We start from the raw sequence: 56535 nt of genomic DNA on the forward strand, positions 1-56535 counted from the left end.
GGAGGACGCAGGCGGCGCGGCGCTGATCATCGCCGATCACGGCAATTGCGAAACGATGGTCGATCCCGAAACCGGCGGGCCGCATACCGCCCACACCGTCAATCCGGTGCCGGCCATCGTCGTCGGCGGCCCCGCAGGCGCGCGGCTGCGTCCGGGTCGGCTGGCCGATGTCGCGCCGACCGTTCTGGACCTGATGGGGCTGGAAAAACCCCCCGAGATGACCGGCGAAAGCCTGATCGGGACGCCATGACACCCCGTCTGATTCTGACCCTTGCCCTGTCCGCCTTGTTCTGGGTGTCGCCCGTGCAGGCGGTGACCCCGGCCAATCAGGCCGTGGCCGAGGCCGAGGGTGCGGCGGCGCAGCTGCGGCAGGCCATCGGCAAGCTGGCCGAGGCCGTCACCGCCGACGATCAGGTGACCGCGCTGACCGAGGTGATTTGGGGATACGAACAGGGGCTGGCCGCGCTGCGCGAGGGGTTGCGGCAGGCCAGCGCCCGCGAAAACGAACTGCACAACCGGTTCGAGGCTGAAAGAAGCCGGCTGGCCGGCGTGCTGGGCGCGATGACCGCCTTGCAGCAATCGCCCGAATCCTCGCTGTTGCTGCACCCGGCCGGGGCGGTGGCCAATGCGCGCGCGGGGATGATCCTGTCGGACGTGACCCCCGGCCTGCGCGCCGAGGCGGAGCGGTTGCAGGACGATCTGGACGAGATCGCGACGGTGCGCGCGCTGCAGTCGGCGGCTGCGGACATGCTGGGGTCGGGCCTCGCCTCGGTGCAGGAGGCGCGGCGGCTGCTGGCCAGCGCCGTCACCGACCGTTCGACCATGCCGGTGCGGTTTGCCGAGGCGCCCGAGGAATTGCAGGTCCTGCGCGACGCGGCGCAAAGCCTGGACGATTTCGCCGACGGGATCGGCGGAATGGAGACTGATATCGGCGCGCCGATGGACGATTTCGAGGGCGCGCAGGGCAGCCTGCCGCTGCCGGTGGTGGGCAGCGTCCTGCGCCCCTATGACGAACCCGACGCGGCCGGGGTGACGCGGCCGGGCTGGGTGATCGCGGCGGCGCCGGCGGCACTGGTCACGACGCCGTGGCCGGCGACGATCCGCTATCGCGGGCCGCTGCTGGATTACGGCAATGTGATGATTCTGGAACCCGCGCGCGACTATCTTCTGATATTTGCAGGCATGTCGCAGGTGTTCGGAGAGGTGGGCGATGTCCTTGCAGCCGGCGACCCGGTCGGTCTGATGGGCGGGTCCGAGGCACCGGCACAGGAATTCGGGGCGCAATTCGTCGCCAACGCCGCGCAGGGCGCAGATGCAGGGCGGACCGAGACCCTGTATCTTGAACTGCGCAAGGACAGGGAAACGCTGGACCCTGCGGACTGGTTCGTGCTGAATCCGGTCGTCGGGGCGCAACAGGACTGAGGCAGGAAAGGCCGTCATGAAACATTATCTGATCGCAGGGCTGGGGGGCGTGCTGGCCGGTGCGCTGTTCACGACCCAGATCGCGGGTCCGCTGGTCGCGCAAGAGACGGGCAGCAACGCCTCGGTCTATGAACAGCTTGAACTGTTCGGCAACGTGTTCGAACGGGTGCGCGCCGACTATGTCGAGGCGCCCGACGACAAGCAGCTGATCGAGGCCGCCATCAACGGCATGCTGACATCGCTTGACCCGCATTCCAGCTTTCTGGCCGCCAACGATTACGAGGACATGCAGACCCAGACCCGCGGCAGCTTCGGCGGGTTGGGGATCGAGGTCAGCCAGGAAGACGGGCTGGTCAAGGTCGTCTCGCCCATCGACGACACGCCGGCGGCGCAGGCGGGGGTGAAATCGGGCGACTTCATCACCCATGTGAACGGCGAATCGCTGATGGGGCTGACGCTGGACGACGCGGTGGACATGATGCGCGGCCCGGTCGGCAGCGAGATCACCGTGACCATCCTGCGCGAGGGCGAGACCGAGCCGTTCGACCTGACCATGACTCGCGACACGATCAAGCTGACCGTGGTCAAGACCCGTCTGGAAGGTCATGCCGTCGTGGTCCGCGTCTCGACCTTCAACGACGAGACCTATGACACGCTGAAGGCGGAACTGGACAAGGCCGTGAAGGAGGCTGGCGGGATCGACAAGGTGACGGGCTTCGTGCTGGATCTGCGCAACAATCCGGGCGGCCTGCTGAACCAGGCCATCGAGGTGTCGGACGCGTTTCTTGACGCGGGCGAGATCGTCAGCACGCGCGGCCGCAACACCGAGGACAGCGAACGCTGGAACGCCGAACCGGGCGATCTGGCGCAGGGCAAGCCGATGGTGGTGCTGACCAATGGCGGTTCTGCCAGCGCCTCGGAAATCGTTGCGGGCGCGTTGCAGGATCACCGCCGCGCCATCGTCGTGGGCGAAAAGACCTTCGGCAAGGGCAGCGTGCAGACGGTGATGCCGGTGACCTCGGACAGCGCCATCCGGCTGACCACGGCGCGCTATTACACGCCCTCGGGCCGGTCGATCCAGGCCTTGGGGATCCAGCCCGACATTCTGGTGTCGCAGCCGCGCCCGCCCGCCAGTGCGGATGAGGACGGCGAGGGCCCGCGCACCGAATCCAGCTTTGGCCGGTCCGAGGCCGATCTGCGCGGCGCGCTGAACAACGATTCGGTCAGCGACGACGAGAAGAAGCAGATGGAGCAGGAGGCGGCCGAGGTCGAGGCCACCGCAAAGCTGCGCGAAGAGGATTATCAGCTGGCCTACGCCGTCGATATTCTCAAGGGCCTGTCCGCGGTCGAGTTCGAGGCCGGGCAGGTGCCGGCCAAGGCCAAGCCGGCGGTGACCGGCGAAGGCTCGGGCGGCGGCGATGCGGGTTCGGCCAACGAGAATGGCTGACGGCGATGCGACCGGACCTGCGGGTCTGCCCTATCGTCCCTGCGCGGGCGTCGTGCTGGTCAATGACAGCGGGCTGGTCTTTGCCGGCCAGCGCCGCGACCGGCCCGGCGCGTGGCAGATGCCGCAAGGCGGGATCGACGCGGGCGAAACCCCGCGTCAGGCGGCCTTGCGCGAACTGGTCGAGGAGACCGGCATCGGCACCGACAAGGTCGAACTGATCGACGAGACCCCGGATTGGGTCTTTTACGACCTGCCGCCGGAACTGGTCGGCAAGGTCTGGAAGGGCAAATACGGCGGCCAGCGGCAGAAATGGATGCTGATGCGGTTTCTGGGCCGGAACGGCGATGTCTGCATCGACACCGATCACCCCGAGTTCGACCGCTGGTGCTGGATCCGCGCCGACGATCTGCTGGACAATATCGTGCCGTTCAAGCGCGACGTCTATCGCCAGGTGATCGCGCAGTTTCGCAGCCATCTGGCCTGACGCGCCCGGCCGTCGCAGGGATGGCTTGTCTGGCGCGATCGGGAACAGGACCGCAGACGGCCGCCCGACGCGGCCGCCTGCCTTGTCCCGTAACCGGTCTCAGCGGCGCAACTGACCCAGAAGGATCGAGGTCGGATAGCCGTCCGGCGCCACCCCGATCGAGCGTTGATAGGCGGCGACCGCCTGCATCGTGCCCGATCCGAACAGCCCGTCGATCTCGTCGTCATAGAACCCCTTGGCGCGCAGACGCTGCTGGATTTCCTTGCGTTCCGCCGTCGACAGCGGGCGGTCGTTGCGCGGCCACGGACCCTGGATGCCCGCACGGCCCGCGATGCGTTCGCCCAGGAACGCGACGCCAAGCGCATAATTGTCCGAATTGTTATAGCGCAGAAGCGAACGGAAATTGTCCAGTATCAGGAAGGCCGGCCCGCGCGCCCCCGCCGGCATGATGATCGAGCCGTTGCCGGCGGGCAGACCGCCCCCGCCGATCCGGCGGACGCCCTGCGCCGCCCATGCGCCGCTGGATTTGCGATTGCCCTTGCCGATCTGGCCCATGGCGAAATTCGCCGGCAGCTGCACCTCGGCGCCCCAGGCCTGACCGCGCTGCCAGCCGTTGCGGGCAAGATAGTTGGCGGTTGAGGCCAGCGCGTCGGTCGGGTCCTCGGACCAGATGTCGCGGCGGCCGTCGCCGGTGAAATCGACGGCGTAATCCAGATACGAGGTCGGCATGAACTGCGTGTGCCCCATCGCGCCCGCCCAGCTTCCCAGCATGTGTTCGGGATCGGTGTCGCCGGCCTGAAGGATGCGCAGCGAGGCGATCAGCTGGTTCTGAAACATCTCGCCCCGGCGGCCGTCATAGGCCAGCGTGGTCAGCGACGGGATGATCTGCATCTTGCCGCGATTGGCGCCGAAATTCGATTCCATCCCCCAGACGGCCAGCACGATCTCGCGCGGGACGCCATAACGCCCCTCGATCGCGGCCAGGGTCTGGCCAAGCTGGGCAGCCTTTTCGCGGCCCGTCTTGATCCGTGCATCCGACACCGCGCTGTCCAGATACAGCCAGACCGGGCGCGAAAACTCGGCCTGCTTGCGGTCCAGCCGGATCACATCGGGGTTATAGCGGGCGATCCGCATGGCACGGTCATAGGTGGCGGCGGACACGCCCGCCGACAAGGCGCGGGGCCGGAAGGATTGCACGAAGCGCTGCAATCCCGCCTCGTCCGCAGGCGCGGCGGCGGGGATCGCGGCCGGCGTCACCGGCGCGCCAAAGGCGCCGGGCGTGCGGTTGGCGGAACCGGCGCACGAGGCCAGGGCGCCGATCAGGGCGGTGGACAGGAAAAAGCGCGAAAATGTCATCTGGATCGCCTGTTATTGACTGCTGGTGATTATGTTTTGAAGAACTGTAGCAGTCGCGATTCCGCTTGGGTAGGGTGATCGCGGCGGGGTTTTGCGCGAAATTCGCGCGCGCCGGCCGCCCTGCGGTCTAATCGCCGCGGCGGGGCGCGGCGTCGTCGTTCGAAAAGGTCTGCATCTGCGCGATGATGACGGCGTTCTCGGCCAAGGCGCGATCCATCAGCGTGCGTTCGTCGTCGTCGATCTCCTGCCCCTCGGCCAGACGTTCCTGCAACGTGCCGTAGCCCGTCACATCCAGCGGCGCCATGCCGGCCTGCTTCAGGATCGCCACCGCCTCGCGCACCGCCTCGGCCTCGTCCCGGCCCGAGGCATAACAGACCAGCGCCGCACCGGTGCAACCCTCGGGCAGCCCGTCGCCCTCTTTCCGGCCAAGTTCGACCAGCAGGGTATAGACATGCATGCGGTGTCTCCTTCTCAGGAATGCAGGGGACGGTGCGGCGGAAGCTGGTGCAGGAGTGGTGGGAAGGGTCGGCGCGGCTGCGGTCGCGGACCCGAACTGGTCGGAGCGAGAGGATTCGAACCTCCGACCCCCTGCTCCCGAAGCAGGTGCGCTACCAGGCTGCGCTACGCTCCGACCGTAGCGGGGCAGGTAGCGCGGGCCGCGCGCGATTGCAAGGGGCTTCGGCCCTTTGCGGGTGACATTTCCGCCGCTGTCGGCGGGGCCGCGGCGCGACGATCCCGCGACGGGACCTTACCGGACGATGCCCAGACCGCCGGCGGAAATCGCGGCCATGTTCAGGATGTCGCTGACGGTCGAGGTGGACGAACAGATCTGGATGGGCTTGGGAACGCCGGACAGGATCGGCCCGATCACCGTCGCCCCGGCCATTTCCTGCAACAGCTTGACCGAGATCGAGGCCGAATGCCGCGCCGGGACCACCAGAACGTTGGCCGGCCCCGTCAGCCGGCTGAACGGATAGCGCGCGGCGGATTCGGCGTTCAGCGCCACGTCCACGGTCATCTCGCCCTCGTATTCGAAATCGGCGCCGCGCCGATCCAGAACGCCCGCGGCCTCGGCCATCTTGACCGCACGTTCGCTGACCGGATAGCCGAAATTCGAAAACGACAGGAACGCGACGCGCGGGTCCATGCCCAGCCCGCGCGCGATGGCGGCGCCGTGGGTGGCGATGTCGGCCAGATCCTCGGCCTCGGGCCATTCATGGACCAGCGTGTCGCCGATCAGCACGATCCGGCCCTTCAGCAGCACGCCGGTGATGCCCACCGCCCCGTCCTGCGGCCGCAAATCGAAAACCTGCCCGATCTGGGCCAGCACATGCGCATTCTTGCGCGTGGCGCCCGTGACCAGCCCGTCGCCATGCCCGTGCGCCAGCATCAGCGCGGCAAAGATGTGACGGTCGCGATTGGCGAGCTTGTGCGCATCCTCGCGGTCGACGCCGCGCCGTTGCAGCCGGCGATAGAGAAAGTCGTGATAGGCCTCCAGATGCCGGCTGTTGCCCGCGTTCACCACGGTCAATTCGCGCGCGGCGTCGCCCAGGCCCGCCGCCTCTAGCGTATCGCGGACATCGCTGTCGCGGCCAACGACCAGGGACTGGCCCATGCCGGTGCGCTGCCAGGCGACGGCGGCGCGCAGCACGCGCGGATCGTCGCCCTCGGCAAAGATCATCCGCGCCTGTTTCTGCCGTGCGCGCACATGGATGCCGCGCAGGATCGCGGCGGTCGGGTCCATCCGCGCCTTCAGCGATTGGGTATATCCCTCCATGTCGATGATCGGGCGGCGGGCGGCGCCGGTGTCCATTCCGGCGCGCGCGACGGCGGGCGGCACGACATGGATCAGCCGCGGATCGAAGGGGGTGGGGATGATATAGTCGCGCCCGAATTGCAGCTTGCGGCCATAGGCCACGCCGACCTCGTCGGGCACATCCTCGCGCGCAAGCCGCGCCAGCGCCTGCGCACAGGCGATCTTCATCTCGTCATTGATCGCACGGGCGTGGATGTCCAGCGCGCCGCGGAACAGATAGGGAAAGCCCAGCACGTTGTTGACCTGGTTGGGATAGTCGCTGCGCCCGGTGGCGACGATCGCATCGGCGCGGACGGCATGCGCCTCTTCGGGGGTGATCTCGGGGTCGGGATTGGCCATGGCGAAAATCACCGGATCGTCGGCCATCGACTGCACCATCGCCTGCGTGACCGCGCCCTTGGCCGACACGCCCAGGAACACGTCGCAGCCGGTCATCGCATCCTCCAGCGTGCGCGCCTCGGTTGCGACGGCGTGGGCGGATTTCCACTGGTTCATGCCCTCGGTCCGGCCCTTGTAGATCACCCCCTTGGTGTCGCACATGATGCAGTTTTCATGCCGCGCGCCCATGGATTTCAGCAGTTCGAGACAGGCGATCCCGGCCGCGCCCGCGCCGTTCAGCACGATGCGCACATCCTCGATCTTCTTGCCCGACAGTTCCAGCGCGTTGATCAGGCCTGCGGCGCAGATCACCGCCGTGCCGTGCTGGTCGTCGTGGAAGACCGGGATGTCCATGACCTCCTTCAGGCGGCTTTCGATGATGAAGCATTCCGGCGCCTTGATGTCTTCCAGGTTGATGCCGCCGAAGGTCGGACCCATCAGCCGGACCGCGTTGATGAATTCCTCGGCGTCCTCGGTGTCCAGCTCGATGTCGATGGCGTTCACGTCGGCGAACCGCTTGAACAGCACCGCCTTGCCCTCCATCACCGGCTTGCTGGCCAGCGCGCCCAGATTGCCCATCCCCAGGATCGCGGTGCCGTTCGAGACGACCGCGACCATGTTGCCCTTGGTGGTATAGTCATAGGCCGTTTCGGGCTGGTCCGCGATCGCCTGCACCGGCACCGCGACGCCGGGGCTGTAGGCCAGCGACAGATCGCGCTGCGTGGTCATCTGGGTCGAGGCGACGATGTCGTATTTCCCCGGCCGCGGCTCCATGTGATAGGCCAGCGCCTCTTCCGGTGTGATCCGGGCGCTGCGGCGTGTCTTGTCGGTCATCTCATCCTCCCCCCGATGCCTTCCTTAGGAATAACGCGGCCGCGGCCACGGCTCAACGCCCGTCGCGGCGCCGGACCGACGCGGCCGCATGCGAGGGTGCATCAGGGCACAAGCGTCAGCGACACCGACATCGTCCGGCCGCCGACCTCGTAATCCGCCGCGATCCTGTGCCCCGGCTGCGCCGGATACAGCTTGCCCAGCGAGCCAAGCGAGATCACGCTGCCGGGCGCCAGATCGAAGCCCCCCTGCTGCACCAGCCACAGCACGACGTCCAGCGGATGGCCCAGCAAGCTGTCGCCGGTGGCGCTGCCGACGGTCTCTCCATCCACTTTCAGATCGACCGTCAGCGCCGCCAGATCGGCGACCGGATCGGGCAGGTCGGACATCGCCAGCGGCGCGCCCATCGCCCCGCGCCACGGCATCACGCCATAGGCGCGCATCGACAGCCCGTCGGGTTTCAGACCCTGTTCCAGCGCCACATCGGGCAGTTCGATGAAGGGACGCAGATCGGACAGCGCGGCCGCCGCCTCGGCGCGGGTGGTGGCCTGCATGATCGCGGAATCGCCGACGGTGACGATCAGATCAGCCTCATAGAGGGGCATTCGGCTGCCGGTCAGCGAGATTTCGGCGCTGTCCGGCAACAGCATCGGCGCAAACAGCGCGCCCGCCACCGGGCCGGGCACCCCGAACGCCTGCTGCGCGGCGGGCGAGGTGAAGCCCACCTTGACCCCCACCGGCGCCCCCAACGCATCGCTCAGCGCCTGCCGATAGGCGGTATAGGCGCAGGCAGCATCGTCGGCGGATGTCACCCCGGGATCGGGCAGCGTCCCGCCCGACAGCCATGCCTGCGCGGCTTCCTTCATCGCCTCGGGCGCGGGACAGTCAGACAGCGCCGGCGTCGCCGACAGCATCAGCGTCAGCGCAATCGCAACATGTTTCATCGGATCCTCCCTGTATCGTCAGAAAGCGATCTTACGCGGATTTCCCGGCTGCGCCAGAAGCGGCTAGATCGAGACCTTGACGAAACTGTCGCGCAGGGCGGCGGACCAGGCGGCGCTCATGTCCATGAAATCGCTATCGCCCTCAAGGATTCGGCGGCGGGCCGAGACCGCGCAGGCGTCCTTTTCGATCACCGCCAGATCCAGCGGCATGCCGACCGACAGGTTCGACCGCAGCGTCGAATCCATCGACAGCAGAACCGCCTTCTGCGCGTCGGCCAGGCTGGTCGCGGGCGTCACCACGCGGTCAAGGATCGGCTTGCCGTATTTGTGTTCGCCGATCTGCAGGAACGGCGTGTCCTCGGTCGCCTCGATGAAATTGCCTTCGGGATAGATCAGGAACATCCGCATGTCGCCGCCCGCGCGCTGGCCGGCGACGATCATGCTGGCCGATGCCTGCTGGCGCAGATCGCGGCACTGGTCTGCGATCTCGCGCCGCGTGCGCGACAGCGTGTCGCCGATGATCGTGGCGACCTGCAACATGGTGGGCGCCTTGAGGATCGAGGTCGTCTCGTCGGCCAGTTCGTTCTCGATGGCCTCGTCAAGCCGCGCCAGCGTGGTCTGCGTCACCGACAGCGACCCGGCCGTCATGATCGCGATCACCCGCTCGGCCGGGTTCTCGAAGAAAAACATCTTGCGATAGCAGGCGATGTTGTCCAGCCCCGCATTGGTGCGGGTGTCGGACAAAAGCACCAGCCCGGCATTCAGTTTCAGACCGACGCAATAGGTCATTGCACGCATATCCCCGGCAAGATCGCGGCCACTCTATGTCTGCCGTCCGGCCGCTGCAATCTCTGCTTCGGCGCGACCGCCGCGGGCGGGGCAGGGGGGTGCTGCCCCCCGTCGCTGACGCGACTCCCCCCGAGGTATTTGTCAAAGAGGGCGAGAATAAGGGCCCTGCCTCGCGCTCTTTCCCAAATACCTGCGGGGGTGAATTGGCCGCAGGCCAAGAGGGGGCCGGCGAGGCCCCTTTTTGCGGCGCCGGATACAGCACGGCCGGCACGATGCCGCTTTCAGCCCTGGCTCTGGCTCTGGCTCTGGAAACTCTCCACCTCATCGACCTGCACCGCGACGTCGAGGTTTTCGACGCCAGCGCCCATGCCGATGCCGCGGATCGGGGCGGCGTCGGGCGCATCCAGCCCCGATCCAAGCCGCACATATCGGTCATCCGGACAGCTTGCATTCGCCGCATCGAACCCGACCCAGCCAAGCGAGCCGACATGGATCTCGGCCCAGGCATGGGCCGCATCCTGCGCTTCGCCGCTGGACGAGGAATGAAGATAACCCGAGACATAGCGGGCCGGCAGATCCTTCATCCGCGCCAGCGCGATCAGCGCGTGGGTGTGGTCCTGGCAGACCCCCTCGCCCTGTTCCAGCGCCTCGGCCGCGGTCGTGCGGGCCTGGGTCACGCCGGGCCGGAAGGCGATGGCGTCGCTGACCGCGTGCGACAGCCTGTGCGCCAGATCCAGCGTATCGTCGCCATGCGCGACCGAATCCGCCAGTTGGCGCAGATTGGCCGCCGGCTCTGTCGCCCGCGTGGTTTGCAGATAGGTCAGCGGATGGATCATCTCGCGATGTCCGCGCAGAACGCCCGCCATGTCGCGCGTCTCGATCCCGCCGCTGCTGATGACGGTGATTTCCTGCGTGGGGCCGCGGACCGTCCACCCTTCGATCCAGTCGCCCGCCCCGTCGCGAAACACCGGGCCGCACATGCCGCCCGCCACCTCGATCTTCCAGTCCTGCGTCTGTTGCCCCTCGAACACCGACGGTTTCAGCCGCAGGCTTTGGACGATGTTCCGGATCGGGCGGTCATAGCGATAGACGGTCCGGTGCGAGATGCGCAATTTCATGGGTCTCACGAGCCTCCCAGAAGGTAATCTTCATGCACCAGCCCCGACACCGCCTCGATCTCGCCGATGAACCAGCTGAGGAATTCGTGCAGCCCCTCGTCGAAGATCGCGTCGATGTCGCGCGCCTGAAGGGCGGCCAGAACCTCGCGCGACTTGTCCCGCGCGGTCGTGGGCACGTTGTCGCCATAGCGTCGGGCGATGCCTTCCAGATGCCACACCGCCTCGTAAAGCGAGGTGATCAGCGATCGCGGGCTTTCGCCGTTCAGGATCAGGAAATCGGCCACCCGGCCGGCCGACACGTCGCCGCCATAGGCCCAGTGAAAGGCGCGATGCGCCGACAGCGCCCGCAGGATCACCTGCCACTGGTAATTGTCCAGACCCGAGCCGACGAACTCGACCCGCGGCAGCAGCACGAAATATTTCACGTCCAGCAGACGTGCCGTCGCATCGGCCCGTTCCAGCCCGTAGCCCAGATGCATGAAGTGCCAGCCATCGTTGCGCAGCTGCGTGGAATTGATCGCCCCGCGCACGGTCGCGGTGCGGCTCAGGATGAAATCCGACAGCGAGGCCGTGTCGACCGCGGATCGCGGCTGGCGTTCGATCTTGCGCAATTCCTGATAGGCGACGTTCAGCGCGTCCCAGGCCGCGCTGGTCAGGGCCGTCCGCACGATCCGACCGCCCTCGCGCGCCTTTTCGATGCAGGACACAACCGATGAGGGGTTGTCGCGGTCGAAGAAAATGAATTCCTCGATCTTCTCCTGCGTGACCTCTCCGTGCTTGCGGGCAAACAGGTTCGATGTGCCCGACGCCTGCAACAGCGAATTCCATTCGTTCTGATAGCCGGCTTCGGTATTGGGCAGCAGGGTGATGCGCTGTCCCACATCCAGCAGCCTGGCTGCGGTTTCGGCGCGTTCCAGATGGCGACCCATCCAGAACAGGTTCGAGGCGGTGCGGCTGAGCATCTGGTCTTTCCCCTATTCCGACAGGACCCAAGTGTCCTTGACGCCCCCGCCCTGCGACGAATTGACGACCAGCGACCCCTCGCGCAGCGCCACGCGGGTCAGCCCGCCGGGCACCAGTTCGATCCGGTCCCCGCACAGGCAGAACGGGCGCAGATCGACATGGCGCGGCGCGATCCCCTCTTCCACGAAGGTCGGGCAGGTGGACAGCGACAGCGTGGGCTGGGCAATGTAGTTGCCGGGGTTGGCCTCGATCTTCTTGCGGAAATCCTCGATCTCCTGCTTGCTGGCCTTGGGGCCGACCAGCATCCCGTAACCGCCCGAGCCGTGGACCTCTTTCACCACCAGATCGGGCAGATTCGCCATGACGTGCCGGTAATCGTCGTCCTTCCACAGCGTCCAGGTCTGGACGTTCTGCAACAGCGGCTCCTCGCCCAGATAGAAACGGATCATCTCGGGGACGAAGGTATAGATCGCCTTGTCGTCGGCCACGCCCGCGCCGGGGGCCGAACAGATCGACACGCCGCCCGAGCGATACACATCCATCAGCCCGGGCACGCCCAGCATCGAATCGGGGCGGAAACACAGCGGGTCCAGAAACAGGTCGTCGATCCGCCGATAGATCACGTCGACGCGTTTGGGACCCTGCGTCGTGCGCATGAAGACGAATTCGCCGTCCACGAACAGATCCGCGCCCTCGACCAGCTCCACCCCCATCAGGTTGGCCAGAAAGCTGTGTTCGTAATAGGCACTGTTGAAATGGCCGGGCGTCAGGATCACGCAGGTCGGGCGGTCGTTGCATTTCGGCGGCGCGACCGATTCCAGCGTGCGGCGCAGAAGATCGGGATACTGGTCCACCGGCTCGATCCGGTTGTGGCGGAACAGTTGCGGAAACATCCGCATCATGATCTCGCGGTTTTCCAGCATATAGCTGACGCCCGAGGGCGTGCGGCAATTATCCTCGAGCACGAAGAATTCGTCCTGGGCGGTGCGGACCAGGTCGATGCCGATGATGTGGGAATAGACGCCGCGCGGCGGCACCACGCCGACCACCGCCTTCTCATAGGCATCGTTGCGATAGACCAGACGTGCCGGAATACGGCCCGCGCGCAGGATCTCTCCGCGGCCATAGACATCGCGCAGAAAGGCGTTCAGCGCCCGCGCGCGCTGCTTGATGCCGCGTTCCAGCTTGCGCCATTCGGCCGGCTCGAAGACACGCGGCATCATGTCGAACGGGATCAGCCGGTCGGGATCGGCGTTCTCGCCATAGACTGCGAAGGTGATGCCGATCCGGCGGAACAGATCCTCGGCCTCGGCCTGTTTCATCTGGCGAAAGTCGGCGGGCATCGTGTCGACCCAGTCGCGCAGCCGCGCATAGGGGTCCCGGACGCGGTCGCCCTCGAACATCTCGTTATAGCAATCCATGGTTCCCCTGTGCAGGATTTCGACCCCGAAGCGGGCGTGTCATCGTTCTGCAACCGGCGTTCGGATCGCGACCCGGCCGTGCGACGTGCACAGGGGAACGGGGCGCCGGGCGGGAAAGTTCCGCATGCCGGCGCGCGTGTGCGCCTGCCGGGGTCAGACCAGTTCGATCGCGATGGCCGTTCCCTCGCCGCCGCCGATGCAGATCGCGGCGACGCCGCGTGTGCCGCCGCGCGCCTTCAGCGCATGGATCAGCGTCACGATGATGCGCGCCCCCGACGCCCCGATCGGATGGCCTAGCGCGCAGGCGCCGCCATTCACGTTCACCTGCGCATGATCCAGCCCCATCCGCGCCATGAAGGCCATCGGCACGACCGCGAACGCCTCGTTCACCTCCCACAGATCGACGCTGTCCCTGGCCCAGCCGACCCGGTCCAGCAGCTTTTCCGCCGCCGGAACCGGCGCGGTCGGAAACTGGCCGGGCGCCTGCGCGTGGCTGGCGTGACCCACGATCCGGGCCAAAGCGCCCTCGCGCGCGGACCCGATCACCAGCGCCGCCGCCCCGTCCGAGATCGAGCTTGAATTGGCCGCCGTCACGGTGCCGTCCTTGCGGAAGGCGGGTTTCAGCTGCGGGATCTTGTCGGGCCGGGCGTTGCCGGGCTGTTCGTCGGTCTCGACGACCGTCTCGCCCTTGCGGGTCGTGACCGTGACCGGCGCGATTTCATCGGCGAACCCGCCCGAGGCAATGGCATCGGTGGCGCGCGACAGGCTGGTCCGCGCATAATCGTCCTGCGCCTCGCGGGTAAAGGCGAATTCGGCCGCGCAATCCTCGGCGAAGGTGCCCATCAGGCGCCCCTTGTCATAGGCGTCCTCGAGCCCGTCAAGAAACATGTGATCCAGCGCCTGCGCATGGCCCAGCCGCGCGCCGGACCGCATCTTCGGCAGCAGATAGGGCGCGTTGGACATGCTTTCCATGCCGCCCGCGACGACCAGACCGGCGCTGCCGGCGCGGATCGCATCGGCGGCCATCATCGCCGCCTGCATCCCCGATCCGCACATCTTGTTCAGCGTCGTGGCGGGCACGGCAGCCGGCAGACCGGCCGCGAACCCCGCCTGCCGCGCCGGGGCCTGACCCTGACCGGCGGGCAGCACGCAGCCCATCAGCAGCGCATCGACCGCGTCCGGCGCGCGGCCCGCCCGTTCCAGCGCCGCGCGAATCGCGACGCCGCCCAGATCGGCCGCGCTCTGCGACGACAGCGCGCCCTGCAATCCCCCCATCGGCGTGCGCGCCGCACCAAGAATATAGACGTCTTGCATGTTCGGACCCTTCCCGGTTGTCTGCTGACCCGCTTACCGGATCGTAACCTTTTGCGTCTAGTCCAGAGATCAGCGAACGCAGATCAAGGACATGACATGCAGCTGACCGTCAGCGACACCGGCGCCCATCTGGTCATCACGGTGAACGAACCCCGGATCGACGCGGCCATCGCCACCCGCTTTCGCGACAAGCTGCGCGACATCGTCATCAAGCACCGCAAACCGGTCGAGATCGAGATGCGGGCGGTCGATTTCATGGACAGTTCCGGCCTTGGCGCCATGATCGCCCTGCGCAAGGTGCTGCCCGACGGGATGCCGATGATCCTGCGCGGCCTGACCCCCAATGTCGAGCGTGTGTTCCGCCTGACGCGCATGGACACGGTGTTCGACATCCGCCCCCTGACAGAAAGCGAGGAGCAACGGGAATGACCTCGACCGAACGGCAGAATGCCGGGCTGAACGCGCGCGCCGCGACGCGCACGCAGCCGATGTTTCACCGCGTGCTGACGGCCAGCCCCGACGCGGTGCGGGGCGCGCTGATCGACATCAGGGCGCGGTTCCGCACCGAGATCGGCGAAGACACGCTGGGCCGGCTGGAACTGGTCCTGGCCGAGGTGATGAACAACGTCACCGAACACGCGGCCATTCCCGCGGGACATATCCGCCCGCCCTCGATCCATATCAGCATCGTGCGCCACGATACCGGGCTGGCCTGCGCGATCACCGATGACGGCGTGTCCCTGCCGGCCGCGTGCATCCTGCCGCGCAGCCTGCCCGTCATCGACCCGCAGGATCTGCCCGAAGGCGGGTTCGGCTGGTATCTGATCCAGGATCTGACGCAGGCCCTGTGCTATTACCGCGAAGGGCCGCGCAACTTTCTGGCCTTCAGCGTGCCCTTCACCGACGGCGCGGAACGCTGACGCCTAGTTCAGGCTGACCGCCAGCGGATAGCGGCCATCGGCGAAATCGCCGAACATGTCCTGCACGTCGGGATGTTCCAAAGGCTCGCCCGAGGCGTCGGGAACCAGGTTCTGTTCGGACACATAGGCCACGTAATAGGTTGCCTCGGTTTCGGCATAAAGGTGGTAGAACGGCTGATCCTTGTGCGGGCGAACGTCTTCGGGAATCGATTCGTACCATTCCTCGGTATTGGCGAATTCCGGATCGACATCGAAGATCACGCCGCGGAACGGGCGGTCACGGTGACGGACCACCTGACCGAGGCTGAATTTCGCGATGCGGTTCTGTTCCTGCATTGGGGACGTTTCCATGATCGGACAAACCATTCTTCCAGATTGTCGGGCGTTCTAATCCCGTGGGCCGATTCTGTCCACCGGATCGCCGCAATTTGCATGAAACCGCGGCGGATCGCCCGCCTGTGGTCGCCTATTGCTGCCCGGTGCCGCCCGATGTCGCGTCGAACAGGGGCACCGTCGAAATCGACATCTTGGCCGAGCCCTCGGACAGTTCGTTTGCGTGCGCAAGATAGATCAGCACCCGGTTTTCCTCGTCATAGATGCGCTTGACGCGCAGCGACTTGAACACCAGCGACCGGCTTTGGCTGAACACGTCCTCGCCGCTTGCGCCGCGCTTGATCTGATCAAGCGCGATCGGGCCGGTCTGGGCGCACTCGATGGCGCTGTTCGACGGGTCCTCGAACCAGTTTCCCTGGCTCAGCCGATCCAGCATCGACCGGCTGAAATAGGACAGATGACAGGTCACGCCGCCGACTTTCGGATCGCGGATCGCCTCGACCACGATGTCGTTGCCGACCCAGTCCACGCCGACCTTGGCCACCTGTTCGGCGGCGGCGCTTACGGGGAATGTCAGCAGCGCAAGGGCAAGCAGGCGTTTCATCCATCTACTCCGGGATCAGGGGGACACGACCGTCATCGGTCAGAAGATGCACCGCGCCGCCCTCGATCACAACCGCGCAAAGCGGCCGGCCATAGGCGGCGCCGCCGTCAAGGTTCAGCCGGTTGCCATGATGCGTCGCGGTTTGCAGCGCCGTGTGGCCATGCACGATCAGCGGCCCGTGATCGGCATCGCTGTCCAGAAACCCTTTCCGGATCCAGACCAGATCCTGTTCGGACTGATCGCGCAGATCGACCCCCGGCCGGATGCCGGCATGGACGACCAGCCCCTCGGGATGCAGGAACCACAGCGGCAGCGCGGCCAGAAAATCCGCGTGTTCGGCGGGAACCGCCCGGCGCGCCTCGGCCAGCAGCCGGTCGCGCGGCAGGCCGGGGTCCAGCCCATAGGACGCCAGGGTTTCCGCCGCGCCCAGCCCGGGATGATCGACCCAGTGTTCCGCCGATCCCACGCCCGGATCGATCCAGTCAGTTTGGCGCAGGAACGCGGGCAGGAACCGGTCGTGATTGCCGCGCGTGACGATCCAGCGCCGCCCGGCACGCTGCCCCTGCATCAGGTGATCGACGACGCCGCGCGAATCCGGGCCGCGGTCGATCAGATCGCCCACATGCGCAACCGTCGCGTCGCGCCCGCCGTCGCGGAACACCCGCTCATGCGCCGCCTTCAGAAGATCAAGCTGGCCGTGAATATCGCCGATCGCATAAAGCCGCATATCGTGCCTTTTCCTGCCTCAAAGGTCCGAACGCCGCGCCCGGCGTCCGGGGTTGCGCGCCACCCGGTGCGGGGAGGCGCAGGCGTTCTCAGGCCTCGAAGTGCAACCGGCGGGCCTGCAGGAACTTGCCGGTGGCCTGCAACGCCGCCAGCGCCTCGTCGCTGATGGCCTCGTCCAGATACAGGATCGCGATGGCGTCATCGCCGCCGGCCGCGCGGCCAAGGGTAAAGTTCGCGATGTTCACCCCCAGATCGCCCAACGTGCCGCCCAGGGCGCCGATCACGCCCGGCACGTCCTTGTTGCGCGTATACAGCATGTGCTCCCCCACCTCGGCGTCGATATTGATGCCCCGGATCTGGATGAAGCGCGGCTTGCCGTCGCTGAACACCGTCCCCGCGATCGAGCGTTCGCGCTCCGGCGTCACCACCGTGAGCTTGATATAGCCTTCGAACACGCCGGCCTGATCCTGCCGGGTGGTAGAGATCTGGATGCCGCGATCCTTCGCGATGACCGGGGCCGAGACGGTGTTCACGTCCGGATTCGTCGCCTTCATCACCCCCGCGATGACCGAGGCGTTCAGCGCGTTCAGGTTCATGTCCGACACGACACCGTCATACAGGATGTTGATGGCCTTGATCGGCTCGTCCGTCATCTGCCCGACAAAGGCGCCCAGATGGCCCGCCAGCTTGATCCACGGCCCCATGACCGCGGCTTCCTCGGCGGTGACCGACGGCATGTTCAGCGCGTTCTGCACCGCGCCGGTCAGCAGATAATCCGACATCTGTTCGGCCACCTGCAGCGCGACGTTTTCCTGCGCCTCGGTGGTCGATGCGCCCAGATGCGGCGTCACCACCACATTGGGCAGGTTGAACAGCGGGCTGTCGGTCGCCGGCTCGACCGCGAAGACGTCAAAGGCCGCACCTGCCACGCGCCCGTCCTTCAGCGCCTCGGCCAGCGCGTCCTCATCGACCAGCCCGCCGCGGGCGCAGTTGACGATCCGCACGCCCTTTTTCAGCTTTGCGATGGCCTCGCGCGACAGGATGTTGCGGGTCTTGTCGGTCAGCGGCACGTGGAAGGTGATGAAATCCGACTTGGCCAGAAGATCGTCCAGTTCGACCTTGGTCACGCCCATTTCGGTCGCGCGCTCCTCGGACAGGAAGGGGTCATAGGCCAGCACCCGCATATGCAGGCCCAGGGCCCGGTCGATCACGATGCTGCCGATATTTCCCGCGCCGATCACGCCAAGCGTCTTGTTGAACAGCTCGACCCCCATGAAGCGGCTTTTCTCCCACTTGCCGGCATGGGTCGAGACGCTGGCCTCGGGCAATTGCCGCGCAACCGCGAACATCATCGCGATGGCATGTTCGGCCGTGGTGATCGAGTTTCCGAACGGCGTGTTCATCACGATCACGCCCTTCTTGCTGGCGGCGGGAATATCGACATTGTCGACCCCGATCCCGGCGCGCCCGACGACCTTCAGCCGGTCGGCGCGCGCCAGCAGCTTTTGGGTCACCTTCGTCGCCGACCGGATCGCCAGCCCGTCATACTGCCCGATCAGTTCGGCCAGTTTTTCCTTGTCCTTGCCCAGATCGGGCATGTAATCGACCTCGACCCCGCGGTCGCGAAAGATCTGGACGGCGGTTTCCGACAATTTGTCGGACACAAGAACCTTCGGCATGTCATCTGTCCTCATCTGCGGCACCCCCGGCCTCGGCCTGGCGGGCGCACGAATGTCTTTGGCGTGAAAATATCCCGGGGGTCCGGGGGCAGCGCCCCCGGCCGTCGCGGGACGCGATTACTGCGCGGCCAACTCCGCGCGATAGGCCCATTCGATCCACGGCATCAGCGCCGCGACATCGTCCGTCTCGACCGTCGATCCGCACCAGATCCGCAGCCCCGGCGGCGCGTCGCGATAGGCGCCCGCATCCAGCGCGACCCCCTCTTTCTCCAGCCGCCTGGCCACGGCCTTGGCAAAGCTGGCGCCGTCCCTGATCGCCGGATCGGTAAATTTCAGGCAGACGCTGGTGGTCGAGGCGGTGGCCGGATCCTCGGCCAGATCGGCGATCCAGTCCTTGCCGGCGATGAAATCGCGCACGGCGGCGGCATTGGCATCGGCGCGCGCGATCAGCCCGTTCAGCCCGCCGATCTTCTTCGCCCATGTCAGCGCGACCAGGTAATCCTCGACCGCCAGCATCGAGGGGGTGTTGATCGTCTCGCCGCGAAAGATCCCCTCGATCAGCCGGCCGCCCTTGGTCAGCCGAAAAATCTTCGGCAGCGGCCGGTCGGGAACAAAGCTTTCAAGACGCGCGACGGCGCGGGGCGACAGGATCAGCATGCCATGCGCGGCCTCTCCGCCCAGCACCTTCTGCCAGCTGAAGGTCACGACATCCAGCTTGTCCCAGGGCAGTTCCATCGCAAAGGCGGCGCTGGTCGCGTCGCAGATCGTCAGCCCGTCGCGGTCGGCGGGAATCGCATCGCCATCCGGCACCCGCACGCCCGAGGTGGTGCCGTTCCAGGTGAAGACCACGTCCTTGTCGAAATCCACTTCGGCGAAATCGACGATTTGGCCGTAATCGGCCTTGCGGACCGTGGCGTCCAGTTTCAGCTGCTTGACCGCGTCGGTGACCCAGCCTTCGCCAAAGCTTTCCCAGGCCAGCATCTCGACCGGGCGTTCGCCCAGCATCGTCCACATCGCCATCTCGACGGCGCCGGTGTCCGAGGCCGGCACGATGCCGATGCGGTAATCGTCCGGCACGCCCAGAACCTCGCGCGTCAGATCGATCGCCTGGGCCAGCTTCGCCTTGCCGACAGCGGCGCGATGCGAGCGGCCCAGAGGCGCATCGGACAACAGGTTCAGATCATATTCGGGAAACTTGGCACAGGGGCCAGAGGAAAAACGCGGATTGGCCGGCCGCGCGGCCGGGATCGTCGGATCGCTCATGTAACTCAGCCTTCCAGCTAAAAGCCCCTCGTTGGGGAGGGGTGTCCCGCCGCCGGAAATACGCGGACGCCGGCCGCGCTGCAACAGGAAAATGATCGGGTGTGGACGCGCCCTGAGCGCGAACCTGCACCACACGTGCTTGAAAGTCGCGACACCGGCAATCATGATCGCAAGTTCCTGGGCGCGCTGGTGATCCGCGACAGCGCGTGACCGGCGGCATCGCGCGGCAATCGAAGGCAGGCCGGTCATGGATGAGATGAAAGACCTTTTCGCGTCGCTGTTCGACGCCGCCATCCGCGCCGCCGATCCCGGCCCCGCGATGGCGCGGCTGCTGCCCGATCCGCCAAGGGGCCGCACGGTGGTGATCGGTGCCGGCAAGGGATCGGCCTCCATGGCCGCCGCGTTCGAGCGGATGTGGGACGGACCCCTGTCCGGTCTGGTGGTGACGCGATACGGTTACGCCACGCCCTGCCAGCGCATCGAGATCGTCGGGGCCGCCCACCCGGTGCCCGACGGCGCGGGGCTTGAGGCCGCCGCCCGCATGCTGGATCTGGTCGGCGGGCTGGGCTCGGGCGATCTGGTTGTCGCGCTGATTTCGGGCGGCGGCTCGTCGCTGCTGCCGGCACCGCCCGACGGCATGACCTTGCAGGACGAGGCGGCGGTGAATGCCGCGCTGCTGGCCTCGGGCGCGCCGATTTCGGCCATGAACACGGTGCGCAAGCATCTGTCGCGGATCAAGGGCGGCAGGCTGGCGCTGGCGGCCTGGCCCGCGCGCGTGATCACCTATGTGGTGTCCGACATTCCGGGCGACAATCCGGCCTTCGTGGCCTCGGGGCCGACCATCGCCGATCCTTGCGGGCGGCAGGAGGCGCTGGACATCGTGCGCGCCTATGGCATCGCGCTGCCGCAGGCGGCCTTGCGGCATCTGGCACGCGACGATTGTGCCGCCCCCCGGCCCGATGATCCACGGCTTGCGGGCAATGTCGTCCATGTCGTCGCCTCGGCCGCGCAATCGCTTGAGGCGGCGGCGCGCCGGGCCGCCGAACTGGGCATCGACTGCGCGATCCTGTCCGATTCGATCGAGGGCGAGGCGCGGGACGTGGCGCTGGTCCACGCCGCCATCGCGCGCGAGGTCCGGCTGCGCCACCGGCCTTTCCCGCCGCCGATCCTGTTGCTGTCGGGGGGCGAGACGACGGTGACGCTGGCCGACGATGCGGGGCAGGGCGGGCGGAACACCGAATTTCTGCTGGCCTTCGCCATGGCCGTCGAGGGTGTCGCGGGCATCCACGCCTTTGCCGCCGACACCGACGGCATCGACGGGTCCGAGGATAACGCGGGTGCCTTTGCCGATCACGGCTCGGCGGCGCGGATGCGCGCGGCGGGCGTCGATCCGCGCGCGGCGCTGGCGGGGAACCGGTCATGGCGCGCCTTCGATGCCATAGGCGATCTGTTCGTGACCGGCCCGACCGGCACCAATGTCAACGATTTCCGCGCCATCCATATCGGCGGCGACGGGTGATCCGCGCGCGGGATGCAGGCGCCGCCGGCACGGGCGCGGTCGATCAGCCCTGAAGGATCGCGGTCGCCACGCTGAAATAGATCAGCACGCCGACCCCGTCCGAGATCGTCGTCACCAACGGTCCGCTGGCCGTCGCCGGATCGAGGCGCAGACGGCTGAGAAGGAACGGCAGCGACATGCCGACCACGCTGCCGATGATGACCACGATCAGCATCGTCAGACCCACGGTCAGCGCGATCTCGACCCCGCCGCGCATGGCGCCGATGGGGAACACCACCAGCGCCAGCGTCAGCCCCAGGGCCGTGGCGACGGCCAGTTCGCGCAGGATCAGCCGCCGCCAGTCGGCCAGCGCGACATCGCCCGTGGCCAGCGCGCGCACCATCAGCGTGGCCGATTGCGATCCGGCATTGCCGCTGCTGTCGATCAGCAACGGCAGGAAGAAAACCAGCGAGACATAGGCGAGGATCATCTCTTCGAAATAGGCGATGCCCGCGCCGGAAAAGAGATTGCCGAAGATCAGCAGCGCCAGCCAGACGACGCGCCGGGAATACAGCACGCCGATCCCCGCCTCGCGCATGTTCTGGGTGAACGGCATCACGGTCGAGATCCGCTGGAAATCCTCGGTCGTGGCGGCCTGCATCGCGTCGGTGGCGTCGTCATGGGTGACGATGCCCGCCAGCCGGCCGCGTTCGTCCGTGACCGGGATCGCGAGGATGTCGTAATGCGCGATCAGCCGCGCCACCTCTTCCTGGTCGGTGTCGGTGCTGACGCTGACCGGCGAGGGGTCCATGATCTGGCCGATCCGCGTGTCCTCGTCGGCAAGGATCAGGGCGTGCAGCCGGATCGAGCCGATCAGGCGTCCGGCGTCGTCCAGCACGTAGGACCGATAGATGGTCTCGCGGTCCGGTGCCGCGCGACGAAGCTCGGCCAACGCCTCGCGCACGGTCATCTCGGGCTCCAGCACGGCAAAATCCGATGTCATGATCGCGCCGGCCGTGCCTTCGCGGTGGGATGCAAGCCGCAGCAGATCGGCGCGCTGATCCGCTGACAGATGGTCGGCCATGTTCTGCTGGCGGTCGCCCGACAGCAGGTTGAACAGGTCGGCGCGGTCATCGGCATCCATGCGGGCAAAGATCGCCGCCAGATCGGTCGGCGACATCAGCCGTGCCAGTTCCGCCTGCGTCAGCGCCGTCAGCCGGGAAAAGATCTCCGCCTGGCGATCCGGGTCCTGCGCCAGCAGATCCCACAGCGCCTGCGGCGGCGGCAGGCGGTTCAGCGTCGCCGCAAGATCGGCGGGGTGCGCGGGCCGGTCGGCCGGATCGCGCCCGCCCGCATGGTCGTCATTGTCCCGGATGCTGAAATCTGTCATCGCGATTGCAACTTTCGAATACGGAAAACACTCCCGGGCCGAGTTATCCACTCTATTCGGCGAAACGCCAGCCCGCGCGGGCGCGACGCGGGTCGGCACGGTTGCGCGTCTGCGCGGAACGGTCCATATCCGGACGCATCGCCGGTTCTCCGCCCCGGCGGTCAGGACTGTCGGCCGCGCGCGCCGGACGGATGATTTTCGCAGATGACCGGATAAGGAAGCCGTTGCCGTGCCCTCCTCGCAAGATGTGAATGTCCCGATGGATGCCGACGACACGCTTGTCAGCGATGCCGATCGCTGGCGGATCCTTGCGGTCCTGCTGGGCGCCATCTTCATGTCGCTGATCGGGGTCAGCATCGTGAATGTCGCGCTGCCCGCGATCCAGTCCGGCCTGAACGCCGACAATTCCGACGTTCAATGGGTGCTGTCGGGCTATGCGCTGACCTTTGGCGTCGTGCTGGTGGCGGCGGGGCGCGCGGGCGACATCATGGGCCGGGGCGGGCTGTTCCTGATCGGCCTTGCGGTCTTCACCCTGTCCTCGGTCGCGGCGGGGCTGGCGCCGGATGCGCGCTGGCTGAATGCCGCCCGGTTCGTGCAGGGGATCGGGTCGGGCCTGCTGAGCCCGCAGGGGATCGGCATGATCCAGCAATATTTCCGCGGCGACGAACGCGGCCGGGCCTTTGGCTATTTCGGGACGGTGGTCGGGTTCTCGGTCGCGACCGGCCCGGTGCTGGGCGGTTTCCTGATCCAGACCGGCGGCCCGGAACTGGGCTGGCGGCTGACCTTTCTGGTCAATGTGCCCATCGGCATCGTCGCCTTCGTGCTGGGGCTGATGTGGTTTCCGCGCCCGCTGTTCCGCCGCCCGCCCGAATTCGTCGAGGGCCAGACGCCCCGACGCGGGCAAAGGCTGCGCTCGCTGGATCCGATCGGATCGCTGCTGCTGGGGCTGGCGGTGCTGGCGGTGCTGTATCCGTTCATGGAATCGCGCGGCTCGGTCCTGACCTGGGCGTTGCTGCCGGGCGGGTTCCTGCTGGGCGGCGTCTGGATCTGGTGGGAGCGTCGGTACAAACGCCTGGGCCGCAGCCCGATGGTCGATCTGGACATCTTCCGCACCCGCAGCTTCAGCAACGGCACCGCCATCATGACGCTGTATTTCCTGGGCATGACCAGCATCTGGGTCCTGGTGGCGCTGTATGTACAGAACGGCGAGGGCAAGACCGCGCTGGAGGCGGGCATGTTCGGCATTCCCGCCGCGCTGCTGTCGGCCTATGCGGCCAACTGGGCCGGGCACCGCGTGAACCGGTATGGGCGCAAGATCGTGATCGCCGGGCTTGTCCTTGCGCTTGTGGGGCTGGCGGCCAGCATTCTGGTCATCCTGCTGAACGAATGGACCGGGCTCAGCATCTGGTGGCTGATGCTGTCGCTGTCGTTCATCGGCCTTGCGCAGGGGTCCGTCATCAGCCCCAATCAGGCCCTGACGCTGGCCGAGGTGCCGCTGGAATATGCGGGCAGTTCGGGGGCGATCATGCAGACCGGGCAGCGGATCGGAACCTCGGTCGGGATCGCCATGATCACCGCCGCCGTGTTCCTGTCGCTTGAGACCTTGTCGTGGTCGATATCGGTAATCATCGGGTTCGTGCTGATCGCGGCGGTGATCCTTGTCGCGCTGGCGGTGGCGATCAAGGATCAGCACGACCGCCGCAAGGCGCGGCCCGAACCGGACCGCGCCCAGCTGGAACAGGAAGCCGCGCCGGAAAAGCGCGGCTCAACCCCCGATTACAGCGGCGGCCATTACTAGGGGCGGGTTTCGCCGCTGACCGGGTCGATCTTCACCTCCTTGGTGGCTCCGTCATCGGTGTAATATTCGATCTCGTACAGACCGTCGTCCCATTCGATCTCGTCGACATATGCGAAACCGGCCTCCTGCTCGACCGTTTGCAGCAATTCGCTCAGCGCCTTGGCGTCGGCGGGCGGGGGCGAATCGGCCAGTGCGGGCAGGGCGGTCATGGCGGTCAGAAGGGTCGCTTGGGTGATGATACGCATTGTCATTCCTTCGGTTGGGGTGGGAAAGGATTTCGGCGGCGCGTTCGTTCGCCGCCCCTGCGCCCCTCTCTCGGGCGTCGCCATGGCAACGTGATCGCCGGCCGCACGGTTCCTTGTGCAGGCGCGCGCAAACGGCATCAGCCGTTTATCGACGCCGCCCCGCTTTATCGCTAGACTCGATTCGGGCATGGTGGTGTCCGAACCGGGCGGCGGGGCGATGCGCCGGCCGCAAGGGACATCGCACGCAATTCACCACACGATGACGGAGGTTTTCATGTCGGACGAAGATCACACGCAGTACGAGGCCAAGGGTCATTCGACCACCGGATCTGGCGCGCCCGCGCAAAGCGACCGCAACTCGCTGACCATCGGGCCGGACGGTCCGATCGTGCTGCACGACGTGCATTTCCTGGAACAGATGGCGCATTTCAACCGCGAAAAGGTGCCCGAACGCCAGCCTCACGCCAAGGGCGCCGGGGCCTTCGGCACGTTCGAGACGACCGAGGACGTATCGCGATACACCAAGGCGGCCCTGTTCCAGAAGGGCACCAGGACCGAGATGCTGGCGCGGTTTTCCACCGTCGCAGGCGAGATGGGCAGCCCCGATACCTGGCGCGACGTTCGGGGCTTCTCGCTCAAGTTCTATACGTCGGACGGGAACTATGACCTCGTGGGCAACAACACGCCCATCTTCTTCGTGCGCGATCCGATGAAATTCCCGCATTTCATCCGCAGCCAGAAACGCCTGCCGGATTCGGGGCTGCGCGACAACCACATGCAGTGGGATTTCTGGACCAACAATCCCGAAAGCGCCCATCAGGTCACCTATCTGATGGGGGTCCGCGGCCTGCCGCGCACCTGGCGTCACATGAACGGCTATGGCTCGCACACCTATATGTGGGTGAACGCCGACGGAGAGCGGTTCTGGGTGAAATACCATTTCCACACGCAGCAGGGGATGGAGTTCTTCACCAACCAGGAAGCCGCCGAGATGGCCGGCGCCGATGCCGATTTCCACCGCCGCGACCTGTTCGACGCGATCGCGCGTGGCGAACATCCCAGCTGGACGCTGTCGGTGCAGGTGATGCCCTATGAAGAGGCAAAGACCTATCGGATCAACCCGTTCGACCTGACCAAGACCTGGCCGCATCAGGATTATCCGCTGATCGAGGTTGGGCGGATGACGCTGGACCGCAATCCCGACAACTTCTTCGCCCAGATCGAACAGGCCGCGTTCTCTCCGGGCAACACGGTGCCGGGGATCGGGCTGTCGCCCGACAAGATGCTGCTGGGCCGGGCCTTTGCCTATAACGATGCGCAGCGCAACCGCATCGGCACCAATTTCCACCAGCTGCCGGTGAACCAGCCCAAGGTGCCGGTGAACACCTACATGTTCGACGGCCACATGGCCTATCTGCATTCGGGCAACGCGCCGGTCTATGTCCCCAACAGCGGCGACCGTCCCTGGGCCGATGACGAGGGGCCGGTCAATGACGGCTGGGAAGCCGACGGCGCCATGGTGCGCAGCGCCTATACGCTGCGGCCGGACGACGACGATTTCAGCCAGCCCGGCATTCTGGTGCGCGACGTCTTCGACGACGATCAGCGCCAGAAACTGGTCGATCAGGTCGCCGGCAGCCTGATTTCGGGCGTTCGCGAACCCGTGCTGGGCCGGGCGCTGGATTACTGGAAAAGCATCGACGCCGATATCGGCCGCCGCATCGAGGAAAAGGTTCGCCAGGGCGACGCCCCCGAACCCGCCGAAGGCATGGGCGAAGGCTGAGCCGCGACGATGATGGCCCGCCCGCATGTCTGGCCGCTTGCCGACATGCGGGCGGGTCACGTCCGAACGCTTCGGTGCCGGCGGGGCTGAATGACGCGGCTGCTTTCCCTGCACGGCGCAACCTCTCGGTTGCGGCTGTATCGCTGGCAGATCAGGCACGCGGTGCGCATGGTCACGGCCAGCGTGGCAGCCTATGCGCTGGTCTTCGCGCTTGGGCTGGATGTCGATTTCTCGGCCGTCATCACCGCCATCATCGTCACGCAAAGCAATATCGGCGGGTCGTTCCGCATGGCGGTGGAACAGCTTTTCGCCTCGGTCGTCGGGGCGGCGTGCGGGGTGCTGGCCGTGCTTGCCCTGCATCCGCAGGACCCCGTCATCGGCGCCGCCGCACTGGTGCTGGCACTGGTGCCGCTTGCGATCCTGGGGGCGCTGTCGCCGGGCTATCGCATGGCGCCGATCAGCGCGGTGATCGTGCTGCTTGGCGGGCCGGGGCCGGATGCCGAGGTGCTGTCGCAGGGATTCGACCGGGTGCTGGGCGTGGCCATTGGCTGCGGGGCGGGGGTTCTGGTGTCGATGCTGGTCCTGCCCGCCCGCGCATCCCGCGCCGCCGTCACCACGGCGGGCGAGATCGCGCAGCTGATGGCGGATCAGCTGCGGGCGCTGACCTCGGGCGGTTCGGACACGCAGTCGCGGCTGGTGTCACTGTCGGCCGACACGCGCGAAAAGCTGATCCTGCTGTCCGAACTGGTGGATGAGGCCGCGCGCGAACGGCGCATCAGGGTCAGCGCGATCGAGCCGGACGGCCCGCGACTGCTGCGCACGTTGCGCCGCTTGCGCCACGATCTGGATTCGCTGCGCCGCGCCCTGCGCGAGGCGGGCAGCGACGCGCTGCACGAATGCGTCGCCGCGCCGTGGCGGCGCGCCGCAGACGCCGGCGCAGAGACGCTTGACGGGATCGCACGAATTATTGACGGACAGCGTGCAGAGGACGATCTGCCCGATCTGGGCCCGGCGGTGCGCGATTATCTGAACGCGCTGGAAGAGATACGGGTGGGCGGTCTTGCCTTCTCGCTGTCGCCGGCGGCGCTTCGGCGCATGTTCGGCATCGGCTTTGCGCTGGACCAGTTCCGGCGCGATCTGGACGACATGGTCGAGGTCGCGTGCGAGGCGCGCAACCGGCAGCCGCGCCGTCTGATGAAAGGGTGATCCGGCCTATGGCAAGCCCGCGCGTTGCGGATTAGGGTGCCGCCCAACGTCAACGAAAGGACATCACATGCGTTTTTCCACCCTTGCCCCCCTTGCCTTTGCCATTGCCGGTCTGGCGACGCCCGGCGTCGCGGGCGTGTCGCTGTCGGTCGATGTCGATCTGGAGGATGCGACCACGCAGACGCTGACCTATGATTGCGGCAAGGGCGATCCGCTGACCGTCCACTATGTCAACTCGGACACGCAATCGCTGGCCCTGGTGCCGGTGGATGACGATTATCGGGTCTTCGTGAACGTCGTCTCGGGCTCGGGCGCGCGCTATGTATCGGGTCAGCATGAATGGTGGACCAAGGGCGACGATGCCACCCTGTCCGACACGCTGGAGGACAAGACCCTCAGCGAATGTGCGGCCACCAGCCAGTAGGACGGCGGATCGCCGCAGAGGACGAAATGGCGGAAGACACCGATCCCCCGCGCTATGCCTCCGCCCCGTGCTTCGCGCACGAGCTTGCGGACGGCGTGCAGGGATTCGTGACCGTCGATCCGCAGCAGGCGCGCGACGTGGCGCGCTGGCGCAAGGCGGAACGCGAACGGCTGATCGCGGCGCGGCTGGCCGTTCCCGCAGACGAACGGGCGCAGGTTGCAGACCAGGTGGGCCGGGCGCTGGACCGGATCGTGCCGCATGGTGCCGGCACCGTCGTCAGCCTGTTCTGGCCCTTTCGCGGCGAACTGGATCTGCGCGGCTGGATGACCAGGGCGGCAGGGCGCGGCACATGCATCGCCCTGCCCGTCGTTGTGGGCCGCGACCGACCGCTGATCTTTCGCGCATGGCAGCCCGGCTGCGCGATGCAGCGCGGGGTGTGGAACATCCCCCAGCCCGCGGACGGGGAGAACCTGATCCCCGACATCGTGATCGCGCCGCTGGTCGGATACGACGCCCGATCCTATCGCCTGGGATATGGCGGCGGCTTTTTCGACCGCACGCTGGCCGCGATGCAGGACCGACCCACGGTGATCGGCGTCGGCCACGAAACGGCCGCGATCCCCACCATCTTTCCGCAACCGCATGACATCCCGATGGATGTGATCCTGACGGGCGCGGATGCCGGGCAGGCGGGCGAGCCATGACGCGGCATCAAGGCGGGACGCAGGACAGGCGAGGTCAGGAAACTGGCGTGAGACAATGGGTTGCCCAGGCGGTGAAGCGGATCGAGGCGGATTTCAACCGCTCGGCCGATACGCATCTGTTCAGGCTGGATCTGCCGCGGCTGGACGGCGTTCATATCTATCTCAAGGATGAAAGCACCCATCCCACCGGCAGCCTGAAACACCGGCTGGCGCGGTCGCTGTTCCTGTATGCCTTGTGCAACGGCAGCATCGGTCCCGACACGACGATCATCGAGGCGTCGTCGGGCAGTACCGCCGTCTCCGAGGCCTATTTCGCCCGGATGCTGGGGCTGAAATTCGTGGCGGTGATGCCGCGCAGCACGGCGCAAAGCAAGATCGCCAACATCACGCTGAACGGCGGAAAATGCCATTTCGTGGACAGCGCCCCGCAGATGCACGACGCGGCCATGCGGCTGGCCGAGGAAACCGGCGGCTATTTCATGGACCAGTTCCTGCACGCGGAACGGGCGACCGACTGGCGCGGCAACAACAACATCGCGGAAAGCATCTTCCAGCAGATGGCGCACGAGCCGCACCCCATCCCCCACACCATCGTCATGAGCGCGGGAACCGGCGGCACCTCGGCCACGCTTGGCCGCTATATCCGCTATCGCGGGTTCGACACGCAGCTTGTTGTGGTCGATCCCGAGAATTCGGTGTTCTACGACAGCTACATGCAGAACGACCCGTCCCTGAGCGCGGAATGTTCCAGCCGGATCGAGGGGATCGGCCGCCCGCGGGTCGAGAAATCGTTCCAGCCGGCGGTGATCGACGCGATGATGCGCGTGCCCGATGTGGCCAGCATCGCCACGATCCATTGGCTGGAACGCCTGATCGGGCGCAAGGCGGGGGCGTCCACCGGCACCAATCTGTGGGGCGCGCTGAAGGTCGCGCAGCAGATGGTGGATGCGGGTCGGCAGGGATCGGTGGTAACGCTGATGTGCGACGGCGGAGAGCGCTATCTGGACAGCTATTACGACAAGGGCTGGGTCGCCGAGACCATCGGCGACACAGGCGCGGCGTTGCAGGAACTGGCCCGGTGGGGCTGACCGGGCCCGCCCTAAGCTAAAGGCTACTGCGCCCGGCCCTGTGTCACCGCGCCCGCTGGCGCGTCAGGACACCAGTTCGCGCCCGTTCTTGACGTGGCGGGCGGTCATTTGCCGCGCCATGCTGCCCTTGGGCAGGAAACGCGCGGGTTCCGGCAGGCGGGTCGTCGCCTCGGCCAGTTCGGGGAACAGGGTCGTGATCTCGGACCGGGCGGCGTGTGGGATGCTTTTCATCGCCTGCGGACCGGGGAACAGCGATTCCGTCTCGGCCCCGTTCGACCGCACCACGGCGTGCCGGCCCAGCATGAAGTGGATATACTCGACCTCGGACAGGTCCGACGCGACCTCGATCCCGGTCAGGCCCAACAGATGCTTGGCCGCGACCAGAACCTCGCGCCGGCCGAACATCCGTTCGGCGATGACCGAGCGGACCAGGACACGGTGCTGCGGCGAGACGACCAGATCGCGCAGCGGCAGCCCCTGACCCAACGCGCCCGCCGCGATGCGGATGGGGCGCAGATTCGGCCACAGCTCCAGCAGCGTCGCATCCAGCCTGCGCCGCCCGATCCAGGTGATCGGCTGACAGCCCAGATCGCGGGTCCACACGCGGTCGCCGGTGTTCAGATCCTCGACCGCGATCTCGCCGCGGTCGGTTTCGATCCGCGTGCCGGCGGTAAAGCAGGGCACCACCACATCCTTGATTTCCGGGTTGAAGCCCACCTTGGCCATGGACGTTCCATCGCTCAAGGGTTGGGAGCCCCTGACCGTAATGCCATAGATGACGGTGATGTCGTTCCAGGTATCGACCGAACTAGAGGACGGTCGGATGAACACATCGCCGTTATCCGCCTGTTTCACGATCCCCGCTCTGGTCAGCGTGATCGGATTGCCGTCTTCGTCCTCGGTCTCGATCTCGAAATTGGCCCGCATGAAGGTGACAATCTCGGCGTTGTTGGTCGTGCCGCCGGTCGGGCGATCATAGCTGAACTGGGTCGTGCCCCATTGATATGTCGTGTTCCAGTTACCCCTGCTCGGCCCCGTCACATCGACGACTTTCAGTTCCGCGCGGCCCGAAGCCGTCCAGCCATTGGCGACGTTCGCCTGAGTCTGGCTGATGTTGCTGTTGGGCGAGTTGTCAAGCATCGGCCTGTTGCCGATCCAGATCCATGTCGCGGTCGTCATGTCTGCGTAACCTTCTTCAAATTCACAGGCCAGCAATCACGATACCGGCTCTGCCTACGCTTGCCAAGATCGCCGGAACTCGCGTTAAACGCATGTTGCACCGAAGCACACAGCAGGCTCAGCCCTTCCGCGCCGGTTCGATCAGCCCGAACGCCTTTGCGCCGATCTGCCGGATATGGCGGGCGATGGGAATGGCCGAGGTGGCGGCGGGCGAGGGGGCGTTGCAGACATGAACGGTCCGCGCCGATTGCCGGATCAGGAAATCATGCACCAGCCCGCCGTCGCGCATGACCGCCTGCGCGCGGATGCCCGGCGGATGCGGCCGCAGGTCCGACAGATCCAGCCCCGGACAGTAACGCCGGCACGCCCGCAGATAGCGGCGCCGCAACGCCGAATTCGCCATCTCGGCCGCGCCCGGGCGCAGATTGCCGGCGATGGTCCGCCAGAACCCCGAAAACCGCGCCATGTCCGACAGATCGCGCAGGTTCGGGGACAGTTTGCGATACCCCTCGCGCGACAGTGACAGGACCGCGTTCGGCCCCACCGTCACATAGCCGCCGATCATCCGCGTCAGATGGATGCCCAGAAACGGCAGATCGGGGTTCGGGACGGGATAGATCAGGTGATCGACCACCCGGTCGTGGCGCGGCGCAAGCCGGAAATATTCGCCCTTGAACGGGACGATGGCGAAATCGCCGCCCAGCCCGCACATCGCGGCGATCCGGTCGGCCTGCAATCCGGCGCAGGCGATCAGATGGCGGGTCGTCATCTCTTCGCCCGATTGCAGACGCAGCCGGACGCGGTTCGCATCCTCGGCAATGGCCTCGACCGTTGCGCCCAGGCGGATCTGGCCGCCATTGTCGCGAAAAAGCTGCGCCATCTGGCGGGTGATGGCGGCATAATCGGCGATCCCCGTCGCCGGGCTCAGCAGCGCGGCCAGCCCGGTGATCTCGGGCTCGATCCGGCGCAGTTCGGACTGCGGGATTTCGCGCACATCCAGACCATTCTGGCGCGCGCGGGCGGCCAGGGCGGACAGCCGGCCCACCTCGTCCTTGCGGGTCGCCACGATCAGCTTGCCGCATTGATCGAAGGGCAGGCCATGTTCGCGGCAGAACCGCACCGTCTCGTGCAGCCCCTCGCGACACAGCCGCGCCTTCAGGCTGCCCGGCGCATAATAGATCCCGGCATGGATCACGCCGCTGTTGCGCCCGGTCTGGTGGCGGGCCAGCGCCGGTTCCTTTTCCAGCACGGCGATGTCGAGACCGGGAAAGCTGCGCTGCATCTCCAGCGCGGTGGCGATGCCCACGATGCCGCCCCCGATCACGGTCAGATCCGTCATGCCGTTCCCCCGTCGCTGTCCTGTCCGCGATGCTAGTCACCCGGCGATCCGGATACCAGCTTGCGCATCCTGCATGGTCCCCGATGATGGGGCGATATTGCGCCCGCGCGGGAACGCAAGACATGGCGTCGTTGTTTCCCCGGTGGCGCGTCCCCGCCAGCACCACAAGACGGAGGTTCCCCGATGCTTTCTTCCACCCTGACGCGGCGCGGATTGCTGGCGATGGCATCGGGTCTGACCGTGCTGCCTTTCCTGAACCGCACGGCGCTTGCCGCGACCCCCGCAGCCCTGCAACTGTCGTGGCTGCATTCGGTGCAGTTCGCGGGCAGCTATCTGGCGCAGCAGAACGGCTGGTGGCGCGATGCGGGGCTGGACGTCGCGTTGTTGCAGGGCGGGCCGAACGCGCCGGTGGAGCCGCCGGTGGTGTCCGGCACCGCGCTGGTCGGCGTGTCGGCCGCCGATTATGCCGCCGCCGCCGTGGCGCAGGGGGCGGATTTCCGGATCATCGGCGTCGCGATGCAGAAAAACCCCTTCGTCGTCGCCTCGCTGGCCGAAAACCCGGTCAACGAACCCGCCGATCTTGAAGGCAGAAGCATCGGCATGGCACTGGCCAACACCCCGGTCTTGCAGGCGCTGTGCGCGCTGAACGACGTGGATTTCGCCGCCATCGACATCGTGCCGACGCAGTATTCGGCCCAGCCCCTGATCGCGGGCGAGGTCGATTGCCTGCTGTGCTGGGAAACCGACCTGCCGGTCGCCATGGCCATGAACGGAATCGAGGCGCAGACGATGCTGATGGCCGATCACGGCTATGCCGTCCATTCCCAGACCTACATCGCCACCGCCGACAGCCTGCGCGACCGGCGCGCCGATCTGACAGCCCTGCTGGCGGGCGAGGCGCGGGGCTGGAACGCCTGCCGCGCCGATCCGGATGCGGCCGCCGAACTGACCGTGCAGATGTTTCCCGATGCCGGGCTGGACCTGCCGACGCAGAAATTGCAGCTCCGGCGTCAATTGCCGCTGATGTTTTCGGACCTGACCGACCGGCAGGGCTTCGGCTGGTTCAGCGACGACAGCGTGGAGGCCAATATCGAGACGCTGTCCCTTCTGGGCCGCAAGGTGACGGCCGATCTGTGGGACCGCTCGATCCTCGAAGAAGTCCATGGCTGAGACGGGCGGACGCGCGCCCATCACCTGCACCGGGCTGGGCAAGGTCTTTGACGGCGGGGTCCGGGCCGTGGCCCCCATCGACGTGACCTTCGCGGCTGGCGCGACGACGGCTCTGGTCGGACCCTCGGGCTGCGGGAAATCGACGCTGCTGCGGCTGGTCGCGGGGCTGGAAGACCCGACCGAGGGTGAGGTGCGCATCGACGGCCGGACCCCGGCGGCGCAGCGGGCGCAGGGCGCGATCTCGGTCGCGTTCCAGGACCCCTCGCTGCTGCCATGGCTGACGGTGCGGGCGAATGTGGCGCTGGCGCGGAAACTGGCGCGGCAGCCGCCCGATCCGGCGCAGGTCGAGGATCTGATCGGGCTGGTCGGCCTGTCGGGGTCGGAAGAGACGCGCCCCGCCGCGCTGTCGGGCGGGATGCGCCAGCGGGCCGCCATTGCCCGCGCCCTGGTCACCGGGCCGCAGATCCTGCTGCTGGACGAGCCGTTCGGCGCGGTGGACGAGCTGACGCGCCGCCAGCTTGCCCGCGATCTGCCCCCCTTGTGGGAGCCGCGCGGCACCACGACGCTGCTGGTCACGCATTCCCTGCACGAGGCGGTGACGCTGGCCGACCGCATCCTTGTCCTCAGCCCGCGTCCGGCGCGGATCGTGGCCGACATCGCCGTGCCGCTGCCACGGCCTCGCGATGCGCGGCTGACCGACAGCGCCGAATTCCGGGCGCTGGTCGCGCGCGCCTCGCAGGCGCTGGCGCAGGGCGATGCCGACAACGCGCCGATGGCGGCGCAATGACGCGCAGCGCCGGGATCGGCCCGGCCGTGCTGGGCGGGGCGGTGCTGATCCTTGGCTGGGTGTTGCTGGCGGGCGCGTTGCAGGGCGCGCATCTGGTCGCCGGTCCGTGGCAGGTGGCAGGCTGGATCGGCGCCAATCCGGGGCTGGTCGGTCGCGCGCTGGCCACCACGCTGCACAGCGCCGCGTTGGGGTTTCTGGCCGGAAACCTGGTCGCGGTGGCGCTGGCCGGGGTCGCGCTGATCTGGCCGCGACTGCTGGATCTGGTGTCGGGGCTGGCGCTGGTGGTGTTCTGCCTGCCGCTGATCGCGACCGGCCCGATCCTGCGGGTGCTGATGGGACCGGGCGAGGGGCCGCAGATCGTGCTGGCGGCTTTGGCCGTCTACTATACCACGCTGATCCCGCTGCTGACCGGGCTGCGCGCCACGCCGGCGGTGTGGCTGGATCTGGTCCACAGCTATGGCCGCGGCCGCTGGTCCGAACTGGTCCATGTCCGCGCCCGCGCCGGCTTGCCCTATCTGTTCGCCGGGCTTCAGATCGCCGCGCCCGCAGCCTTTCTGGGCGCGATGGTGGGCGAGTTCACGGGGGCCGAGCGGGGCATGGGCGTGCTGACGATCCGCTTCATGCGGGCGCTGGACGTGCCGGCGCTGTGGGCCATCGCGGCGCTGGCGGCGGCGGTGTCGATGGCGGTTTACGCGGCCATCGGCGCATTGGCGCGCGCGGTGCTGCACGATCGCCCGCCGGTGATCCTGGCCGCGCCGCGTTCGCCCGCCCGAGGCGGCAGGTTTCAGGTGCCGCAGGCGCTGTGGCTGATCGCGGCGGTGCTGGTGCTGTGGTGGGGCGCGCTGGCATTGCCGGGGATGAACCCGTTCTTCGCCAAATCGCCGCAGGATCTGCTGATCGCGCTGACAGCGGCCGAGGGTGCGGCGCAGACCCGCGCCACGCTGGCCACCGCCCTGCGCGAGACGGCGGTGTTCGTGGTTCCCGGCTATCTGGCCGGGCTGGTTCTGGGGGCGGGGCTGGCCGTGCTGCTGGTGCTGGTGCCGGGGCTGTCGGCGCTGGTGATGCCGCTGGCCGTGGCGCTGCGGTCGGTTCCGATCGTGACCACCGCCCCGCTGATCGTGCTGTTTCTGGGCCGCGGCGCGACGGGAACGATCACGCTGGTCGCGGTGATGGTGTTCTTTCCGACGCTGGTGGCCTGCCTGCACGGGCTGCGCCAGGCGCCGGGCCAGATCCTTGACGTGTTCCAGACCTATGCCGCAGGGCGGCTGCGCCAGATGGCCCATGTCCGCATCCCCGCCATGCTGCCCGCCCTGTTCGCCGCCGCACGGATGAGCGTGCCGGCCGCGATCCTGGCCGTCACCGTGGTCGAGTGGCTGACCACCGGGCGCGGGCTGGGCAGCCTGATGGCGCTGTCGGCCTCGGTCTCGGATTATACGATGCTGTGGGCGGCGGTGGTCGTTGTCACTGCCATCTCGGCGCTGTGCTATGCCGGGGTGGCGGCGCTGGAACGGCGCATCCTGGCCGTCTATGCGCCCGAGCAGGTGCGACGGTGACGCCTGCCGCCTTTGCCATTCCCGGCGATCCGGATCGGCTGACCGGTGGGTTCCTGTATGAACGCCGGCTGCTGTCCGGGCTGCGCGTTCTGGGCCACGATGTGGCGTATCTGCGCCTGCCGTCCAGCTTTCCCGACCCCGATCCCGCCGACATGGACCGCGCCGTCGCGATGCTGAACGCGGTCCAGCCCGCGCGTCCGCTGATCCTTGACGGGCTGGTGTCGGGCGCCATCGACCCCGCCGGGCTGGCGCGGGTGCGCGCCCCCGTCATCGCCATGGTGCATCATCCGCTGGCGCTGGAAAGCGGGCTGGACGCGGCGCGGCGCGACCATCTGCACCGGACCGAGCGTGCCAATCTGGCCCTGTGCCGCCACGTTCTGGTGCCCAGCCCGCATACGCGCGCGATCCTGACCCAGCGATATGACGTGGACCCCGAACGGATCACCGTGGCCCGGCCCGGCGTGGACCGGACCCGCCTGCCGCGCGACCCCGCGACGCCGCCGCTGATCCTGTCGGTGGGCATCCTGCACCCGCGCAAGGGGCATGATGTGCTGATCGCGGCGCTGTCGCTTTTGCCCGATCTGGACTGGCAGGCGGTCATCGTGGGCAATCCATGGGACTCGGATCATGCGGCCGATCTGCACTCGGTGATCGCGGCCAGCCCGGTCGCCGCGCGGATCCGCCTTGCCGGGCGCGTCGGCGCCGACCGGTTGCAGCGGCTGTATGCCCGCGCCGCGATCTTTGCGCTGGCCACGCGATACGAAGGCTATGGCATCGTCTTTGACGAGGCGTTGCTGAACGGTCTGCCGGTCGTCAGTTGCCGGACCGGCGCCGTCCCCGACACGGTGCCGGAGGAAGCTGGCCTGCTGACCCCGCCCGACGATCCGGCAGCCTTTGCCGCCGCGCTGCGCGCATTGCTGAGCGATCAGGCGCGGCACGGCCGGATGGCGGCGGCCGCGTGTCGCGCGGGACACGCGCTGCCCGGCTGGTCCGACACGGCGCGCATCGCCAGCGCGGTCATCGACCGGGTCGCTGAGGCGGGTTAGGCCTGTTGCGCCTTCAGTTCCAGCCGGCGGCGATGCAGGATCGGCTCGGTATAGCCCGAGGGCTGGCGGCGACCCTGAAACACCAGATCGCAGGCCGCCCTGAAGGCGATCCCGTCGAAATCCGGTGCCATCGGGCGATAGTTCGGATCGCCGGCGTTCTGGCGGTCCACCACCTCGGCCATGCGCTGCATGATCGCCATCGCCTCGTCTTCCTGCACGATTCCGTGATGCAGCCAGTTGGCGATGTGCTGGGCCGAGATGCGGCAGGTCGCGCGATCCTCCATCAGGCCGACATCGTTGATGTCGGGCACCTTGGAACAGCCGATGCCCTGATCGATCCAGCGCACGACATAGCCCAGGATGCCCTGCGCGTTGTTCTCGACCTCGCGCCGGATCTGGTCCGGGGTCCATTTGCGATAGCTGGCCAGCGGAATGTCCAGCAGCGCCTCGACATAGGCGCGCCGGCCGCCCTTCGCCAGCTGCCGCTGGACGGCAAGCACATCGACCTTGTGGTAATGCATCGCGTGCAGGGTCGCGGCGGTCGGGCTGGGCACCCAGGCACAGTTCGCCCCGGCGCGCGGATGGTCGATCTTCTGTTCCAGCATCGCGGCCATCAGGTCGGGCGCGGCCCACATGCCCTTGCCGATCTGCGCCTTGCCCGACAGCCCGCATTCCAGCCCGATATCGACGTTCTGGTTCTCATAGGCGGTGATCCAGCCCTTGCGCTTGATGAAGTCCTTGCGGCTGAACGGCCCGGCCTCCATGCTGGTGTGGATCTCGTCGCCGGTGCGGTCCAGAAAGCCGGTATTGATGAAGCAGACCCGGTGCCGGCCGGCGCGGATGCATTCCTTCAGGTTGACGCTGGTGCGCCGCTCCTCGTCCATGATGCCCAGCTTGACGGTGTATTGCGGCAGGCCCAGCATGTCCTCGACCTCGGTGAAGATCCGGTCGGCAAAGGCGACCTCGTCGGGGCCGTGCATCTTGGGCTTGACGACATAGACCGACCCGGCGACCGAGTTGCGCGGCCCGTCCTGCTTGCGCAGATCGTGCATCGCGATCAGCGTGGTGATGGCGGCGTCCATCAGCCCCTCGAACACCTCGTCGCCGTTGCGGTCGAGGATGGCGGGGTTGGTCATCAGGTGACCCACGTTGCGCACCAGAAGCAGCGCCCGGCCCTTGATCGTCAGATCCGATCCGTCGGGCGCGGTATGGGTGCGATCGCCGTGCAGCGCGCGGGTGATCGTGCGGCCGCCCTTGTCGAACGTCTCGGACAGATCGCCCTGCATCAGGCCCAGCCAGTTGGCATAGGCCTGGATCTTGTCCGGCGCATCGACGCAGGCGACCGAGTCCTCGCAGTCGATGATGGCCGAGACGGCGGATTCCATCTGCACATCGGCCAGCCCGGATTGCGTCTGGCTGCCGATCGGGTGGTCGCGGTCGAAGAGCAGATCGACATGCAGCCCGTTATTGCGCAGCAGGATCGAGGCGGGGTTGCCCGGATCGCCGGTGTAACCCACGAATTTCCCAGGCTGTTTCAGGGTCGAGCCGTCGACCTGCAACTGGCCGTCCTGGACGGCGTAGCGTTCGGCCTTGCCGTGGCTGGTATCGGTCAGCGGGAAGGTGTCGTCCAGAAACACCGCCGCCCGCGCCACGACGCGGGCGCCGCGCCCGGTATCGAACCCGCCCGAGGGCAGCGGCAGGCCCATCGCGTCGGTGCCGTAGAGACAGTCGTAAAGGCTGCCCCATCTGGCATTGGCGGCGTTCAGCACGAAACGGGCATTGGTCGAGGGCACGACAAGCTGCGGGCCGGGCACTTCGGCGATTTCGGGGTCGGTGTTGGCGGTGTCGATGGTGAAATCGCCGCCTTCGGGGACCAGATAGCCGATGCGTTCCAGAAACGCCTTGTAGGCGTCGCGGTCGTGCGGGCGGTCGCGGTGCGTTCGGTGCCAGTCGTCGATCAGGTCCTGCAATTCCTGGCGCCGCGCCAGCAATTCGCGGTTGCGCGGGGTCAGGTCGTGGATCAGGCGCGACAGGCCGGACCAGAAGGTCGCGGGCGCGATCCCGGTGCCGGGCAGGGCACGATCCTCGATGAAGCGGGCCAGCCCGGCATCGACGTCAAGCCCTTCGCGGTGGCTGCGCGCGGGGTCTGTGGACCTGTCCGACATGATCGTTCCTCCGGGTTCATCGGTCGCGTTCGGGCACGGTATACCGTTGAACACTGGCATCTGTCCAATGGCGCGGGCAGGCGGCAGAAGAATTTTTCATCGTTGCGCCGTTGCGCGCACGGGCTGCGCGCGTTGCGTGGCGCAACGGGGCGGGTGCGGCGGGCATTTCGGCCAGCCTCTGCTGGCTTTTGCGCCGCACCGGGGATGCACTTTTGCGGCACAGCATGTGCACGGGACGGTCACAGCTTGCGGGCGTTGCGCGGGACCGGTTCTGGCGCAGGGGGCGCTGCCCCCCGGCCCTGCGGGCCGTCCCCCGGGATATTTGCGCACCGAAGACGGGCAGGGGCGCGGCATGCATCGTGCGGGTGCGTCCTGCGCGAGGCTGGACCGGAGGGGGTGTCGCGCCTATGTCTGCGGGCGAGGCGGCTGCGCGATCCTGCGGGCGGCACCGGGACAGTGACATGGGTGCAGAGACGGTCGAGGCGGCGCGGCGCGCGGCGGTTCAGGGCTTTGTGGCGACACGGTTCGGGCCGCGCGGCACGCTGCGGCTGCACCGGGCCGCGCTGGGTCTGGATCTGCTGCGCGCGCCGGTCAATGTCGCGCTGTCGCCGGTGTTCCTGCTGACCCGGATAGGGGCGTGGCTGGGCCGGCGGGCCGGGATGGATCGGATGGCCGGGTGGCTGGCGTCGCGGCGGGTGTTCCTGCCGTCGGATCTGGCGCGGCGGCTGGGCGACGATCTGACCGGGTTTCTGCGCGCGATGCAGGCGCAGGGTCTGGTTCCCCGGCTGCCAGAGGCCGATCTGCGCCGGGCGGTCGCGACCTATACCGAGACGCGCAACGCGGTGGCCGAGATCACCACCTCGGCCATCGTGCTGGTCGTCGGGCTGGGGCTGTTCGGGGCGACCACGCCCGGCATCGTGTCGCTGGCCGGGCCGGTGGCGGGGATGCGCGCCGAGCGTCGGGCCATCGAGGAGTTCGCGCTGGGCAGCGGGCTGGGGCGGCTGTGGAACGGGGTGTTCCCGGCCGAGCCGGGCACCGCGCAGGTGGTGCTGACGGGGATCGTCCTGGCGGCGGGGGCGTCGGTCGTCACCGCCTTTGCGGGGCTGCTGGCGGACCCGGTGCAGCACTGGACCGGCATCCATCGCCGCCGGCTGATGCGGCTGCTGGCGCGGCTGGACCGGGGCGATGCGACGGCCGGGGTCGCGCGCGAGCATCTGGTGGCGCGCGGCGGCGATCTGGCGGATGCGGCGCTGACGCTGTGGCGCAGCCTGCGCGGCTGAGGGCGCGTTGACAGCGATGTGCCGCGCTGGCTAGCCTGCGGTCAGGCAAGGGCGCGAGGAGGCGACATGGCCAAAGGTTTCAGGCAGATGCTGGACGAGGCCGATGCGCTGGTCGCGTCGGTCAGCGTCGAGGAGATGGCGCAGCGGACGGACGATCCGGCGCTGGTGATGGTCGATATCCGCGATCCGCGCGAACTGGAACGCGAGGGGATGATTCCGGGCGCGTTCCACGCGCCGCGCGGGATGCTGGAATTCTGGATCGACCCCGAAAGCCCGTATCACAAGCCGCGCTTTGCCCAGGATGCGGTGTTCGTGTTCTATTGCGCCTCGGGGTGGCGGTCGCTGCTGGCGGCGCGGCTGGCGCAGGAGATGGGGCTGAAGGCGCGCAGCCTGCGCGGCGGGTTTTCGGAATGGAAAGCGGCGGGGCAGCCGGTCGCCGCGCGCGAGGGAAAACGCGACTGAGGGCGGGTCGCCGCGATGCGGGTGCGCGTCAGTCGCCGGTCAGCGCGACGATGTGGCGGATGGCGGCGGCGTAGCCCTGCGGTCCCAGCCCGGCGATCACGCCGTCCGCGCGCTGCGAGACGTAGGAATGGTGCCGGAACGCCTCGCGCCGGTGGACCTGGCTTAGATGCACCTCGATCACCGGGCCGTCGAAGGCGGTCAGCGCGTCGAGAATGGCGATCGAGCTGTGCGTCAGCGCGGCAGGGTTGATGACGATGCCGCAGGCCGATCCGCGCGCCTCGTGAATCCAGTCGACGATCTGGCCTTCCCAGTTCGATTGCCGGAACCGGACATCGTGGGTGTCGCCGGCGGCCTTGCGGCACAGCGTTTCGATGTCGGCCAGCGTCTGGTGGCCATAGATCGCCGGTTCGCGCTGTCCCAGAAGGTTGAGGTTGGGGCCGTTCAGCACGTGGATGGTCTTCATGGATCAGCTTTCCTGGAGGGGCCGGACGGGGCCGATCCTAACCCGCCGGCGGCGCGCCTGTCAGCGGGAAACGCGCGGGCCGGGCCATCCGGTCAAGGCGGCGCGCAGTCAGGCGACCTGAACTTCGGGATCGACCTCTTCGCTGTCGTCGGGGGCGATCATTTCGGTCACGCATTTGCGCAGCGTGACCATGCCCAGATGCGCGCCGTCGCGGCCGACGATGTTGGCGCGGTTGGTGTCGGCGTTGGTCATGGCGCGCGCCGCCTCTTCCAGGAGGGTCGTCGCGGGCAGGCTGACGGCGGAATCGGTGCGTTCGCCCTTGCGCATGACGGTGCGGACGGTGATGACGTTGCCGCGCTTCACGTCGCGCACGAAGCTGCTGATATAGTCGTCGGCCGGGCGCAGCACGATCTGTTCGCCGGTGCCCTGCTGGATGATGCGGCCGTCGCGCAGGATGGCGATGCGGTCGCCCAGGCGCAACGCCTCGTCGAGATCGTGGGTGATGAAGACGATGGTCTTTTTCAGTTCCGCCTGAAGGTCCAGCAGGACCGACTGCATGTCGGTGCGGATCAGCGGGTCCAGCGCCGAAAACGCCTCGTCCATCAGCAGGATTTCGGGGTCGTTGGTCAGCGCGCGGGCTAGTCCCACGCGCTGCTGCATGCCGCCCGACAGCTGGTTGGGATAGCTTTCCTCGAACCCGTCAAGGCCCACGCGGCTGATCCAGCGGCGGGCGCGTTCGCCGGCTTCCCTGTCGGGGATGCCGCGGACGCGCAGCCCGTAGGTGGTGTTTTCCAGCACCGTGCGGTGCGGAAACAGCGCGAATTTCTGGAACACCATCGCGGTCTTTTCGCGGCGGAACTTGCGCAATTCGGTCTGCGACATCTGCACGATGTCGCGGCCTTCAAAGATCACCTCGCCGGCGGTGGGGTCGATCAGGCGGTTGATGTGGCGGATCAGCGTCGATTTGCCCGACCCCGAGAGCCCCATCACCACCTGGATGCGGCCCGCCGGGATGGTCATGGTGATGTCGTCCAGGGCCAGCACGTGGTTGTGCGCGGCCTTCAGTTCGTCCTTGGTAATGCCGGCCTTGACATCGGGCACATGCGCCGCGCCGTTGGGGCCGAAGATCTTGTAGAGATTGCGGATGTCGATGTCGTGCTTCGCGTCAGCCATGCACGGCCTCCAGATGTCGTTGCAGACGCTTGCCGTAAGCCTGGGTGGCGCGGTCGAAGATGATGGCGATGGCGACGATGGCCAGCCCGTTCATCACGCCCAGGGTGAAATACTGGTTGTTGATCGCCTGCAAGACCGGCTGGCCCAGCCCGCGCACCCCGATCATCGAGGCGACGACGACCATTGCAAGGCTCATCATGATGGTCTGGTTCACGCCGGCCATGATCGTGGGCAGCGCCAGCGGCAGCTGCACGTCCTTCAGCTTCTGCCTTGGGTTCGAGCCGAACGCCTCGGCCGCCTCGAGCACGTCGGCGGGGACCTGGCGGATGCCCAGATTGGTCAGGCGGATGATCGGCGGCACGGCATAGATCACCACCGCGATCACGCCGGGCACCTTGCCCAGCCCGAAGATCATCACCACCGGGATCAGATAGACGAAGCTGGGCATCGTCTGCATCATGTCGAGGATCGGCGTGACCAGCTGGTTGGCGCGGTCCGAGCGGGCCATCAGGATGCCCACCGGAATGCCGATCACCACCCCGATCAGCGTGCAGACCGCGACCATGGCGATGGTGCGCATCGTGTCTTCCCACATCCCGAAGAACCCGATCAGCAGCAGCGCGATCACCGTGCCGGTCACGATCTTCCAGCTTCGGCTGAGGCCCCAGACAAGTCCGGCCAGCGCCGCCAGCACCAGAATCCACGGGCTGTCGATCAGCAGGTTCTCGATGAAGACCAGCAGCACCTGGATCGGGTGAAAGATCGCCTCCAGCGTTTCGCCGTAGGCGCGGGTGAAGTCGCGAAAGCCGCTGTCGATGGCGATGCGCATGTTGCGCAGGTCGCCGCGGCCGAGAGAGGGAAATTCGATCAGGTCCATCGGTCTTCTTCTTTGTCAGGAGGCCGGGTCTTTGTCAGGGCGCCCGGCGGTCGCGGCGCGCGCAGGCATCGGCACGCGCGCCGCCGATCCGGGCCGGTGTCAGAGCGCTTCCTTGACCTTTTCGGCCACGTCCTCGCTGACCCATTCGGACCAGATTTCAGGCTGGTTTTCGAGGAAGTAATACGCCCCGTCCTCGTTCGTGGCCTGGTTTTCGCCCATCCACGCCAGAAGGCCGTTCACGGTCTCGTTCGACCAGGCGCGCTTGCCCAGGTAATCCATCGTGACCGCGTTGTTGTCGGCGAATTCCTTGGTCACGGCGGTGAACACGTCCGAACGCGGCCATTCGTTCAGTTCCGGATCGGGGCAGTTGTTGACCACGGTGCAGTTGTCCCACCGTTCGCGGTCGTGTTCCACGCCCAGGTCCAGCCGGGTCATGTCGTATTTGCCCAGGATCGCGGTCGGGGCCCAGTAATAGCCCAGCCAGCCTTCCTCGCGGTTGAAGGCGCGGGCGATCGAGCCGTCAAGACCGGCGGCCGAGCCGGGATCGACCAGTTCGAACCCCTTTTCCTCGCCGTTCAGGGCGCGGAACTGGTTCTGGGTGATGATCTGGCAGGCCCAGCCCGAGGGGCAGCTGAAGAACGCGCCCTTGCTGCTGTCCTCGGCGCCGGGGAACAGGTCGGGATTGGCCAACGCATCCTCGATGGTGGTGATGTTGTGTTCCTCGGACAGCCAGGTCGGCACCCAGAACCCCTCGACCCCGCCATCGTGCAGGATTTCCGAGGCGATGACGATGCGGCCCTCTTCCACGGCGGCATCCAGCGCGATCTTGACCGCGTTCACCCACAATTCGGGCGCGACATCGGGTTCGCCCTTTTCGTTCATCGAGGTGAAGGTCGGCACGGTGTCGCCGGTCACAAGCGCGACGTCGCAGCCATACCCCTCTTCCAGGATGATCTTGTCGACCCAGGCGGCCAGTCCGGCCGAGGCCTAGTTCATTTCGGCGATGCTGAGGCTGCCGCAATCCCCGTCGGCGGCGAAGGCGGCGGGTGCCGCCAGGAAAAATCCAAGACAGGCGAGTGCTGGTTTCAGCTTGTTCATGAGACTCCCTTTCGTTTCTTGTCGGGCTTTCGTTTCTTGTCGGGTGCAGGGCGCAGGACCCCGCGATCGGCCGGACCGATGCCGACCGCAAGCACGCAAGCTTGACAAAACCATAAAGCACTGTTCTGCCGATGTCACACATTCGCGACAGAGTATTTGCAAATTATTGTTATCTATTGAGTTTTGTTAGCCGCTTGGCGCGAAATGCGACACGGGGTCCGCGGCGCGCGCGCCCGGTTCAGGCCGGATCCGGCACGATCTTTCGGCGCGACAGCCACAGCGACAGGCCCAGAAATGCCGCCGTCAGCGCATAGATCGCCAGCGCGATGGGGCTTTGCAGCAGGATGGTGAAGTCCCCGCCCGAGATCGACAGCGCCCGGCGCAGGTTGTTTTCCATGTCCATGCCCAGAAGCAGGCCCAGCACCACCGGCACCAGCGAGAAATCCAGCTTGCGCAGAACGAAGCCCAGGATGCCGAAGCCGACCATAACCATCAGGTCGAAAGCCGCATGGGTGATCGCATAGACGCCCAGATAGCTGATCGCGACGACCAGCGGCATCAGCCCCCAGGCGGGCAGGCCCAGGACGCGGGTGAACAGGCCGATCAGCGGCAGATTCAGGATCAGCAGCACGAAATTGGCCAGATACAACGCCGCGACCAGACCCCAGACCAGATCCGGGCTGCGGGTGAACAGCAGCGGTCCGGGCTGGATGTTGAGCGAGATCAGCATCGCCAGCATCACCGCCGTGGTGCCCGATCCCGGCACGCCCAGGGTCAGCATCGGGATCAGCGCCCCGCCGCTGGCGGCGTTGTTGCCGGCCTCGGGGGCGGCGACGCCGCGCGGATCGCCGGTGCCGAACGTGCCCTTGTCGCTGATCCGCTTTTCGAAGCTGTAGGACATCACCGCGCCCAGCGACGCGCCCGCGCCGGGCAGGATGCCGGCGACAAAGCCGATCAGCGATCCGCGCAGCGACGCGCCCAGCCCCTCGCGCAGGCGCGACAGGCGCGGGAACACGCGGCCGGGCGGGACCAGCCCGCCGCCATGCGATCTTTCCTCGCAGAAGAACAGGATCTCCGAGATGGCGAACAGCCCGACCAGCGCCACGATGGGATCGAACCCGTCATACAGATTGAAGCTGCCAAAGGTATAGCGCGCCACCCCGGTCGAGGGGTCCAGCCCGACCGTGCCCAGCATCAGCCCCAGCAGCGCCGCCAGCAGCGTCTTGCGCGGGTCGGTGCCGGTGATGCCGCCGATGGTGGCGAAGGCCATCACATACAGCGCGAAATAATCCGCCGGCCCGAAATAGATCGCCGCCTTGGCCAGCATCGGCGCGAACAGCGTCAGCCCGATGGTGGCCAGCGTCGCGCCGATGAACGAGGCCACGCCCGATATCGCCAGCGCGTCGGCGGCCTGACCCTTCTTCGCCATCGGATAGCCGTCCAGCGTGGTCATGATCGCCGGCTCGTCGCCCGGGATGTTCAGCAGGATGGCGCTGATGCGGCCGCCATACATGCAGCCGTAATAGACCGCCGACAGCAGGATCATCGACGATGTCGCGTCCAGCCCGAAGGCGAAGGTCAGCGGGATCAGGATCGCCACGCCGTTGACCGGCCCCAGCCCCGGCAGCGCGCCTATCAGCGTGCCCACGAAGCAGCCGCCGAAGATCAGCGCCAGGTTGATCGGCAGCACGGCCACGGCAAAGCCCGACCCCAGCGCGGACAGCGTCTCCATCCTAGCCGAACCATGTCCCGACCAGCGGCAGCGGCAGGCCCATGGCGCGGTCGAACAGAAGATACAGCCCCGGCGCCGCCAGCGCGGCGGTCAGCACCCCGGCCAGGGTCGGCGCGCCCATCAGCAGCGCCAGCCCCAGGATCGCGACGAAGCTGGTCGGCACGAAGCCCAGCGGCTCCAGCATCAGCGCGTAAAAGACCAGCAGCCCGACGGCCACGGCCTGCCGCGCCAGCGCCGCCGGGCCGGCCCAGACGGCGTTGTGCCGGGGCCAGATCAGCAGCGTCAGGCCCAGAATGACCGCCGGTATGCCGACGACGCGCGGAAAGATCGCAGGCCCCAGCGGATCGCCGAAGCCTGCGACATATCCCGCCGACAGCCACACATAGGCGGTCGCCAGCAGGACGAAGAACAGACCGGCAAGCCGGTCGGTCACTGAATGACCCCGATCCGGCGCGAGATGTCGGCCATCTGCTGTTCCTGCTGGGCGACATAGGCGCTGAATTCCTCGCCGCCGCGCCAGATCGGCTCCAGCCCGTGCGACTTGGCGGTTTCCTGCCAGCCGTCGGATTCATACAGTTTTTGCAGCCTGTCCACCCAGGTCGCATAGGCCTCGTCGCTGACCTCGCCGCCGGTATAGAAGCCGCGCCAGTTATAGCCGGTCACGTCATAGCCCTGCGCCTTCGCGGTCGGCAGGTCGGGGAAGGCCGAGATCGGGTCGTCCGACAGGACCGCCAGCACCCGGATGTCGCCGGATTCGACAAAGCCCTTGATCTCGCCCAGATCGGTCGAGACGAGGCCGACCTGTCCGCCCATCATCTGCGTGACCGCCGGGCTGCCGCCGTCGAACTGCACCCAGCGGATCTGGGACAGATCCTCGATCCCGCCTTCCTGCGCCAGCATCATCAGCCGGATATGGTCCCAGCCGCCCGCCCCGGTCGAGCCGGCGGTGACGACCGAGGCCGGGTCTTGCTTCATCGCCGCCAGCACATCGTCCAGCGACTGGAACGGGCTGTCCTTTGCCACGGCGATCACGCCCACATCGGCGCCCAGCATCCCCAGCCAGCGCATCGTGTCAATGTCCGAGGGGTATTTGCCCTGCGCGATCTGGGTGACGCCGACGGTCGAGGTGGCGACCAGCAATTCGGGATCGTCGGCGCGCTTGCCGGCGACATTGGCCCAGGCCACGGCGCCGACGCCGCCGGGCATGTTCGTCACCTGCACGTTGCCCTCGACCAGGCCTTCCTGCGACAGCAGGCGCCCGACCTCGCGGCAGGTAAAGTCCCAGCCGCCGCCGGGATCGGCGGGGGCGATGCATTCGGCCGCGGTGGCGGGCAGCGCCAGCAGCATGGCGGCGGCGGCACAGGCCGCCTTCAGACCGTTCAGTTTCCGGATCATCCTTTTCCTCCCTGGATTGCGGATTTCTTCATGTTCCGACGACGCCGCGGCGGCCGATGAAGCGCCGTGCGTTCTCGATCGTGTCGCGGACCTCAAGCCTGACGGCGGCGGAATGGGCCAGCACGGCGCGAACCGCGCCTTCGGCGTCGCCCGCCGCGATCAGGTCCAGAATCCGGCCGTGTTCGCGGTGGGTCTTGTCGCGCCCCTGTTCGGATGCAAAGCTGAGCCAGCGGGCGCGCAGCGTGCGCGTGGTCACGTCCTGCAACGCCGCCTCAAGACAGCGGTTGCGCGACAGCGCGGCGCAGCGGACGTGGAAATCCAGTCCCATCTCAAGCCAGCGTTCGGGCGTGAATTCGTCATGGCTGAAATTCATGCTGCGGCGGATCGCGTCGATCTGGTCGGGCGTGGCCAGCCGCGCGGCCAGCCGGATGGCGGCGGGTTCGACGATGTCGCGGAAGGCGAAGACCTCGTCGATCTCGGCCATGTCGAAGGGCGCGATGGCATAGCTGCGCCCGTCGCGGATCACCAGACCGTCGCGGACAAGGTGGAACAGCGCCTCGCGGATCGGCGTGCGCGAGACCTGGAACTGCGCCTCGAGCGCGCGTTCGCTGACCGGGGCGCCGGGGACCAGATCCAGCGACAGGATGGCAAAGCGCAGCCGGGACAGGATGTCCCGTTCCGAAACCTGCTGACCCGAATTCGCCCGATCCGCCGGTGCCTGATCCGCCGTTGCCGTCATTGACGCCTCCCCCGTGGTTGGTATACCGAAGCGGCATTCACGTGCAAGACGCTTTCGGGTCGGAAAAGGGGGCAGGGATGGTCAGCGCGATGGCGGGCTTGCCCGGACATGCGGTCATCACCGAGGTGGGTCCGCGCGACGGGCTGCAATCGGAACCGGTCTTCGTGCCGACCGCGCAGAAGATCGCGCTGATCGAGGCGCTGATCGCCGCCGGGCTGCGCCGGTTCGAGGTGACGTCGTTCGTGTCGCCCCGCGCGGTGCCGCAGATGCGCGACGCGGCGCAGGTGATGGCCGCGTTGCGCGGCCGCGACGGGCTGCATCTGACGGCGCTGGTCCCGAACGAGCGCGGGGCCGAGGTCGCGATTGCCGCCGGGGTGGACGCGCTGGTGCTGTTTGCCTCGGCCTCGGAAAGCCACAACCTGAAGAACGTGAACCGCAGCCGCGCCGCGTCGTTGCAGGGTTTTGCCGACATTGCCCGGCTGGCCCGGGGCACCGGCGTGCGGCTGCAAGGGGCCATCGCGACCGCCTTCGGCTGTCCGTTCGAGGGCGATGTCGATGTGCAGGCCGTGGTCGATCAGGCCGCCGCCTGCCGCGATCTGGGCATGGATCACATCACGCTGGGCGACACGACCGGCATGGCCACGCCCGCGCTGGTCGTGCAGCGGGTCGAGGCGCTGCGCAAGGTGCTGGGCGATGCCGAACTCGCGCTGCATTTCCACAACACGCGCGGGGTCGGTCTGGCCTGTGTCTGGGCGGGGCTGTCGATGGGCGTCACGCATTACGAATCCAGCATCGGCGGGCTGGGCGGATGCCCGTTCGTGCCGCGCGCCACCGGCAATATCGCGACCGAGGATCTGGTCTATCTGCTGCATGAAAGCGGCATCGGGACCGGCACCGATCTGGACGCGCTGATCGGTGCCGCGCAGCTGGCCCAGCGCATCGTCGGGCACGAATTGCCGGGGCAGGTGATGAAGGCCGGCCCGCGCCTGCGCACAGCCGGCATGGACAGCGTCAGGACCGCCCATGGCTGAGCCGGCGAAAGGTCCGCTGTCGGGGCTGCGGGTGATCGACCTGACCCGCGTGCTGTCGGGTCCGTTCTGCACCATGATCCTGGGCGATCTGGGCGCGGACGTCATCAAGATCGAGCCGCCCAAGGGCGACCCGGTCCGCGCGCAGGGCACGATGACCGACGGCCATTCGGGTTATTTCGCGGGCTTCAACCGCAACAAACGCTCGGTCGTGCTGGATCTTTACCGCGATGAGGGGCGCGCGGTGCTGCGCCGGCTGCTGGCGGATGCCGATGTGCTGGTCGAGAATTTCCGCCCCGGCACGCTGGCACGGCTGGGGCTGGACGAGGCCGCGCTGAAGGATCTGAACCCGCGCCTGATCGTGGCCTCGGTCAACGGATATGGCAGCACCGGACCCTATGTGGACCGCCCCGCCTTCGACTTCATCGCCCAGGCGATGAGCGGGTTCATGGGCGTGAACGGCCAGCCCGACGGGCCGCCGATGCGCGCCGCCCCGCCGGTCAGCGACCTGATCGCCGGCATCTATGCCGCGCTGGGCGTGCTGGCCGCCGTGATCGGGCGCGAGAAGACCGGGCAGGGGCAGGCGGTCGAGGTGGCGATGGTGAACGGGCTGCTCAGCCTGATGGCCTATCTGTCGTCGGAATATTTCGCCACCGGCCAGGTGCCGGCGCGCACCGGCAACGATCATCCGCTGGTCTATCCCTACGGGCTGTTCCGCTGTGCCGACGGGCAGATCGCGGTGGCCAATTCGCACGACCAGATCCTGACCCGGTTCCTGGAAACGCTGGATCTGGGCTGGATCATGTCGGACCCGCGCTATGACACCAACCCCAAGCGGATGGCGGCGCGCGACGAGTTGCGCGATTTGATCGACAGCCGGATGGAGGGGCGCAGCCGCGAATACTGGCTGGACGTCCTGAACGCCGCCGGCGTGCCCTGCGGGGTCGTGCAGGATCTGGCGCAGGTCTTTGCCGATCCGCAGATCGCCGCGCAAGAGATGGTGATCGAGGCGCCGTGGCAGGACGGACCGGCGCTGAAAATGCTGGGCTTTCCGATCAAGCTGGACGGCACGCCCTGCGCCGTCCACCGTCCCGTGCCGCGCCTGGGCGGCGGCACCGGCGAGGTGCTGGCAGAGGCCGGATACGACGCCCGCACCATCGCAAAACTTGCGCGGGACGGGGTGATCGGGCTGGGCTGACCGGCGGGATGTATCTTATGGGATATACCCGAAAGACGTAATGCCCCCGCCGGTCACAGATAGTTCCGCGCCACCGCGATCGCCACCGCCTGCGTGCGGTTCCTGGCGCCAAGCTTGCTGCACGCCTTCTGCGCGCGCTGCTTGACCGTGGCTTCGGCGATGCCCAGCTTTTCGGCGATGGCCGCCTGTCCCAGCCCGTCGCGCAGACATTCCAGCACCGCCAGCTCGGCCCCGGTCAGCGAGGCGCGGTTCAGCACCAGATCCGTCCACAGGTTGAACTTGGTGGACAGGGTGATGATCTCGTCGTCGGTGAACTCTCGCCTTGGGTGGGACAGCGTCAGGAAGGATCGCTTCAGATCCGTCTTGCGCGAGATGGCGACGCCGTAATTCAGCTTGAACTGCTGGGCGGCGTGCATGAACGCCATGTCCTCGGCGCGCTTGGGCACGTCCGACCAGCGAATCCACCCCTCGCTTTCGATCGACCAGCGCGCAATGGGATCGGCGAAGAAATAGTTGCGTTCCTGATAGATCTCGCGCCACGCCGTCGGATAGGCGTTATACAGATGTTCGGGCCCCTTGTAGGTCAGGTTGAAGCCCATGATCCAGCCGGTCGGCGCCAGGCGGTGCAGCTCGGCGATTTCCTCGCCAAAGCCGGGGATCAGGTCGTGCAGCATCTGGCATCCTCGTGGTTTTTTGCGTGAAAGTGTCTTTTGGGATATATCGTGAAGCCACTTTTGTAAAATTCATGGCGACAAGGGATTTTTACCGGGCTTTAGTGAAGTTGCACTAGTGAAGGAGAGTCAGATGGTCACGGCATTCATCGAGCGAAAGCTGGCTGATGCTGAATTCAGCAGGGACATGGTCGAAACCATGCTGGAATATTTCGACGCCTATGCCGATGAGGGCGTGTTGACGGTCGAGGTTCGCGAAGGCGGGCTGTGGCTGCCCAACCGCGTCACCGGCGGGCGCCAGTTTCTTGGCTTGGCCAAGATACCCGAATTTCTGAAACAATAATTCTCCGGGGCTCAAGATGGACTGCGCATTGCGGGTCGAAATCCTTGTCCTGCCGTTCGACGTGGGGCGGTTCGATCTGGTCGCCAAATTCCTGGAATTCCGCAAGAAGGTGTTCGTGGACCAGATGTGCTGGCCGCTGCATCATGCCGAGGGGATCGAGTTCGAACAATACGATACGTTCGACACCGCCTATGTGATCGCGCACGAGAATGGCGAGGTGGTCGGCGGCGCACGGCTGAAACGGACCGACAAGCTGCACGGGCGCGGCAAGGTCCGCTATTCCTACATGATCCGCGACGCGCATCTGGGCCTGTTGCCGGGGATGCCGGACGATCTGTGCTATCGCGCGCCGCCGGTCGATCCGGGATGCTGGGAACTGACCCGCTTTGCCGCCCTGCCGCGCCCGCGCCTGGCCGAACGGATTCTTGAGGCCGTGAACGACTATCTGCACCGGATCGGCGCGCATGAATGCCTGTTTCTGGGCCCGCCCGCGTTTCTGCGCATGGCCGCGCGCCTTGGCTGGACGCCGAAGCCGTTGGGCGATGTGGTCTCGAACGACGACGGCCGGTTCCTGGCCTTCGCCTGTCCGGTCCGCACCCCCGCCGCCGCGCCGATGCACTGAACACGCCGGCGGCCCCGGCCGGCGGGCATCGGCGGAATGGCACCCGCTCACGCAGATGTTTGGAACCGGCGGGGCGCCGGGCCTGTTCCCTCGTCAATCACATCGCCGCATGACAACCGAGGAGCAGCTATGCGCCGGATCATTCACAACACAACCGCCATCGCCGCGTGCCTGTCGCTGATGGCCCCGCATCTTGCGATGGCCCAGACCGTCGCGCCCGAAACCGGGGCCGAGATCCAGGAACAGCCGGCCGAGGCAAGCCCGCAGCAAGGCGACGCACCCGCACCGGCCGACGCCACCTGCGAGGATGGCAGCCAGCCGCCCTGCGCCGACGTCGCGGCGGATGCCGCGGATGAGGCCGAGGAACCGGCGGAGGAGGTAGCCCCCGCAGAGGAGGCCGCCCCGGCAGAGGAGTCGCAGGACGCGGCAGCCGAGGCACCCGAAGCCGAAGCCCCCGCAGAGGCGGCAGAGGAGCAGCCGCAGGACGAGGCAGCCGAGGCACCCGAGGCGGAAGCCGCCGAGGCCAGCCAGCCGGACGCCGATCCTGCCACCGATGACGCCGAGCCGGAGACGCCGGCCGAGGAACCCGAGGCCGAGGCCGCAGCCCCCGCTGACAGCGACGCCGCGATGGAGGCACCCGAGGCCGACGTGACTGCGGAGCCCGAGACAGCGGAACCCGAGACAGCGGAGTCCGAGGCGGACGCCGACGCGACCGGGTCGACCGACCCGCTAGCCGAGGCTCTGGCCGAGGAAGCGGAGGACCAGCCCGCCGAGGCGACCGAACCGGACGCCGCATCTGAGGCGACGCAGCCGGATGCAGCGACAGAGGCTGAACAGCCCGACGCCGCAGCGGCGCAGCCGGACGAGGGCGCAGACGAATCGGCAAGCGACGACACGACATCGCAGGACGCGGCCGAAGCCGACGCAGCAGAAACCGACGCAGCCGAACCCGACGCTGCGCAGGCCGACGCAGCCGAATCCGATGCGGCCGACCCCGCCACCGATGAAGACGCGCTGGCCAAGGCGCTGGCCGAGAAGGCCGAGGAAGAGGACGCGGCGACCGACACCGACGCCGCCGCCGAGGCCCAGACGGACGCCGATCAGGCGGAAACCGGCAACGCGTCGGACGCCCGGACCGATGACGCCGAACAGATCCCCGAGGCGGACGCAGCCCCCACCGAAGCCGCGAAAGAGGCGGCCGAGGCCAGCGAGGCACCGACCGCCGCCGCGCTGGACGCCGATGCATCCGACGCCGAGGTGGTCGAGGAGACGGTGACCGATGAGAACAGCCGTTCCTCGTCCGAGGATTTCGCCACCAGCCTGCGCGACGCGGTCGAGGGCGCGACCGGCCAGCAGAGTGCCGAACAGGCGGCCGAGGCACGCGAGGATGATGACGACGACGACAACACCCTGACCAAGGCGCTGTTGCTGGGCGCGGGTGCGCTGGCCGTCGGTGCGATCCTGAACAACAACCGCCAGGTCGCGCTGAGCACGCCCGATCGCGTGGTCGTCACCCGGCCCGATGGCAGCCAGCAGATCATCAAGGACGAGGTTGCGCTGCTGCGTCAGCCCGGCTCGACCGTCACGACCGAGAATTTCGACGACGGCTCGTCGCGCACCATCGTCACCCGCGCCGATGGCAGCCGGGTGGTGACGATCCGGGATGCCGATCTGCGGGTGCTGCGGCGCACGCTGGTCTCGCCCGACGGCTCGTCGGTGCAACTGATCGACGACACCGCCGCCGCCACCCCGGTCGAGCTGTCCAGCCTGCCCGCGCCCGCGCCGGCCGCGAACAACGCGGTGGGCCAGATGTCCGAGGAACAGCTGCGCGATGCGCTGCTGCGCGAATCGAACGTCGACCGGCGCTTTTCGCTGGCCCAGATCCGCGACATTCCGCAGGTCCGGTCGCTGGTGGCCCCGGTCAATATCGACGCGATCACCTTCGACACCGGCTCGGCCGCGATCAAGCCCGATCAGGCCAGGCAGCTTCAGACGCTGGGCAATGTCATCCGCGAGGCGGTGTCGGACAACCCGCGCGAGTTGTTCCTGATCGAGGGGCATACCGATACGGTCGGCTCGGACGCGGCCAATCTGGCGCTGTCGGACCGCCGGGCCGAATCGGTGGCGCTGGCACTGACCGAATATTTCGACGTGCCGCCCGAGAATCTGGTCGTGCAGGGCTATGGCGAACAGTTCCTGAAGGTCCGGCAAGAGGGGGATGTGCGCGAAAACCGCCGCGCCTCGGTCCGCCGGATCACCGACCTGATCCAGCAGGCGTCGAACTGATCCAGCGGGCGGGGCGGCAGCCGCCCCGTTCCGCCGCGCCATGATTGCCGCCCGTCATCGCAGGATGGCGGGCGGCGTCGTTCTTTCCGTCTTGCCGTTCCGCGCGTTCGCGTGTGAACCGATCCGCCTTTTGCGGGTTGTTCATCTGAATGGGCGCAACCCGAGACCGCGAAAGGACCCGACGTGACCGCGACTCCGCCCGATCTGCCAGCCGACGCGGCCCTGTTTCTGGATTTCGACGGCTGCCTGGTCGAGATCGCGCCCCGTCCCGATGCGATCGTGGTGCCCGACACGCTGCCCGCGCTGCTGGCGGGGCTGCACCGGCGGCAGGGGGGTGCCGTGGCGCTGGTGTCGGGGCGCGATGTCGCAGATCTGCGCCGCTATTTGCCCGATTTTCCCGGCGCCATCGCCGGCAGCCACGGGGCCGAGATCGCGTGGCAGGGCGCGCCGCCCGACCCCGTCGAGACGGGCGGGCTGGACGCCACAGCCCTGCACGCGCGGGTGCGCGATCTTGCCGCCCATGACGACCGCCTGCTGGTCGAACCCAAGCCGCATGGCGTCGTGCTGCATTACCGCGCCGCCCCCGATCTGGCCGAATGGGTGGACCGCACCATGGGCGAACTGGCGTCGCATTATCCCGCCCTTGCGTTGCAGCCCGCCAAGATGGCGATGGAACTGCGCCCGAAATCGGCCGGCAAGGACCGCGCCCTGTCGCGGCTGATGCAGGCGCCCGATTTCGCCGGCCGCATCCCCGTCTATGCCGGGGACGATCTGACCGATGAGGCCGCCATGGCCGAGGCGCAGTCGCGCGGCGGCTTTGCCATCAAGATCGGCGCGGGCCCGACCGTCGCCCGTCACCGCCTGCCCGATCCCGCCGCGCTGGCCCGCTGGCTCGCCGCTGCGTTGCCCTGTTGAAAGGTCCGTCGCCATGTCCCGACTCGTCGCCGTCTCGAACCGCCTGCCTTTGGGGGACAACCCCTCTGGCGGGCTTGTCGTCGCGCTGGAGGATGCGCTGCGCAGTTCCGGCGGGCTGTGGGTCGGGTTTTCGGGAGAGCAGGTCGACAATCCCGCCGACGATCTGACCTGGCATCCCGGCGCCAGTTTCGAACGCGCCAGCTTTGATCTGTCGCGTCGGGATTATCAGGATTACTATCTGGGGTATTCCAATTCGGTGCTGTGGCCGCTGTGCCATGGAAGGGCCGATCTGGTGCGAATCGAACCCGCCCATCTGGAGGGTTATCGCCGGGTGAATGCGCGCATCGCCGAGTTGCTGGTGCCGCATCTGAAGCCGGACGACCGGATCTGGGTGCAGGATTACCATCTGTTCGGACTGGCCGCCGAACTGCGCCGGCGCGGCGTCGAAGGCCCGATCGGGCATTTCCTGCATATCCCGTTTCCCGGCCCCGGCGATTGCGCCGCGCTGCCCAACCCGGCCGAATTGTTCGACTGGTTGTCGCATTACGATCTGTTGGGGTTCCAGGCGCATCGCGATCTGTCGAACTTTACCGAGAGCGCGCGGCAACTGGTCGAGGCAGACCAGACCGAGCACTGTCATTTCCGGCTGTGCGGCCGCACGGTGCGGGCGGGGGTCTTTCCCATCGGGATCGACGCCGCCGCCTTCATGGAACTGGCCCGGCACGCGCCCGACGAGGACGAGATGCGGTTCCTGACCGGCGCGCAGATGATGATCGGCGTGGACAGGCTGGACTATTCAAAGGGGATTCCGCAGCGGTTCCGGGCGTTCCAGCTGCTTCTGGAAAAGATCCCCGACCTGCACGAGAAGATCGTCTTTCTGCAGATCGCCCCGCCCACCCGCGAAGAGGTCGAGGCTTATCGCGACATTCGCGAGGAAACCGAACATCTGGCCGGGCGCATCAACGGCCAGTTCGCCACGATCAACTGGACGCCGATCCGCTTCATCCACCGCCCGATTCCGCGCAACGTGCTGGCCGGGCTTTACCGGCAGGGCCGGATCGGGCTGGTGA

At 67.3% G+C, this 56535-nt stretch carries 52 protein-coding genes, 1 tRNA gene and 2 pseudogenes (2 of these 55 running past the window's edge); 26 read left to right on the forward strand and 29 right to left on the reverse strand.

Annotated elements, in window-relative coordinates; genetic code table 11:
• The 4 genes in view from gpmI to JHW45_RS02150 are tightly spaced (at most 16 nt apart) and all read left to right on the forward strand, a layout consistent with a single transcriptional unit that may run on beyond the window.
• On the forward strand, positions 1–250 hold the 3' portion of the coding sequence (gpmI, locus tag JHW45_RS02135; protein ID WP_272859322.1) for a 2,3-bisphosphoglycerate-independent phosphoglycerate mutase. It extends 1268 nt beyond the left edge of the window; 250 of the gene's 1518 nt are visible here — the last part of the coding sequence; its start codon lies beyond the left edge, outside the window; it ends in the stop codon at positions 248–250.
• The gene (locus tag JHW45_RS02140; RefSeq protein ID WP_272859323.1) at positions 247–1422 is read left to right on the forward strand and encodes a murein hydrolase activator EnvC family protein; all 1176 of its coding nucleotides are present in this window, start codon (positions 247–249) and stop codon (positions 1420–1422) included. Before gpmI ends, JHW45_RS02140 begins: the two co-directional genes overlap by 4 nt.
• Before the next feature lie 16 nt (positions 1423–1438).
• The gene (locus tag JHW45_RS02145) at positions 1439–2869 is read left to right on the forward strand and encodes a S41 family peptidase (RefSeq protein WP_272859324.1); all 1431 of its coding nucleotides are present in this window, start codon (positions 1439–1441) and stop codon (positions 2867–2869) included.
• Positions 2862–3353, forward strand: a complete 492-nt coding sequence (locus tag JHW45_RS02150; protein ID WP_272859325.1) for an RNA pyrophosphohydrolase — start codon at positions 2862–2864, stop codon at positions 3351–3353. The genes JHW45_RS02145 and JHW45_RS02150 overlap by 8 nt, the downstream gene beginning before the upstream one ends.
• 99 nt (positions 3354–3452) lie before the next feature.
• Here the strand turns inward: JHW45_RS02150 and JHW45_RS02155 are convergent, their stop codons facing one another.
• From JHW45_RS02155 to JHW45_RS02200, 10 genes are all read right to left on the reverse strand, one after another.
• Complete coding sequence (locus tag JHW45_RS02155; RefSeq protein WP_272859326.1) at positions 3453–4709, reverse strand: lytic murein transglycosylase; 1257 nt, start codon at positions 4707–4709, stop codon at positions 3453–3455.
• Positions 4710–4836: 127 nt separating this feature from the next.
• The gene (locus JHW45_RS02160) at positions 4837–5166 is read right to left on the reverse strand and encodes a hypothetical protein (RefSeq protein ID WP_272859327.1); all 330 of its coding nucleotides are present in this window, start codon (positions 5164–5166) and stop codon (positions 4837–4839) included.
• A gap of 97 nt (positions 5167–5263) precedes the next feature.
• Positions 5264–5340 (reverse strand) — tRNA-Pro (locus JHW45_RS02165).
• A 117-nt stretch (positions 5341–5457) separates the two neighbouring features.
• Positions 5458–7737: an NADP-dependent malic enzyme gene (locus tag JHW45_RS02170; protein ID WP_272859328.1), complete on the reverse strand. Its 2280-nt coding sequence runs from the start codon at positions 7735–7737 to the stop codon at positions 5458–5460.
• A 101-nt stretch (positions 7738–7838) separates the two neighbouring features.
• On the reverse strand, positions 7839–8678 hold the full coding sequence (locus JHW45_RS02175; RefSeq protein WP_272859329.1) for a fumarylacetoacetate hydrolase family protein: 840 nt from the start codon (positions 8676–8678) through the stop codon (positions 7839–7841).
• 63 nt (positions 8679–8741) lie between these two features.
• The gene (locus tag JHW45_RS02180; protein ID WP_272859330.1) at positions 8742–9467 is read right to left on the reverse strand and encodes a proteasome-type protease; all 726 of its coding nucleotides are present in this window, start codon (positions 9465–9467) and stop codon (positions 8742–8744) included.
• Positions 9468–9748: 281 nt separating this feature from the next.
• Entirely contained in the window at positions 9749–10585 is an 837-nt protein-coding gene (locus JHW45_RS02185) for a transglutaminase family protein (RefSeq protein WP_272859331.1), read from the reverse strand.
• A gap of 5 nt (positions 10586–10590) precedes the next feature.
• A complete protein-coding gene (locus tag JHW45_RS02190) occupies positions 10591–11547 on the reverse strand; it encodes an alpha-E domain-containing protein (protein WP_272859332.1) in 957 nt (318 codons plus the stop codon).
• 12 nt (positions 11548–11559) lie between these two features.
• Positions 11560–12969 carry a circularly permuted type 2 ATP-grasp protein gene (locus JHW45_RS02195; RefSeq protein WP_272859333.1) on the reverse strand — a complete coding sequence of 470 codons (1410 nt, stop codon included), beginning with the start codon at positions 12967–12969 and terminating at the stop codon, positions 11560–11562.
• 153 nt (positions 12970–13122) lie between these two features.
• The gene (locus JHW45_RS02200) at positions 13123–14283 is read right to left on the reverse strand and encodes an acetyl-CoA C-acyltransferase (protein WP_272859334.1); all 1161 of its coding nucleotides are present in this window, start codon (positions 14281–14283) and stop codon (positions 13123–13125) included.
• A 96-nt stretch (positions 14284–14379) separates the two neighbouring features.
• On the opposite strand from JHW45_RS02200, the gene JHW45_RS02205 reads away from it, so the two are divergent.
• The gene (locus tag JHW45_RS02205; RefSeq protein ID WP_272859335.1) at positions 14380–14712 is read left to right on the forward strand and encodes an STAS domain-containing protein; all 333 of its coding nucleotides are present in this window, start codon (positions 14380–14382) and stop codon (positions 14710–14712) included.
• A complete protein-coding gene (locus JHW45_RS02210) occupies positions 14709–15203 on the forward strand; it encodes an ATP-binding protein (protein ID WP_272859336.1) in 495 nt (164 codons plus the stop codon). The genes JHW45_RS02205 and JHW45_RS02210 overlap by 4 nt, the downstream gene beginning before the upstream one ends.
• Positions 15204–15206: 3 nt before the next feature.
• Here JHW45_RS02210 and hspQ read toward each other — a convergent pair whose 3' ends face one another.
• The 5 genes from hspQ to JHW45_RS02235 form a co-directional block, all read right to left on the reverse strand.
• Complete coding sequence (gene hspQ, locus JHW45_RS02215; protein WP_272859337.1) at positions 15207–15539, reverse strand: heat shock protein HspQ; 333 nt, start codon at positions 15537–15539, stop codon at positions 15207–15209.
• Positions 15540–15669: 130 nt separating this feature from the next.
• On the reverse strand, positions 15670–16140 hold the full coding sequence (locus tag JHW45_RS02220; RefSeq protein ID WP_272859338.1) for a CreA family protein: 471 nt from the start codon (positions 16138–16140) through the stop codon (positions 15670–15672).
• Positions 16141–16144: 4 nt separating this feature from the next.
• Complete coding sequence (locus JHW45_RS02225; protein ID WP_272859339.1) at positions 16145–16867, reverse strand: metallophosphoesterase; 723 nt, start codon at positions 16865–16867, stop codon at positions 16145–16147.
• An 88-nt stretch (positions 16868–16955) separates the two neighbouring features.
• Positions 16956–18545: a phosphoglycerate dehydrogenase gene (gene serA, locus JHW45_RS02230; RefSeq protein WP_272859340.1), complete on the reverse strand. Its 1590-nt coding sequence runs from the start codon at positions 18543–18545 to the stop codon at positions 16956–16958.
• Positions 18546–18662: 117 nt separating this feature from the next.
• Positions 18663–19808 carry a phosphoserine transaminase gene (locus tag JHW45_RS02235; protein WP_272859341.1) on the reverse strand — a complete coding sequence of 382 codons (1146 nt, stop codon included), beginning with the start codon at positions 19806–19808 and terminating at the stop codon, positions 18663–18665.
• Positions 19809–20055: 247 nt separating this feature from the next.
• Between JHW45_RS02235 and JHW45_RS02240 the strand changes: the two genes are divergently transcribed.
• On the forward strand, positions 20056–21327 hold the full coding sequence (locus tag JHW45_RS02240; protein ID WP_272859342.1) for a glycerate kinase type-2 family protein: 1272 nt from the start codon (positions 20056–20058) through the stop codon (positions 21325–21327).
• 43 nt (positions 21328–21370) lie between these two features.
• On the opposite strand, the gene mgtE is transcribed toward JHW45_RS02240, so the two are convergent.
• Complete coding sequence (gene mgtE / locus JHW45_RS02245; protein ID WP_272859343.1) at positions 21371–22696, reverse strand: magnesium transporter; 1326 nt, start codon at positions 22694–22696, stop codon at positions 21371–21373.
• Positions 22697–22925: 229 nt separating this feature from the next.
• Between mgtE and JHW45_RS02250 the strand changes: the two genes are divergently transcribed.
• Complete coding sequence (locus JHW45_RS02250; protein WP_272859344.1) at positions 22926–24494, forward strand: MFS transporter; 1569 nt, start codon at positions 22926–22928, stop codon at positions 24492–24494.
• Here the strand turns inward: JHW45_RS02250 and JHW45_RS02255 are convergent.
• Complete coding sequence (locus JHW45_RS02255) at positions 24491–24739, reverse strand: PepSY domain-containing protein (RefSeq protein WP_272859345.1); 249 nt, start codon at positions 24737–24739, stop codon at positions 24491–24493. The genes JHW45_RS02250 and JHW45_RS02255 overlap by 4 nt on opposite strands.
• A gap of 274 nt (positions 24740–25013) precedes the next feature.
• Here JHW45_RS02255 and JHW45_RS02260 point away from each other — a divergent pair, with 274 nt between their 5' ends.
• From JHW45_RS02260 to JHW45_RS02280, 5 genes are all read left to right on the forward strand, one after another.
• Entirely contained in the window at positions 25014–26522 is a 1509-nt protein-coding gene (locus JHW45_RS02260; RefSeq protein ID WP_272859346.1) for a catalase, read from the forward strand.
• Between the two features lie 90 nt (positions 26523–26612).
• Positions 26613–27728, forward strand: a complete 1116-nt coding sequence (locus JHW45_RS02265; RefSeq protein WP_272859347.1) for an FUSC family protein — start codon at positions 26613–26615, stop codon at positions 27726–27728.
• Positions 27729–27795: 67 nt separating this feature from the next.
• Positions 27796–28152: an MliC family protein gene (locus tag JHW45_RS02270; RefSeq protein WP_272859348.1), complete on the forward strand. Its 357-nt coding sequence runs from the start codon at positions 27796–27798 to the stop codon at positions 28150–28152.
• A 26-nt stretch (positions 28153–28178) separates the two neighbouring features.
• Positions 28179–28856 carry a 5-formyltetrahydrofolate cyclo-ligase gene (locus JHW45_RS02275; RefSeq protein ID WP_272859349.1) on the forward strand — a complete coding sequence of 226 codons (678 nt, stop codon included), beginning with the start codon at positions 28179–28181 and terminating at the stop codon, positions 28854–28856.
• A 47-nt stretch (positions 28857–28903) separates the two neighbouring features.
• Entirely contained in the window at positions 28904–29944 is a 1041-nt protein-coding gene (locus JHW45_RS02280) for a PLP-dependent cysteine synthase family protein (RefSeq protein ID WP_272859350.1), read from the forward strand.
• A 63-nt stretch (positions 29945–30007) separates the two neighbouring features.
• Here the strand turns inward: JHW45_RS02280 and JHW45_RS02285 are convergent, their stop codons facing one another.
• Both JHW45_RS02285 and lhgO read right to left on the reverse strand, forming a co-directional pair.
• Positions 30008–31123 carry a Hint domain-containing protein gene (locus JHW45_RS02285; protein WP_272859351.1) on the reverse strand — a complete coding sequence of 372 codons (1116 nt, stop codon included), beginning with the start codon at positions 31121–31123 and terminating at the stop codon, positions 30008–30010.
• Between the two features lie 118 nt (positions 31124–31241).
• Entirely contained in the window at positions 31242–32462 is a 1221-nt protein-coding gene (lhgO, locus tag JHW45_RS02290; RefSeq protein ID WP_272859352.1) for an L-2-hydroxyglutarate oxidase, read from the reverse strand.
• Positions 32463–32645: 183 nt separating this feature from the next.
• On the opposite strand from lhgO, the gene JHW45_RS02295 reads away from it, so the two are divergent.
• From JHW45_RS02295 to JHW45_RS02310, 4 genes and pseudogenes are all read left to right on the forward strand, one after another.
• Positions 32646–33632 carry an ABC transporter substrate-binding protein gene (locus JHW45_RS02295; protein ID WP_272859353.1) on the forward strand — a complete coding sequence of 329 codons (987 nt, stop codon included), beginning with the start codon at positions 32646–32648 and terminating at the stop codon, positions 33630–33632.
• Between the two features lie 97 nt (positions 33633–33729).
• A pseudogene (locus tag JHW45_RS02300) lies at positions 33730–34419 on the forward strand (ABC transporter ATP-binding protein); the annotation flags it as partial.
• Entirely contained in the window at positions 34416–35972 is a 1557-nt protein-coding gene (locus tag JHW45_RS02305; RefSeq protein ID WP_272859355.1) for an ABC transporter permease, read from the forward strand. The pseudogene JHW45_RS02300 and the gene JHW45_RS02305, both read left to right, overlap by 4 nt.
• Positions 35969–37018 (forward strand): glycosyltransferase family 4 protein, encoded by a 1050-nt coding sequence (locus JHW45_RS02310; RefSeq protein WP_272859356.1) that lies wholly within the window; start codon positions 35969–35971, stop codon positions 37016–37018. The genes JHW45_RS02305 and JHW45_RS02310 overlap by 4 nt, the downstream gene beginning before the upstream one ends.
• Here JHW45_RS02310 and JHW45_RS02315 read toward each other — a convergent pair.
• A complete protein-coding gene (locus JHW45_RS02315) occupies positions 37015–39183 on the reverse strand; it encodes a malate synthase G (RefSeq protein WP_272859357.1) in 2169 nt (722 codons plus the stop codon). The genes JHW45_RS02310 and JHW45_RS02315 overlap by 4 nt on opposite strands.
• Before the next feature lie 461 nt (positions 39184–39644).
• On the opposite strand from JHW45_RS02315, the gene JHW45_RS02320 reads away from it, so the two are divergent.
• The gene (locus tag JHW45_RS02320) at positions 39645–40463 is read left to right on the forward strand and encodes a DUF6635 family protein (protein ID WP_272859358.1); all 819 of its coding nucleotides are present in this window, start codon (positions 39645–39647) and stop codon (positions 40461–40463) included.
• Between the two features lie 66 nt (positions 40464–40529).
• Positions 40530–40925: a rhodanese-like domain-containing protein gene (locus JHW45_RS02325; protein WP_272859359.1), complete on the forward strand. Its 396-nt coding sequence runs from the start codon at positions 40530–40532 to the stop codon at positions 40923–40925.
• Between the two features lie 28 nt (positions 40926–40953).
• Here JHW45_RS02325 and aroQ read toward each other — a convergent pair whose 3' ends face one another.
• The 8 genes and pseudogenes from aroQ to JHW45_RS02365 form a co-directional block, all read right to left on the reverse strand.
• Positions 40954–41388 (reverse strand): type II 3-dehydroquinate dehydratase, encoded by a 435-nt coding sequence (aroQ, locus tag JHW45_RS02330; RefSeq protein WP_272859360.1) that lies wholly within the window; start codon positions 41386–41388, stop codon positions 40954–40956.
• 108 nt (positions 41389–41496) lie between these two features.
• Complete coding sequence (locus JHW45_RS02335) at positions 41497–42561, reverse strand: quaternary amine ABC transporter ATP-binding protein (RefSeq protein WP_272859361.1); 1065 nt, start codon at positions 42559–42561, stop codon at positions 41497–41499.
• Positions 42554–43438: an ABC transporter permease gene (locus tag JHW45_RS02340; RefSeq protein ID WP_272859362.1), complete on the reverse strand. Its 885-nt coding sequence runs from the start codon at positions 43436–43438 to the stop codon at positions 42554–42556. Before JHW45_RS02340 ends, JHW45_RS02335 begins: the two co-directional genes overlap by 8 nt.
• Positions 43439–43537: 99 nt before the next feature.
• Positions 43538–44536, reverse strand: a pseudogene (locus JHW45_RS02345) (ABC transporter substrate-binding protein).
• A 238-nt stretch (positions 44537–44774) separates the two neighbouring features.
• Complete coding sequence (locus tag JHW45_RS02350) at positions 44775–46268, reverse strand: tripartite tricarboxylate transporter permease (protein WP_272859363.1); 1494 nt, start codon at positions 46266–46268, stop codon at positions 44775–44777.
• A gap of 1 nt (position 46269) precedes the next feature.
• Entirely contained in the window at positions 46270–46701 is a 432-nt protein-coding gene (locus JHW45_RS02355; protein WP_272859364.1) for a tripartite tricarboxylate transporter TctB family protein, read from the reverse strand.
• Complete coding sequence (locus tag JHW45_RS02360) at positions 46698–47663, reverse strand: Bug family tripartite tricarboxylate transporter substrate binding protein (RefSeq protein ID WP_272859365.1); 966 nt, start codon at positions 47661–47663, stop codon at positions 46698–46700. Before JHW45_RS02360 ends, JHW45_RS02355 begins: the two co-directional genes overlap by 4 nt.
• Before the next feature lie 28 nt (positions 47664–47691).
• On the reverse strand, positions 47692–48402 hold the full coding sequence (locus JHW45_RS02365; protein WP_272859366.1) for a GntR family transcriptional regulator: 711 nt from the start codon (positions 48400–48402) through the stop codon (positions 47692–47694).
• A 77-nt stretch (positions 48403–48479) separates the two neighbouring features.
• Between JHW45_RS02365 and JHW45_RS02370 the strand changes: the two genes are divergently transcribed.
• Both JHW45_RS02370 and JHW45_RS02375 read left to right on the forward strand, forming a co-directional pair.
• Entirely contained in the window at positions 48480–49433 is a 954-nt protein-coding gene (locus JHW45_RS02370; RefSeq protein ID WP_272859367.1) for a hydroxymethylglutaryl-CoA lyase, read from the forward strand.
• Positions 49426–50628 carry a CaiB/BaiF CoA transferase family protein gene (locus JHW45_RS02375; protein ID WP_272859368.1) on the forward strand — a complete coding sequence of 401 codons (1203 nt, stop codon included), beginning with the start codon at positions 49426–49428 and terminating at the stop codon, positions 50626–50628. Before JHW45_RS02370 ends, JHW45_RS02375 begins: the two co-directional genes overlap by 8 nt.
• A 53-nt stretch (positions 50629–50681) precedes the next feature.
• Here JHW45_RS02375 and JHW45_RS02380 read toward each other — a convergent pair whose 3' ends face one another.
• A complete protein-coding gene (locus JHW45_RS02380; protein WP_272859369.1) occupies positions 50682–51302 on the reverse strand; it encodes a helix-turn-helix transcriptional regulator in 621 nt (206 codons plus the stop codon).
• A gap of 130 nt (positions 51303–51432) precedes the next feature.
• On the opposite strand from JHW45_RS02380, the gene JHW45_RS02385 reads away from it, so the two are divergent.
• The 5 genes from JHW45_RS02385 to JHW45_RS02405 all read left to right on the forward strand — a co-directional run.
• Positions 51433–51642: a frataxin family protein gene (locus JHW45_RS02385; protein WP_272859370.1), complete on the forward strand. Its 210-nt coding sequence runs from the start codon at positions 51433–51435 to the stop codon at positions 51640–51642.
• Positions 51643–51658: 16 nt separating this feature from the next.
• Entirely contained in the window at positions 51659–52264 is a 606-nt protein-coding gene (locus JHW45_RS02390) for an acyl-homoserine-lactone synthase (RefSeq protein WP_272859371.1), read from the forward strand.
• 129 nt (positions 52265–52393) lie between these two features.
• Positions 52394–54550: an OmpA family protein gene (locus JHW45_RS02395; protein WP_272859372.1), complete on the forward strand. Its 2157-nt coding sequence runs from the start codon at positions 52394–52396 to the stop codon at positions 54548–54550.
• A gap of 183 nt (positions 54551–54733) precedes the next feature.
• Positions 54734–55465, forward strand: a complete 732-nt coding sequence (otsB, locus tag JHW45_RS02400; RefSeq protein WP_272859373.1) for a trehalose-phosphatase — start codon at positions 54734–54736, stop codon at positions 55463–55465.
• A gap of 13 nt (positions 55466–55478) precedes the next feature.
• Positions 55479–56535, forward strand: partial view of an alpha,alpha-trehalose-phosphate synthase (UDP-forming) gene (locus tag JHW45_RS02405; protein WP_272859374.1) — the 5' portion only. Its footprint extends 302 nt past the window's final position; only the first 1057 of its 1359 coding nucleotides appear in the window; its start codon is at positions 55479–55481; its stop codon lies beyond the right edge, outside the window.

This window comes from Paracoccus stylophorae (assembly GCF_028553765.1).
In the GTDB taxonomy this organism is placed as follows: domain Bacteria; phylum Pseudomonadota; class Alphaproteobacteria; order Rhodobacterales; family Rhodobacteraceae; genus Paracoccus; species Paracoccus stylophorae.

Bases quoted from the DNA above. Each gene is read 5' to 3' on its own strand.
- JHW45_RS02140 (WP_272859323.1), top strand. From the start codon at position 247: ATGACACCCCGTCTGATTCTGACCCTTGCCCTGTCCGCCTTGTTCTGG.
- JHW45_RS02145 (WP_272859324.1), top strand. From the start codon at position 1,439: ATGAAACATTATCTGATCGCAGGGCTGGGGGGCGTGCTGGCCGGTGCG.
- JHW45_RS02150 (WP_272859325.1), top strand. From the start codon at position 2,862: ATGGCTGACGGCGATGCGACCGGACCTGCGGGTCTGCCCTATCGTCCC.
- JHW45_RS02155 (WP_272859326.1), bottom strand. From the start codon at position 4,709: ATGACATTTTCGCGCTTTTTCCTGTCCACCGCCCTGATCGGCGCCCTG.
- JHW45_RS02160 (WP_272859327.1), bottom strand. From the start codon at position 5,166: ATGCATGTCTATACCCTGCTGGTCGAACTTGGCCGGAAAGAGGGCGAC.
- JHW45_RS02170 (WP_272859328.1), bottom strand. From the start codon at position 7,737: ATGACCGACAAGACACGCCGCAGCGCCCGGATCACACCGGAAGAGGCG.
- JHW45_RS02175 (WP_272859329.1), bottom strand. From the start codon at position 8,678: ATGAAACATGTTGCGATTGCGCTGACGCTGATGCTGTCGGCGACGCCG.
- JHW45_RS02180 (WP_272859330.1), bottom strand. From the start codon at position 9,467: ATGACCTATTGCGTCGGTCTGAAACTGAATGCCGGGCTGGTGCTTTTG.
- JHW45_RS02185 (WP_272859331.1), bottom strand. From the start codon at position 10,585: ATGAAATTGCGCATCTCGCACCGGACCGTCTATCGCTATGACCGCCCG.
- JHW45_RS02190 (WP_272859332.1), bottom strand. From the start codon at position 11,547: ATGCTCAGCCGCACCGCCTCGAACCTGTTCTGGATGGGTCGCCATCTG.
- JHW45_RS02195 (WP_272859333.1), bottom strand. From the start codon at position 12,969: ATGGATTGCTATAACGAGATGTTCGAGGGCGACCGCGTCCGGGACCCC.
- JHW45_RS02200 (WP_272859334.1), bottom strand. From the start codon at position 14,283: ATGCAAGACGTCTATATTCTTGGTGCGGCGCGCACGCCGATGGGGGGA.
- JHW45_RS02205 (WP_272859335.1), top strand. From the start codon at position 14,380: ATGCAGCTGACCGTCAGCGACACCGGCGCCCATCTGGTCATCACGGTG.
- JHW45_RS02210 (WP_272859336.1), top strand. From the start codon at position 14,709: ATGACCTCGACCGAACGGCAGAATGCCGGGCTGAACGCGCGCGCCGCG.
- hspQ (WP_272859337.1), bottom strand. From the start codon at position 15,539: ATGCAGGAACAGAACCGCATCGCGAAATTCAGCCTCGGTCAGGTGGTC.
- JHW45_RS02220 (WP_272859338.1), bottom strand. From the start codon at position 16,140: ATGAAACGCCTGCTTGCCCTTGCGCTGCTGACATTCCCCGTAAGCGCC.
- JHW45_RS02225 (WP_272859339.1), bottom strand. From the start codon at position 16,867: ATGCGGCTTTATGCGATCGGCGATATTCACGGCCAGCTTGATCTTCTG.
- serA (WP_272859340.1), bottom strand. From the start codon at position 18,545: ATGCCGAAGGTTCTTGTGTCCGACAAATTGTCGGAAACCGCCGTCCAG.
- JHW45_RS02235 (WP_272859341.1), bottom strand. From the start codon at position 19,808: ATGAGCGATCCGACGATCCCGGCCGCGCGGCCGGCCAATCCGCGTTTT.
- JHW45_RS02240 (WP_272859342.1), top strand. From the start codon at position 20,056: ATGGATGAGATGAAAGACCTTTTCGCGTCGCTGTTCGACGCCGCCATC.
- mgtE (WP_272859343.1), bottom strand. From the start codon at position 22,696: ATGACAGATTTCAGCATCCGGGACAATGACGACCATGCGGGCGGGCGC.
- JHW45_RS02255 (WP_272859345.1), bottom strand. From the start codon at position 24,739: ATGCGTATCATCACCCAAGCGACCCTTCTGACCGCCATGACCGCCCTG.
- JHW45_RS02260 (WP_272859346.1), top strand. From the start codon at position 25,014: ATGTCGGACGAAGATCACACGCAGTACGAGGCCAAGGGTCATTCGACC.
- JHW45_RS02265 (WP_272859347.1), top strand. From the start codon at position 26,613: ATGACGCGGCTGCTTTCCCTGCACGGCGCAACCTCTCGGTTGCGGCTG.
- JHW45_RS02270 (WP_272859348.1), top strand. From the start codon at position 27,796: ATGCGTTTTTCCACCCTTGCCCCCCTTGCCTTTGCCATTGCCGGTCTG.
- JHW45_RS02275 (WP_272859349.1), top strand. From the start codon at position 28,179: ATGGCGGAAGACACCGATCCCCCGCGCTATGCCTCCGCCCCGTGCTTC.
- JHW45_RS02285 (WP_272859351.1), bottom strand. From the start codon at position 31,123: ATGACGACCGCGACATGGATCTGGATCGGCAACAGGCCGATGCTTGAC.
- lhgO (WP_272859352.1), bottom strand. From the start codon at position 32,462: ATGACGGATCTGACCGTGATCGGGGGCGGCATCGTGGGCATCGCCACC.
- JHW45_RS02295 (WP_272859353.1), top strand. From the start codon at position 32,646: ATGCTTTCTTCCACCCTGACGCGGCGCGGATTGCTGGCGATGGCATCG.
- JHW45_RS02305 (WP_272859355.1), top strand. From the start codon at position 34,416: ATGACGCGCAGCGCCGGGATCGGCCCGGCCGTGCTGGGCGGGGCGGTG.
- JHW45_RS02315 (WP_272859357.1), bottom strand. From the start codon at position 39,183: ATGTCGGACAGGTCCACAGACCCCGCGCGCAGCCACCGCGAAGGGCTT.
- JHW45_RS02320 (WP_272859358.1), top strand. From the start codon at position 39,645: ATGGGTGCAGAGACGGTCGAGGCGGCGCGGCGCGCGGCGGTTCAGGGC.
- JHW45_RS02325 (WP_272859359.1), top strand. From the start codon at position 40,530: ATGGCCAAAGGTTTCAGGCAGATGCTGGACGAGGCCGATGCGCTGGTC.
- aroQ (WP_272859360.1), bottom strand. From the start codon at position 41,388: ATGAAGACCATCCACGTGCTGAACGGCCCCAACCTCAACCTTCTGGGA.
- JHW45_RS02335 (WP_272859361.1), bottom strand. From the start codon at position 42,561: ATGGCTGACGCGAAGCACGACATCGACATCCGCAATCTCTACAAGATC.
- JHW45_RS02340 (WP_272859362.1), bottom strand. From the start codon at position 43,438: ATGGACCTGATCGAATTTCCCTCTCTCGGCCGCGGCGACCTGCGCAAC.
- JHW45_RS02350 (WP_272859363.1), bottom strand. From the start codon at position 46,268: ATGGAGACGCTGTCCGCGCTGGGGTCGGGCTTTGCCGTGGCCGTGCTG.
- JHW45_RS02360 (WP_272859365.1), bottom strand. From the start codon at position 47,663: ATGATCCGGAAACTGAACGGTCTGAAGGCGGCCTGTGCCGCCGCCGCC.
- JHW45_RS02365 (WP_272859366.1), bottom strand. From the start codon at position 48,402: ATGACGGCAACGGCGGATCAGGCACCGGCGGATCGGGCGAATTCGGGT.
- JHW45_RS02370 (WP_272859367.1), top strand. From the start codon at position 48,480: ATGGTCAGCGCGATGGCGGGCTTGCCCGGACATGCGGTCATCACCGAG.
- JHW45_RS02375 (WP_272859368.1), top strand. From the start codon at position 49,426: ATGGCTGAGCCGGCGAAAGGTCCGCTGTCGGGGCTGCGGGTGATCGAC.
- JHW45_RS02380 (WP_272859369.1), bottom strand. From the start codon at position 51,302: ATGCTGCACGACCTGATCCCCGGCTTTGGCGAGGAAATCGCCGAGCTG.
- JHW45_RS02385 (WP_272859370.1), top strand. From the start codon at position 51,433: ATGGTCACGGCATTCATCGAGCGAAAGCTGGCTGATGCTGAATTCAGC.
- JHW45_RS02390 (WP_272859371.1), top strand. From the start codon at position 51,659: ATGGACTGCGCATTGCGGGTCGAAATCCTTGTCCTGCCGTTCGACGTG.
- JHW45_RS02395 (WP_272859372.1), top strand. From the start codon at position 52,394: ATGCGCCGGATCATTCACAACACAACCGCCATCGCCGCGTGCCTGTCG.